36 protein-coding genes and 1 pseudogene (1 of these 37 running past the window's edge) are annotated in these 40,869 nt (G+C 60.6%); 24 read left to right on the top strand and 13 right to left on the bottom strand.

Translation table 11 applies throughout. The features are described 5' to 3' along the window. Nucleotides 1-447: 447 nt before the first annotated feature. Together AC4PS7_RS14590 and AC4PS7_RS14585 are read right to left on the bottom strand one after the other, a co-directional pair. Nucleotides 448-1,386 carry a magnesium transporter CorA family protein gene (locus AC4PS7_RS14590; RefSeq protein ID WP_010210779.1) on the bottom strand — a complete coding sequence of 313 codons (939 nt, stop codon included), beginning with the start codon at nucleotides 1,384-1,386 and terminating at the stop codon, nucleotides 448-450. Between the two features lie 7 nt (nucleotides 1,387-1,393). Next, nucleotides 1,394-2,980, bottom strand: a complete 1,587-nt coding sequence (locus tag AC4PS7_RS14585; protein WP_042571568.1) for a RimK family ATP-grasp domain-containing protein — start codon at nucleotides 2,978-2,980, stop codon at nucleotides 1,394-1,396. 94 nt (nucleotides 2,981-3,074) lie between these two features. Between AC4PS7_RS14585 and AC4PS7_RS14580 the strand changes: the two genes are divergently transcribed. After that, a complete protein-coding gene (locus AC4PS7_RS14580; RefSeq protein WP_044287057.1) occupies nucleotides 3,075-4,175 on the top strand; it encodes a GNAT family N-acetyltransferase/peptidase C39 family protein in 1,101 nt (366 codons plus the stop codon). Here the strand turns inward: AC4PS7_RS14580 and sfnG are convergent. After that, nucleotides 4,159-5,244 (bottom strand): dimethylsulfone monooxygenase SfnG, encoded by a 1,086-nt coding sequence (gene sfnG, locus AC4PS7_RS14575; protein WP_021491776.1) that lies wholly within the window; start codon nucleotides 5,242-5,244, stop codon nucleotides 4,159-4,161. The genes AC4PS7_RS14580 and sfnG overlap by 17 nt on opposite strands. Nucleotides 5,245-5,497: 253 nt before the next feature. Here sfnG and AC4PS7_RS14570 point away from each other — a divergent pair, with 253 nt between their 5' ends. Beyond that, a complete protein-coding gene (locus AC4PS7_RS14570) occupies nucleotides 5,498-6,736 on the top strand; it encodes an acyl-CoA dehydrogenase family protein (protein ID WP_042571569.1) in 1,239 nt (412 codons plus the stop codon). Nucleotides 6,737-6,925: 189 nt separating this feature from the next. On the opposite strand, the gene AC4PS7_RS14565 is transcribed toward AC4PS7_RS14570, so the two are convergent. Next, nucleotides 6,926-7,711, bottom strand: coding sequence for a sulfite exporter TauE/SafE family protein (locus AC4PS7_RS14565; RefSeq protein WP_010210788.1), 786 nt, complete (start codon nucleotides 7,709-7,711; stop codon nucleotides 6,926-6,928). 91 nt (nucleotides 7,712-7,802) lie between these two features. After that, nucleotides 7,803-8,573, bottom strand: coding sequence for a class I SAM-dependent methyltransferase (locus tag AC4PS7_RS14560; RefSeq protein ID WP_021491778.1), 771 nt, complete (start codon nucleotides 8,571-8,573; stop codon nucleotides 7,803-7,805). A 138-nt stretch (nucleotides 8,574-8,711) separates the two neighbouring features. Here AC4PS7_RS14560 and AC4PS7_RS14555 point away from each other — a divergent pair, with 138 nt between their 5' ends. After that, nucleotides 8,712-9,233 (top strand): DUF3455 domain-containing protein, encoded by a 522-nt coding sequence (locus AC4PS7_RS14555; RefSeq protein WP_010210793.1) that lies wholly within the window; start codon nucleotides 8,712-8,714, stop codon nucleotides 9,231-9,233. Nucleotides 9,234-9,273: 40 nt separating this feature from the next. On the opposite strand, the pseudogene AC4PS7_RS14550 reads toward AC4PS7_RS14555, so the two are convergent. Next, nucleotides 9,274-9,360: pseudogene (locus tag AC4PS7_RS14550) on the bottom strand (outer membrane lipoprotein carrier protein LolA); the annotation flags it as partial. 43 nt (nucleotides 9,361-9,403) lie between these two features. Between AC4PS7_RS14550 and AC4PS7_RS14545 the strand changes: the two are divergent. Beyond that, nucleotides 9,404-9,919: a sigma-70 family RNA polymerase sigma factor gene (locus AC4PS7_RS14545; protein WP_010210797.1), complete on the top strand. Its 516-nt coding sequence runs from the start codon at nucleotides 9,404-9,406 to the stop codon at nucleotides 9,917-9,919. Then, nucleotides 9,916-10,584, top strand: a complete 669-nt coding sequence (locus tag AC4PS7_RS14540) for an anti-sigma factor (RefSeq protein WP_010210798.1) — start codon at nucleotides 9,916-9,918, stop codon at nucleotides 10,582-10,584. The genes AC4PS7_RS14545 and AC4PS7_RS14540 overlap by 4 nt, the downstream gene beginning before the upstream one ends. On the opposite strand, the gene AC4PS7_RS14535 is transcribed toward AC4PS7_RS14540, so the two are convergent. Further along, on the bottom strand, nucleotides 10,585-11,886 hold the full coding sequence (locus tag AC4PS7_RS14535) for an ATP-binding protein (RefSeq protein ID WP_010210799.1): 1,302 nt from the start codon (nucleotides 11,884-11,886) through the stop codon (nucleotides 10,585-10,587). Nucleotides 11,887-11,889: 3 nt separating this feature from the next. Then, a complete protein-coding gene (locus AC4PS7_RS14530; RefSeq protein ID WP_010210801.1) occupies nucleotides 11,890-12,591 on the bottom strand; it encodes a response regulator in 702 nt (233 codons plus the stop codon). Nucleotides 12,592-12,878: 287 nt separating this feature from the next. Here AC4PS7_RS14530 and AC4PS7_RS14525 point away from each other — a divergent pair, with 287 nt between their 5' ends. The 8 genes from AC4PS7_RS14525 (at nucleotide 12,879) to AC4PS7_RS14490 (ending at nucleotide 23,372) form a co-directional block, all read left to right on the top strand. Continuing rightward, nucleotides 12,879-14,021 carry an efflux RND transporter periplasmic adaptor subunit gene (locus tag AC4PS7_RS14525; protein WP_137206284.1) on the top strand — a complete coding sequence of 381 codons (1,143 nt, stop codon included), beginning with the start codon at nucleotides 12,879-12,881 and terminating at the stop codon, nucleotides 14,019-14,021. A gap of 6 nt (nucleotides 14,022-14,027) precedes the next feature. After that, nucleotides 14,028-17,120 (top strand): multidrug efflux RND transporter permease subunit, encoded by a 3,093-nt coding sequence (locus AC4PS7_RS14520; RefSeq protein ID WP_492179524.1) that lies wholly within the window; start codon nucleotides 14,028-14,030, stop codon nucleotides 17,118-17,120. A gap of 151 nt (nucleotides 17,121-17,271) precedes the next feature. Continuing rightward, on the top strand, nucleotides 17,272-17,913 hold the full coding sequence (locus AC4PS7_RS14515) for a DUF1345 domain-containing protein (protein ID WP_010210806.1): 642 nt from the start codon (nucleotides 17,272-17,274) through the stop codon (nucleotides 17,911-17,913). Between the two features lie 272 nt (nucleotides 17,914-18,185). Further along, nucleotides 18,186-19,217, top strand: a complete 1,032-nt coding sequence (locus AC4PS7_RS14510; RefSeq protein WP_085989256.1) for a LacI family DNA-binding transcriptional regulator — start codon at nucleotides 18,186-18,188, stop codon at nucleotides 19,215-19,217. A 126-nt stretch (nucleotides 19,218-19,343) separates the two neighbouring features. Continuing rightward, entirely contained in the window at nucleotides 19,344-20,126 is a 783-nt protein-coding gene (locus tag AC4PS7_RS14505) for a sugar phosphate isomerase/epimerase family protein (RefSeq protein ID WP_042571572.1), read from the top strand. Continuing rightward, nucleotides 20,119-21,060, top strand: a complete 942-nt coding sequence (locus AC4PS7_RS14500) for a sugar kinase (RefSeq protein ID WP_042571573.1) — start codon at nucleotides 20,119-20,121, stop codon at nucleotides 21,058-21,060. The genes AC4PS7_RS14505 and AC4PS7_RS14500 overlap by 8 nt, the downstream gene beginning before the upstream one ends. A gap of 45 nt (nucleotides 21,061-21,105) precedes the next feature. Then, the gene (locus tag AC4PS7_RS14495) at nucleotides 21,106-22,398 is read left to right on the top strand and encodes an MFS transporter (RefSeq protein WP_010210812.1); all 1,293 of its coding nucleotides are present in this window, start codon (nucleotides 21,106-21,108) and stop codon (nucleotides 22,396-22,398) included. Next, entirely contained in the window at nucleotides 22,395-23,372 is a 978-nt protein-coding gene (locus AC4PS7_RS14490) for a 2-hydroxyacid dehydrogenase (RefSeq protein ID WP_021491786.1), read from the top strand. The genes AC4PS7_RS14495 and AC4PS7_RS14490 overlap by 4 nt, the downstream gene beginning before the upstream one ends. Nucleotides 23,373-23,503: 131 nt before the next feature. On the opposite strand, the gene AC4PS7_RS14485 is transcribed toward AC4PS7_RS14490, so the two are convergent. Then, on the bottom strand, nucleotides 23,504-25,129 hold the full coding sequence (locus tag AC4PS7_RS14485) for a methyl-accepting chemotaxis protein (RefSeq protein ID WP_010210815.1): 1,626 nt from the start codon (nucleotides 25,127-25,129) through the stop codon (nucleotides 23,504-23,506). 235 nt (nucleotides 25,130-25,364) lie between these two features. Here AC4PS7_RS14485 and AC4PS7_RS14480 point away from each other — a divergent pair, with 235 nt between their 5' ends. Both AC4PS7_RS14480 and AC4PS7_RS14475 read left to right on the top strand, forming a co-directional pair. Beyond that, nucleotides 25,365-26,792: a nucleobase:cation symporter-2 family protein gene (locus tag AC4PS7_RS14480; RefSeq protein ID WP_010210816.1), complete on the top strand. Its 1,428-nt coding sequence runs from the start codon at nucleotides 25,365-25,367 to the stop codon at nucleotides 26,790-26,792. A gap of 12 nt (nucleotides 26,793-26,804) precedes the next feature. Beyond that, complete coding sequence (locus AC4PS7_RS14475) at nucleotides 26,805-27,266, top strand: LEA/WHy family protein (protein WP_010210817.1); 462 nt, start codon at nucleotides 26,805-26,807, stop codon at nucleotides 27,264-27,266. A 39-nt stretch (nucleotides 27,267-27,305) separates the two neighbouring features. Here AC4PS7_RS14475 and AC4PS7_RS14470 read toward each other — a convergent pair whose 3' ends face one another. Then, nucleotides 27,306-28,232, bottom strand: a complete 927-nt coding sequence (locus AC4PS7_RS14470; protein ID WP_045792229.1) for a carbon-nitrogen hydrolase family protein — start codon at nucleotides 28,230-28,232, stop codon at nucleotides 27,306-27,308. Between the two features lie 81 nt (nucleotides 28,233-28,313). Here AC4PS7_RS14470 and AC4PS7_RS14465 point away from each other — a divergent pair, with 81 nt between their 5' ends. Then, nucleotides 28,314-29,207, top strand: a complete 894-nt coding sequence (locus tag AC4PS7_RS14465) for a LysR family transcriptional regulator (RefSeq protein WP_021491789.1) — start codon at nucleotides 28,314-28,316, stop codon at nucleotides 29,205-29,207. Here the strand turns inward: AC4PS7_RS14465 and AC4PS7_RS14460 are convergent. After that, nucleotides 29,200-29,454, bottom strand: coding sequence for a hypothetical protein (locus tag AC4PS7_RS14460; protein WP_003190904.1), 255 nt, complete (start codon nucleotides 29,452-29,454; stop codon nucleotides 29,200-29,202). The two genes, AC4PS7_RS14465 and AC4PS7_RS14460, sit on opposite strands and share 8 nt — an antisense overlap. Nucleotides 29,455-29,617: 163 nt before the next feature. On the opposite strand from AC4PS7_RS14460, the gene AC4PS7_RS14455 reads away from it, so the two are divergent. Then, complete coding sequence (locus tag AC4PS7_RS14455) at nucleotides 29,618-29,938, top strand: ElaB/YgaM/YqjD family protein (protein ID WP_003217958.1); 321 nt, start codon at nucleotides 29,618-29,620, stop codon at nucleotides 29,936-29,938. Nucleotides 29,939-29,971: 33 nt separating this feature from the next. Here AC4PS7_RS14455 and AC4PS7_RS14450 read toward each other — a convergent pair whose 3' ends face one another. Continuing rightward, nucleotides 29,972-31,009, bottom strand: coding sequence for an Ldh family oxidoreductase (locus AC4PS7_RS14450; protein ID WP_492179522.1), 1,038 nt, complete (start codon nucleotides 31,007-31,009; stop codon nucleotides 29,972-29,974). 210 nt (nucleotides 31,010-31,219) lie between these two features. Between AC4PS7_RS14450 and AC4PS7_RS14445 the strand changes: the two genes are divergently transcribed. Further along, nucleotides 31,220-36,337: a dermonecrotic toxin domain-containing protein gene (locus AC4PS7_RS14445; RefSeq protein ID WP_492179521.1), complete on the top strand. Its 5,118-nt coding sequence runs from the start codon at nucleotides 31,220-31,222 to the stop codon at nucleotides 36,335-36,337. A gap of 55 nt (nucleotides 36,338-36,392) precedes the next feature. Here AC4PS7_RS14445 and AC4PS7_RS14440 read toward each other — a convergent pair whose 3' ends face one another. Beyond that, complete coding sequence (locus tag AC4PS7_RS14440) at nucleotides 36,393-36,662, bottom strand: PepSY domain-containing protein (protein WP_010210833.1); 270 nt, start codon at nucleotides 36,660-36,662, stop codon at nucleotides 36,393-36,395. A 142-nt stretch (nucleotides 36,663-36,804) separates the two neighbouring features. On the opposite strand from AC4PS7_RS14440, the gene AC4PS7_RS14435 reads away from it, so the two are divergent. The 6 genes from AC4PS7_RS14435 to fapE form a co-directional block, all read left to right on the top strand. Then, complete coding sequence (locus AC4PS7_RS14435) at nucleotides 36,805-37,800, top strand: FecR family protein (RefSeq protein ID WP_010210834.1); 996 nt, start codon at nucleotides 36,805-36,807, stop codon at nucleotides 37,798-37,800. A gap of 329 nt (nucleotides 37,801-38,129) precedes the next feature. Further along, the gene (gene fapA / locus AC4PS7_RS14430) at nucleotides 38,130-38,579 is read left to right on the top strand and encodes a fibril amyloid chaperone protein FapA (protein WP_021491793.1); all 450 of its coding nucleotides are present in this window, start codon (nucleotides 38,130-38,132) and stop codon (nucleotides 38,577-38,579) included. After that, entirely contained in the window at nucleotides 38,579-39,130 is a 552-nt protein-coding gene (fapB, locus tag AC4PS7_RS14425) for a fibril amyloid subunit FapB (RefSeq protein WP_044287050.1), read from the top strand. Before fapA ends, fapB begins: the two co-directional genes overlap by 1 nt. 67 nt (nucleotides 39,131-39,197) lie before the next feature. Then, nucleotides 39,198-39,935: an amyloid-like fimbrin subunit FapC gene (gene fapC, locus AC4PS7_RS14420; RefSeq protein ID WP_010210840.1), complete on the top strand. Its 738-nt coding sequence runs from the start codon at nucleotides 39,198-39,200 to the stop codon at nucleotides 39,933-39,935. Nucleotides 39,936-39,996: 61 nt separating this feature from the next. Next, the gene (gene fapD, locus AC4PS7_RS14415) at nucleotides 39,997-40,677 is read left to right on the top strand and encodes a fibril amyloid maturation endopeptidase FapD (protein WP_492179520.1); all 681 of its coding nucleotides are present in this window, start codon (nucleotides 39,997-39,999) and stop codon (nucleotides 40,675-40,677) included. A gap of 40 nt (nucleotides 40,678-40,717) precedes the next feature. Beyond that, nucleotides 40,718-40,869, top strand: the 5' end (the start) of a protein-coding gene (gene fapE / locus AC4PS7_RS14410) for a fibril amyloid subunit FapE (protein WP_021491794.1). Its footprint extends 592 nt past the window's final position; only the first 152 of its 744 coding nucleotides appear in the window; the start codon lies at nucleotides 40,718-40,720; the stop codon falls past the right edge of the window.

Below are 40,869 nucleotides of genomic sequence, written 5' to 3'. Positions count from 1 at the left end.
GACCCGTTTCCTACTCTCTATCTCGGTCGAATGTGGGAGCTGGCTTGCCTGCGATAGCCTCAACTGAATGTGCCTGATGTACCGAGGTGTCTGCATCGCTGGCAAGCCAGCTCCCACAGAAAAGCAGGGAGGTGACTGATCTCTCAGCCAAGCGCGGCGGCCTTAGAGCTGACCCGTTTCCTACTCTCTATCTCGGTCGAATGTGGGAGCTGGCTTGCCTGCGATGGCCTCGACTGAATGTGCCTGATGTACCGAGGTGTCTGCATCGCTGGCAAGCCAGCTCCCACAGAAAAGCAGGGAGGTGACTGATCTCTCAGCCAAGCGCGGCGGCCTTAGAGCTGACCCGTTTCCTACTCTCTATCTCGGTCGAATGTGGGAGCTGGCTTGCCTGCGATAGCCTCAACTGGATATGCCTGATGTACAGAGGTGTTTGCATCGCTGGCATGTTCACACGACATTGGCGCCCCCCGCTATCCGCTTCAGCCCCACCACCATCAAGCCCGCCCCAAGCCCCATCGCCAGCAGGAACAACGGGTACGACACCCACCAGGGCGTGCCCGCGGTCATCATGCTGAACTCCGACATGCCGCCAATGCTCGCAATCAGGTTGAGCGGCAGGAACACCACGTTGATCAGGGTGAGCTTGCGCAACAGGTTGTTCATGCTGTTGTTCATCAGGTTGCCGCGCGCATCGATCAGCCCGGAAAACACGTTGGAATAAATCTCCGCCTGTTTGTAGCACTGATGGTTCTCAATGATCAGGTCATCGATCAGCGCCAGGATTTCCGCGTCGAAGTGCTCCTTCTCGGCATGGTTGCGCAGCCGCGACAACACCGCGCCGTTGCTGTGCAGCGCGTTGATGTAATAGATCAGGCTTTCGCTGAGGCTGAACATCTGCATCAGATGATGGTTGCTCATGGACGCGTTGAACTGCTGCTGCAATTCCCGGGCGACCAGCTTGATCACCTTGAGATGGCCCAGATAGTGGTGGATGTTGTTGAGCAAAAGGTCCAGCAACACATCCAGCGGTGTGTGCAGTGGGCGGCGCTTGCCGAGACCGGTCAGCGGGGTTTCGTCGGTGGCAATCACCAGCAGGCGGCTGGGCGAAAACAGCAGGCCGCAGGACGACACCTCGAACACCAGGTTGCCGCCGCCGGAGTAGTTTTCCGGGCGCTTCCAGATCAGGAACAGATTGTCCGGATGAAACTCGATGCGTGAGACTTCGTCGGGGTCCAGCGCCGAAGCCAGGGCGTGCTCGTCGAGCTTATGGTGGTCGCGCAGCCACTCGCGCTCGGCCAGGTCAGGGTTGTTGAACAACAGGATCGGGGCATCGTCACTTTCCCCACCGTACAGCTTGCCGTCGGCCAGTTGAAAACGCTGAATCATCGCCGGGTCACCAAACCTGGCCCTGACGTTTCAACTCCAGGCGTCGCACGAACTCCTCCAACACCAGCCCATACAGGTCGTCCTGCAAGTAGGCATCCTCAATGCCCGCGTCCAGGTTGGGGTTGTCGTTGACTTCGATCACCACCACTTTGTCGCCGGACTGCTTGAGGTCGACACCGTAGAGGCCATCGCCGATCAGGTTGGCGGTCTTCACCGCCAGTTCCACCACCGCCTTGGGCGCTTCGTGGACCGCCAGCGTACGGCACTCACCGTTGATGTCCTGGCCGATGGCCTTGTGGTTGTAGATCTGCCAATGGCCCTTGGACATAAAGTACTGGCAGGCAAAAATCGGCTTGCGATTGAGTACGCCGATGCGCCAGTCGTACTCGGTGTAGAAGAATTCCTGGGCCAGTAACAGCACCGAATGCTCGAACAACTCGGCGGTGGCCTTGAGCAAGGCGTCCTGGCTTTCTACCTTGATCACGCCTCGCGAGAAGCAGCCGTCGGGGATCTTCAACACCAGCGGGAACCCCAGGCGCTCGCCGACCCGTTCGAAGTCTTCCGGTCGCTCCTTGTACAGGATCTCGGTGGCGGGCATGCCCAGTTGGTGGCTGTTGAGCAAGTCGGTAAGGTAGACCTTGTTGGTGCAGCGCAATATCGACGCCGGGTCGTCCATCACCACCAGGCCTTCGCTTTCGGCTTTCTTGGCGAAGCGATAGGTGTGGTTGTCGACGCTGGTGGTTTCGCGGATCAGCAAGGCATCGTATTCAGCCAGGCGCGAGTAGTCCTTGCGCTCGATCAACTCGACATCGATGCCCAGGCCCTTGCCCACGCGGATGAAATTATCCAGCGCCTTGGCATTCGACGGCGGCAATTGCTCCTGGGGATCGTGCAGGATCGCCAGGTCATAACGCGCCAGTCTCCGTGAGCGCGGCTGGCGCCAGATCTTGCGGCTGAAGTTGTCCAGGGCGTGGGCAAATTGATCTTCCTGATCATCGCGCAACTTGTGCAACACGCCGGACTTGACCCCTTCTATGTGCCAACCGTTATTCTTTTTGAAATCAACTAGCAGAATCGGGCAAGGGAAGGCTTCAAACAATTGACGGGCCAAATCCTGCAACGGCTCTATATTGGTTCGACCAAAATAAAGTGTCAGGGTAAAGCCTTCGGTATTGCTATAAAGGTGATGATTCAGGGCTTTATCAAGGGTCTTGTCCAGGTCGTCCAGGGCCAGGCCGTACAGCGACTTCCTGGTCAGTTCACTGATGGTGCGCACCGAGGGAATTACCTTGTGCCCACGGGCTTCGGCGAGCAGCGAGCAGTAATAACCGTGCCCCAGGTACTTGTAGCCGCGGCACAGGTTGATCACCTGCACACGCTTGCCGGTCTCGCTTTCCCGGGTCTGCTCCAGGTATTCCTGCGCGGTGACGATGTCTTCGCTGGGGAAGTAGGAGGCCCAATCTTCCTTGCGCTCGACAATGATCACTACTTGACGGGTTCCTTTGAGGGGGACGGGAAAATAACCTGTATTAGTTATTGTCGCCGCGACTGTTTGCTCGGATACTTCACGCCAATGACCTTGTACCGCCGACATAATATTTGATCCGCTTTAGAGAACTCGACCTTTTCTATTAAGCACGATCTTTTAGAGAAGTCCCGTTTCGTTACGCAACTTTTACGGCGGTCATATGGCTCTTTGCTTTCGCGTTGCAACCCCCTGCGATGTGCCTGAACTGGTGGCACTGGAACAGCACTGTTTCACCACCGACCGGCTGTCATCGCGCAGTTTCCAGTGGATGGTCAGCCGCGCCCATGGCCAGTTGCTGGTGGCAGACAATGACGGGCAACTGCTCGGCTATGGGCTGGTGTTGTTCCACCGCGGTACCTCGTTGGCGCGCCTGTATTCCATCGCCATTGCCGAGCACGCGCGCGGCCTGGGGTTGGGCAAACAGTTGCTCGCCCGTATCGAAACCATCGCGGTGGAACACGACTGCGCCTACCTGCGCCTGGAGGTGCGCACCGACAACCCCGGCGCCCTCGCCCTGTATGAACGCAATGGCTACCGGCGTTTTGCCCTGATCAACGATTACTACGAAGACCACACCGCTGCCCTGCGCCTGGAGAAACGCATCGTCCAGCATCAGGATGCGCGCCCGCAAAGCGTGCCGTATTACCAGCAGACCACTGACTTCACCTGTGGCGCTGCCTGCCTGCTGATGGCTATGGGCGCGCTGGTGCCGAAACGCGTGGCACAACGCCGCGAAGAGCTGCAGATCTGGCGCGAAGCGACCACCGTGTTCATGACCGCCGGCCACGGCGGATGCAGCCCCCAAGGGTTGGCCCTGGCCGCCTGGCGCCGGGGCTTTGCGGTGCGCATGCAGGTGAATGTGCGCGGGCCGCTGTTTTTGGATGGCGTGCGTGATGCGCATAAAAAGGACGTCATGCGCCTGGTGCATGAGGCTTTCGAAGAGGAATTAGCGAGTAGTGACGTCGAGCAAGTGTTCGGCGGCGCGCTGGACTTGCCCCAGGTATTACGCGACGGCGGCCAGCCGCTGGTGCTGATCAGCAGCTACCGCCTCACCCGATCCAAGTCACCGCACTGGGTAATAGTCACCGACTGCGACGATGACTTCGTCTACCTTCACGACCCGGACGTTGACCACAGCCAGCACCGTCAGCCCCTGGACTGCCAGCACTTGCCGGTCAGCCATGGGGAGTTCGAACGCATGTGCCGGTTCGGCAATAACAAATTGCGCGCGGCGGTGGTGGTCTTCACGCCACGTTCTTGATCGCAGCCTTGGCCTCCAGCTCACGCACCAGCGGCAACACGCGCTTGCCGAAGTACTCGACTTCTTCCTGGAAGTGCAGGAAACCGGCGAGCACCAGGTCCACCCCCACCGCCTTGAGCGCGATGATGCGCTCGGCGACCTGCTGCGGCGTGCCGATCAGGTTGGTCTTGAAGCCATCGTTGTACTGCACCAGGTCTTCGAAGCTGGACTTAGCCCAGTTGCCCTCACCTTCCGGTGAAGCCTTGCCGGCCTGCTTGGCTGCATCACCAAAGGCATTCACGGCCTCCGGATCGGCCTTGTCGATGATCTCCGCCAACACGGCACGGGCTTCTTCCTCGGTGTCGCGGGCAATCACGAACGCGTTGACGCCGACCTTGACCGAATGGTTATTCGCCGCCGCCTTGGCTCGAATGTCGTCGACTTGAGCCTTGATGCCTTCTGGGGTGTTGCCGTTGGTGAAGTACCAGTCCGACACCCGTGCGGCCATGTCCCGCGCCGCCCGCGAGCTGCCGCCCTGGAACACTTCCGGCTGGCCCAGTGGCTTGGGCTTGAGGGTGTACTCGTTGAAACGGTAGAAGTCGCCCTTGAAGGTGAAGTCGTCCTGGGTCCAGATGCCTTTGAGGGCACGGATGAACTCTTCGGAACGACGATAGCGCTCGTCGTGCTCCAGCCAATGTTCGCCGATGGCCTGGAACTCGCCCTTGAACCAGCCGCTGACGATATTCACCGCGATACGGCCGTTGGTGAGCTGGTCGATGGTCGCCAGTTGCTTGGCCGCCAGCGCCGGTTGCCACGGACCGGGCAGGATGGCGGCGATCACCTTGAGCGTGGTGGTCGCCGCCAGCAGCGCATGGCTGAACGCTACGGACTCATGCTGGTTTTCGGCGCCGTAGCCGGCGGTGAAACGGATCTGGGTGAGGCCGTACTCGAAACCGGCGGCTTCGGCAAGCTGCGCCAGTTTGCGGTTGTAATCAATGCCCCAGTGGGTGCGTTGCTCGATCTTGCTGACCACCAGCCCACCGCTGACGTTGGGCACCCAATAGGCAAATTTCACGGCTTGCTGACTCATCGAACGTACCTCGCACAAAGGGATGTACCCAGGGCTTGAGCAGCAAGCGTGCCAGGCCGGTGAAACGCCCATGCCAGGGGCTCTGGGCGGACTTCGAGGTGTCGGCGACGATGTCGCAGAGTGTGCTGGTTTGTCGATCAGCTGTTGCCAGGGCAACAGTTGCCGAAGGGTCTACCCTTGCAAATACGGGCGCTGGCACCCGGCACGGACTGTGCAATCCCCCTGTAACGATCACTGCCCAGGAACCTTGCCCATGACCGAACAACACGTCATCAACCCGCTGTCTACCGGCGTCGACTACCCGACCCTGGCGGCACGCTTCCGCCCGATTTTTCAGCGCATCGCCGAGGGCGCCCTAGAGCGCGAACAGCGCCGCACCCTGCCCCACGAGCCGATCCAGTGGCTGAAAGCCGCCGGCTTTGGCGCGGTGCGCGTGCCGGTGGAGTACGGCGGTGGGGGCGCTTCCCTGCCGCAGTTGTTCGAACTGCTGATCGAACTGGCCGAAGCCGACTCCAACGTGCCCCAGGCCCTGCGCGGGCACTTTGCCTTTGCCGAAGACCGCCTGAATGCACCGCCCAGTGCCGGTCGCGACCTGTGGTTCAAGCGCTTCGTAGAGGGCGATATCGTCGGCTGCGCCTGGACCGAAATCGGTAACGTGGCCATTGGCGATGTGGTCACCCAGGTCAGCCCCGACGGTGACCATTGGAAGCTCAATGGAGAAAAGTTCTACAGCACCGGCAGCATCTTCGCCGACTGGATCGACGTGTATGCCCAACGCAGCGACACCGGCGCCGATGTGATTGCCGCCACCCGCGCCCGCCAGCCTGGGGTGGTGCACAGTGATGATTGGGACGGCTTTGGCCAGCGCACCACGGGCAGCGGCACGTCGCGCTTTACCGATGCGGTGGTGGAGGCGGACAACGTTATCGACTTTGCTACGCGGTTCAAATACCAGACGGCGTTCTATCAGTTGGTGCTGCTCGCCAGCCTGGCGGGTATTGGCCGCGCGGCGCTGCGCGACGTGGCACACCAGGTGCGCAGCCGTAAGCGCATCTACAGCCATGGCAATGCGGCCCATGTCAGCCAGGACGCGCAGGTTCAACAGGTAGTGGGCGAAGTGGCGGCGCTGGTTTATGCCGCCGAGGCAAGCGCGTTGAAAGCCACGTTGCCGGCGCAACGGGCGTACCTGGCGCGGTTTGGGGGGGATGATATTGTTGAGCGTGAAGCCAATGTAGCGGCCGAGATTGAGTCGGCCACGGCGCAGGTGGTGGTGTCGGGGTTGATTCAGCGTGCCACCAGTGAGTTGTTCAATGCCCTGGGGGCGTCGGATGTGCGTCAGGGTAAGGCGCTGGACCGGCATTGGCGGAATGCGCGGACGGTGTCGTCGCATAATCCGGTGATTTATAAGGCGCGGATTGTGGGGGATTGGGTGGTTAATGGGGTTGAGCCGCCGTTTGTCTGGCAGATTGGGAATGGGCCGGGCCGGGGCTGAGTCACTCGGCACATCGCTTAAGCTCGGTGTGCCCGTAATCCAACATTGATTTGGAGGGCTTGCCAGCAATGCAGGCAACTCGGTATATCAGTTACACCGAGGTGATGCCATCGCAGGCAAGCCAGCTCCCACATGTTGACCGAGTTCGGCGTTGAATACCGGACGGCTTTAAGGCCGTCCCAGCCAACATCAGAACGCGAGCTTGTAACCAATCGCCATCAACATAACCGCCAAACAAGGCCGCAACACCCCATCCGGAAGCTTGCCCGTCATATGGCTGCCGACATAGATTCCCGGCAACGACCCCATCAACAAAAACCCCAACAAATGCCAGTCCATATTCCCCATGCTGGCATGCCCCAACCCCGCCACCAGGGTCAGCGGCACAGCATGCGCGATTTCAGTCCCCACCAATCGCCGCGTAGCCAGGAACGGATACAGAATAAACAACGCCACCGTTCCCAGCGCACCAGCACCGATGGACGTCAGCGCCACCATGGTTCCGAGGACCGCGCCAGTCACCACTGTCAGCGCATTCAGGTTCCGCGGGCTCATGTGATAGCTATCACCCGCATGCCGCTGGGCAAACGCCAACAGACTTTTCTTGAACAGAATCGCCAAGGCCGTCAGTAGCAACACTACACCGAGCGCCTGCTTGATCACCGCATTCATCACACTGGGGTCGGTATGCAGACTGGCCAGGAACCACAGCGTCAACAACACCGCCGGCACGCTACCCAGGGTCAGCCAGCCGGTGATGGCCCAATCGATATTCTTGTTCTTGCTGTGCACCAACACCCCACCCGACTTGGTGATGGCGGCATACAGCAGGTCAGTGCCCACGGCGGTGGCCGGGTTGATGCCGAACCACAGCAGGATCGGGGTCATCAACGAGCCCCCACCCACACCGGTCATGCCCACGATAAAACCAACGATCAGGCCAGCAATTACAAAACCAAAATTACCCACATCCATCACAGCTACCTGCGGCCTTATAAATTTCTGGCCGCAGGATAGCGATTTTTCTTATAACGACTTATATCAATGTGATCTGACTTTATGCCTTTTAGCTCAGACGGTGACAGACATAAGCCTGGGTCTGATACGGAAAGGCCACCGTGTCGCGCCCCTTCAACGCCGGATGCGTATCAATCAAGGCCTGCAATTGCGCAGTCACTACCGCCTTGGGTGCATCCGGCAGCGCGGCAATAAAGCTCACGGAAAGGAAGCGGTCCATGATCACTTCCTGAGGGCTGCCGACATGACTGTAGGGAAAACAGGTTACTTCGGGGTCGGAAAAATACTCGCCGGTGAAGGCCTCACGCCAACGCCCCGTATGAAAGCGCGGCGTATCACCCTCGTACGGGGTGATAATCTCGGTGATGGCGGCGACCCAATCCACCGACTCATCGCGGACATTCCACACCAGGCCAAGCCGACCGTCAGGTTTGAGTACGCGATGGATTTCTGCGAGCGCGGCTTCAGTGGAAAACCAGTGGAACGCCTGGGCACACACCACTGCGTCGGCGCTGGCAGAGGGCAGTGGGATAGACTCAGCAGTGCCATTGACCAGGCGCACATCCGGCAACAGTTTGGTCAACTGCGCGCCCATGGCCGCGACCGGCTCGACGGCGGTCAATGTCGGTGCCAGGGTGCTGAGCAGGCGGGTGAATTTGCCAGTGCCGGCGCCCAGGTCGATCACGCTCGATTGTGCATCGATGCGCAGTGTGTCGGCGAGCCAGCCCGTGAGTTGCCTGGGGTAGTCCGGCCGGCCTTGGGCGTAGGTGACGGCCTGGGTAGAGAAACCTTGTTGAGCAGACGTGTGTACACCAGTCATTGCCAATCTCTCCTCGGGTAAAGCGGGGGCACAGTGTGCGCCCTCTCACCTTTATTTTCTAATCGCTGCATCCAATCGTACGCGCCATGGGTAGTCCTTTCAGAAACCCCGCTGTTTTACTGAAATGGAGAAGTACCCATGAACGCTAAAGCACTGTTCTGCCTCACTACACTGCTGGCCGCCGCGCCGGCCGCATTCGCCCAGACCGGCTTGCCTGACAGCATCAAGGTGCCGGACGGCCACAAGGTGGCGCTGGAAACCACCGGCGTCGGCGAAATCACCTACGAGTGCCGCGACAAGGCCAACGCCGCCGGCCAGACCGAGTGGACGTTTGTCGGGCCAAAAGCGGTGTTGAATGACCGCAGCGGCAAGCAAGTCGGCACCTACTTTGGCCCACCGGCCACCTGGCAGGCCAAGGACGGTTCGACAATCACCGGCACCCAATTGGCCGTGGCGCCATCGGGCGCGGGCAACTTGCCGTATCAATTGGTCAAGGCCAACCCCGCTGAAGGCAAAGGCGTGATGAGCGGCGTGAGTTACATCCAGCGCGTGGCCCTCAAGGGCGGCGTGGCACCGAACACAGAGTGCACGGCAGCCAACAAAGGCAAGCAGGAAGTGGTGAAATACCAGGCCGATTACATCTTCTGGGCGGCCAACTGAGCAAACTGAGCTACGCTGCCCCGAAACTGCCTACATACCTTGTAGGAGCGAGCTTGCTCGCGAAGAACCTGAGAGCGCCACGGACAGCCTGAATGCCCACGTTTTCGTTAACGTTTTTCGCGAGCAATCTCGCTCCTACAGGGGTTCAGCAATTGAGGGGACGGTGATACGTGTTTGATTACGAAGCCTGTCTGCAGGCCTGCGCCCGTGGCGATCAACGCGCCTTGCGCCAACTCTACGAGCAGGAAAGCAGCCATCTGCTCGGCGTAGCGATGCGCATCGCCAGGAACAGATCCTTGGCCGAAGATATCGTGCACGATGCGTTTATCAAGATCTGGCGCGGTGCCGGCAGTTTTGACCCCAGTCGCGGCTCGGCCCGTGGCTGGGTGTTCAGTGTGACCCGGCACCTGGCGCTCAACTTCGTACGAAACCAATACCGCGAAGTCCCGTTGAGCGATGAACACGAACAGGTCGCTGCAACCGACACGTTTGAATTCACTGCACGCTCAGGGCAAGTGCACACCTGCCTTGAGCAACTCGACCCGGTCCGTCGCACGTGCATCCTGCATGCCTATGTCGACGGTTATTCCCACAGCGAAATCGCCCAGAAACTCGACACCCCGCTGGGGACCGTCAAGGCCTGGATCAAACGTAGCCTCGCCGCGCTGCGGGAGTGCATGGCATGAGCAACCCACTGGACGAACTGGCCAGCGAATACGTGCTGGGCACCCTGCCCGGCGAACAGCGCGCTGAAGTCGAACAACGCCTCAAACACGATTCCGAACTACGCGCTGCCGTGGACGCCTGGGAGCAACGCCTGTTGCCGCTGACGGCCTTGGCGGAGCCCGTGCCGCCCTCCTCTGAGCTGTGGCGGCGTATCGAACGCAATATTGCCAGTGCCGGTACACGCTGGTGGGACCTGCTGGCAGTGTGGCGCGGCCTGGCCGGTGCTGGGCTGTTGACCACGCTGGTGCTGGCCGGGTTGCTGCTGACCCGCCCGCCCACTGCCGCCCCAAGCTTCGTGGTGGTGCTGGTGGCGCCTCAAAGCCAGGCACCGGGCTGGGTGATCCAGGCCAGCAATGATCAGCAGATTCAGTTGATCCCGTTGGGCGTCATGGAAGTGCCGGCCGACAAGGCCCTGCAGTTCTGGACCAAGGGCGACGGCTGGCAGGGACCGGTATCCTTGGGCCTGGTCACGCCGGGGCAGACGCTGTCGGTGCCATTGGACAAGCTGCCACCGCTGACTCAGAACCAATTGTTCGAACTGACCCTGGAAGACCCGCGCGGTTCGCCGACCGGCAAACCCACTGGGCCGATCCAGGCGATCGGCCGCGCGGTCAAAGTGCTCTGATCAGGCGACGGTGGGCAACCACACGCGAAACCGCGCACCGCCCAGCGGTGAAGCCAATGCCGTCAAGGTGCCGCCCTGGGCTTCCAGGGCGCGCCGGCTGATGGCCAGGCCCAGGCCAAACCCGCCGGTAGCGCGGTCGCGGCTGCGGTCGAGCCGGTAGAACGGCTCGAAGATGCGCTCGCGCTGGTCCACGGGGATGCCGATACCGTCGTCGTCCACCCAGATTTCACAGCCCTTGGCACACACCTTCACCCCAACCTGGATGCGCTTGTCGCAGTAACGCGTGGCATTGCGCAGCAGGTTCTGCAAGGCACGAGCAGTGAGGCGCGGATCGAGGCTGAAGCGCTCTACGGCGCAGTCGAGCGCGACGTCGATGACGATCTCGGGGTTTTCCAGTTCGTCATCGACGCTGCCCAGCACGCTGTCGATGAACTCATCGAGCACCACCTCGACCCGCTCCGGCAGCTGCGCCGGGTTTTGCAGGCGGCTGTAGGACAACAACTCCAGTACCAACTCATCCAGTTCGCGGATATGCGCCACCAGGCTTTGCAGGCGTTCGCGGCTGGCCTCGGGCAAGTCCTCGGAAAGCGCCAGGGCGAGGCCGAAATCCAGGCGCGTGAGCGGCGTGCGCAGCTCATGGGAGACCGCGTTGAGCAGGTCGCGCTGCTGGTTGAGCAGGTGCTCGATGTCGTCGGCCATGGTGTCGAACACCGAGGCCAGGCTGCCGATGCTGGAACTGGCCGGAATACCCGTGCGCTCGGCCAGGTTGCCTTGGCCCAATTGCGCGGCGGTGCTTTTCAGGCGTTCCAGATCGCGCCAGTGCGGGCGCAACCACACCAGCAGGCAGGCCAGCAGTGCAGCGACGATCAGCACGTTGATCGCCCAGTACAGCACATTCATGTCCATCGGATCGGGCGGTACAGTCAGCTTGACCACGAACTGCTCATTGATCGGCGAGCTGATTTCCTCCATCCAACCCCATTCCCCCAGCCGGACCACCGACTTGCCGCGTTCCAGCAGCGTCTCTTCGGCCGGGGTGTAGCTGGCGTCCTGGCGCAGCAACAACTGCACTTTCAGCGGCGCGAAATCACGACCGAGTTGCTCGGTGACCTGGGACCAGCGCTCCACCGGCGCCCGCAGGTATTGCTTGACGATCAGCTTCTGCTGGCCGCGGGTCTGCTCGATGTTGTAGTTCATGTAGCGGTGTTCGAACAGCTGGATCACCAGCGACGGGATCAAGTAGATCGCCAGGCTGTAGGTGACGATGGTGATCAGGTAGAGGCGCAGCAATACACGAAACATGGCTCAGCATTCCCACTCGGAACGGCTGAACAGGTAGCCCTTGCCCCACACCGTCTTGATTTTGCGCGCCTCACCGGCGTTGTCGTCGAACTTGCGGCGCAGCTTGGAGATGGCCACGTCCACCGAACGGTCAGTGCCATTGAATTCGATGCCCCGCAGGCGTTGCAGGATCTGGTCGCGGCTCAGCACTTCGCCTGCATGCCGCGCCAGCACCACCAGCAGGTTGTACTCGCCGCTGGACAGCTCCACCGGCTGCTCACGCCAGGTCACCGTGCGCTCCGACAGGTCGATGCACAGGTTGCCCATGATGATCTGATCGTTGGCCACCTGGGGCTCGGACAAACTGCTGCGCCGTAATAACGTGCGCACCCGCGCCAGCAATACCCGTGGCTCGCAAGGCTTGGTCACGTAGTCGTCGGCGCCCATTTCCAGGCCCAACACCTGGTCGTGGCTGTCGTCGCGGGCGGTGAGCATCAGGATCGGCAGGCCCGCCGAGTCAGCGCGCAACAGGCGGCAGACTTGCAGGCCGTCGAGGCCGGGCAGCATCAGGTCGAGGATCACCAGGTCCGGCGGGTTGAGGCGCGCGCGTTCGCGGACGTGGTCGCCACGGCTGAGCACGCTGACGTGGTAGCCATTGCGTTCCAGATAGCTGGCAATCAGCTCGGAGAGTGCGGCGTCGTCTTCCACCAGGAGGATGTTGGGCATGGTGTTTCCAAATAATGCGGTTCGTCGGCTGTGCACAGACCCTTGTGGGAGCGGGCTTGCTCGCGAAAGCAGTGGTTCAGTGAGCAGATTTTTTGGCTGATATACCGCTTTCACGGGCAAGCCCGCCCCCCACATTGATCGTTGCTGTTTGCAGGATTGTGCAAGGATATACGCCCTCTGCCGACTATGGGTCGCACCTTACATTTCTTCACAGACGAGCTACACAGCTTCACAGCACCAAGGCGCAGGTGACTTTAGGATGCGCCAGTCAATATTGGGATAAAAGCATGTCGAAGAATCTGTTTGCGCCATTTTGCCTGCTGGCCCTCACCCTGGCCCTGAGCGCATGTGGCGACTCCGCCGCCGAGGCGCCGGAAATGCCCCTGGCCAAAGTGCGCGTCGAAACCCTTGAAGCCAAGCCCCTGGCCATCACCAGCGAACTCAGCGGGCGCATTGCCGCGCCGCGTATCGCCGAAGTGCGCGCACGGGTCGCAGGCGTGGTGATGCAACGGGTGTTCAAGGAAGGCCATGATGTCAAACAGGGCGACGTGCTGTTTCGCATTGACCCCGCACCGTTCAAGGCCGACCTCGACAGCGCCCAGGCCAACCTGAGCAAGGCCGAGGCCGATGCCTTCAAGGCGCGCCTGCAGGAACAGCGCTACAGCCAGTTGGTGGAAGGCAATGCCATCAGCGGCCAGGACTACGACAACGCCCGCGCCGCCGTGCGCCAGACCAACGCCGAGGTCGCCGCCAACAAAGCCGCCGTCGAACGCGCGCGCTTGAACCTGGGCTACGCCACCGTGACCGCCCCGATTTCCGGGCGCATTGGTCGGGCGCTGGTCACCGAAGGCGCGCTGGTCGGCCAGAACGAGGCCACACCGCTGGCGCTCATCCAGCAACTGGATCCGATCCACGCCGACCTCACCCAGTCCACCCGCGAACTGAACGACCTGCGCCGCGCCTTCCGCGCCGGCAGCTTGAAGCAGGTCGGCCAGGACCAGGCCAAGGCTACGCTGATCGAGGACGACGGCAGCCTCTACCCATTGCCGGGCAAGTTGCTGTTTGCCGAGATCAGTGTCGACCCTGGCACCGGGCAAATCATCCTGCGCAGCGAGTTCCCCAACCCCGACCTCGACCTGCTGCCCGGCAGCTTTGTGCGGGTGCGCCTGGAACAAGCGGTCGACAAACAAGGCATCAGCGTGCCGCAACGCGCCATCACCCGTGACAGCGCCGGTATCCCGATGGTGTTGCTGCTGGACGCCGAGCAGACCGTGAGCCAACAGCCGGTCGAGCTGGGGGCGGTGATCAACGATCGCTGGCTCGTCAGCAGCGGCCTCAAGCCCGGTGACCGCATCATCGTCGAAGGCCTGCAACACGCGCGCCCCGGTGAAAAAGTTGAAGTGGACGACAGCCCGCTCGTGAAGGAATAACCCGTCATGCCGCAGTTCTTTATTGACCGCCCGATCTTCGCCTGGGTGGTCGCCCTGTTTATCCTGCTGGCCGGCTTGCTGGCGATCCCGCAACTGCCGGTGGCGCAGTACCCCAACGTCGCGCCGCCGAAAGTGGAGATCTACGCGGTGTACCCCGGTGCATCGGCGCAGACCCTGGATGAAAGCGTGGTGAGCCTGATCGAGCAGGAGCTCAACGGCGCCGATCACCTGCTGTATTTCGAGTCCCAGAGCAGCCTCGGTTCGGCCACCATCACCGCCACCTTCCAGCCGGGCACCAACCCGGAAATGGCTCAGGTGGACGTGCAGAACCGCCTCAAGGCGGTCGAGCCGCGCCTGCCGCAGGCGGTGACCCAGCAAGGCTTGCAGGTGGAGAAAGTCTCCGCCGGCTTCCTGCTGCTGGTAACGCTCACCTCCAACGACGGCAAGCTCAATGACGTGGCGCTGAGTGATTACCTGGCGCGCAACGTGATGAACGAACTCAAGCGCCTCGACGGTGTGGGCAAGGCCCAGCTGTATGGTGCCGAGCGCGCCATGCGCGTCTGGATCGACCCGCAGAAATTGATCGGCTTCAACCTGACGCCGGCCGACGTGAACGCTGCGATCAGCGCGCAGAACGCCCAGGTCTCGGCCGGCAGCATCGGGGATTTGCCCGGCACCAACACCCAGGAAATCACCGCTGCAATCCTGGTCAAGGGCCAGCTTTCGACGCCCGCCGAGTTTGCCGATATCGTGCTAAAAGCCAACCCGGACGGTTCGACCGTGCGCATCGGCGATGTGGCGCGGGTTGAAGTGGGCAGCCAGGAATACCAGTTCTCCACACGCCTGAACGGCAAGCCGTCCACCGCCGTCAGCGTACAGCTGTCGCCGGGCGCCAACGCCCTGAACACCGCGACGTTGGTGCGGGCGAAAATGGACGAGCTGTCGCGCTACTTCCCGGCCAATGTGGAGTACAAGATCCCGTACGACACCTCGCCATTCGTCAAGGTCTCGATCACCAAGGTGGTCTATACCCTGCTCGAAGCGATGGCGCTGGTGTTTGCGGTGATGTTCCTGTTCCTGCAGAACGTGCGCTATACCTTGATCCCGACGCTGGTGGTGCCGATTGCCCTGATGGGCACCTTTGCCACCATGCTGTTGCTGGGCTTCTCGATCAACGTACTGACCATGTTCGGCATGGTATTGGCCATCGGTATCCTGGTGGACGACGCCATTGTGGTGGTGGAGAACGTCGAGCGCATCATGGCCACCGAGGGCCTGTCGCCCAAGGAAGCGACGAAAAAGGCCATGGGCCAGATCACCGGGGCCATCATCGGCATCACCCTGGTGCTGGTGGCGGTGTTCCTGCCGATGGCGTTCATGGCCGGTTCAGTGGGGGTTATCTACCAGCAGTTCTCGTTGTCGATGGCCACCTCAATCCTGTTCTCGGCGTTCCTCGCCCTGACCTTGACCCCGGCGCTGTGCGCCACATTGCTCAAGCCGATCGCCAAGGGCGAGCACCATGCCAAGGGCGGTTTCTTCGGCTGGTTCAACACGCGCTTTGAACAGCTCACCGACCGCTATGAAGGCTGGGTAGCCTATGCCCTCAAGCGTAGCGGCCGTTACCTGCTGATCTACCTGGTGCTGCTGGTAGGCCTGGGCTGGATGTTCAGCCGCCTGCCTTCCTCCTTCCTACCGGTGGAAGACCAGGGTTACACCATCACCGACATCCAGCTACCGCCGGGCGCGAGCAAGAACCGCACGGTGCAGGTGGCCGAGCAGATCGAAGCGCACAACGCCGAGGAACCTGGGGTGGGCGACACCACCATGATCATGGGCTTCAGCTTCTCCGGTTCGGGACAGAACGCGGCGCTGGCGTTTACCACGCTCAAGGATTGGTCTGAGCGCAGCAGCGATGATTCGGCTTCGTCGATTGCCGACCGCGCCAACATGGCCTTCAGCGAGCTCAAGGATGCGATTGCCTACGCGGTCCTGCCGCCGCCGGTGGACGGCCTGGGCACGTCCAGTGGTTTCGAGTTCCGCCTGCAGGACCGGGGGGGCGTCGGCCATGCCGCATTGATGGCGGCGCGTACCGAATTGCTGGCTGCCGCTGAGAAAAGCCCGATCCTGGCCAACGTCCGCGAAAGCGCCCTGGCCGAAGCCCCGCAAGTGCAGTTGCAGGTGGACCGCAAGCAGGCCAATGCGCTGGGCGTGTCCTTCGCCGACGTGGGCAATGTGCTGTCCTCGGCCATCGGCTCGGCCTACATCAACGACTTCCCCAACCAGGGCCGCATGCAGCGGGTGGTGGTACAAGCCGAAGGCGACCAGCGCAGCCAGGTGGCGGATTTGATGAAAATCAACGTGCGCAACAACGCCGGCAAGATGGTACCGCTGTCGGCCTTTGTCGAAGCCAAATGGACCCAGGGCCCGACGCAGCTGACCCGCTACAACGGCTACCCGGCCATCGCGATTTCCGGCGAAGCGGCACCGGGCCACAGTACCGGTGAAGCGATGGACGAGATCCAGCGCCTGGTCAGCCAGTTGCCGGCAGGCCTGGGCCAGGAATGGACCGGTTTGTCGTTGCAGGAACGTCTGTCCGGCGCTCAAGCGCCCTTGCTGTTGGGCTTGTCGCTGTTGATCGTGTTCCTGTGCCTGGCGGCGCTGTATGAAAGCTGGTCGATCCCCACCTCGGTATTGCTGGTGGTGCCGCTCGGTGTTCTCGGTGCCGTCATCGCGGTGGGCTTGCGCGGCATGCCCAACGATGTGTTTTTCAAGGTCGGCCTGATCACCATCATCGGCCTGTCGGCGAAGAACGCGATCCTGATCATCGAGTTCGCCAAGGACCTGTATGACCAGGGTGAAGACCTGGTCACCGCTACCTTGAAAGCTGCGCGCTTGCGCCTGCGGCCGATCATCATGACATCCCTGGCGTTCAGCCTCGGCGTGGTGCCGCTGGCGATTGCAACCGGCGCCAGCTCGGCCAGTCAGCAAGCGATTGGTACGGGGGTGATTGGCGGGATGATCACGGCGACGCTGGCAGTGGTGTTTGTGCCAGTGTTCTTTGTGGTGGTGATGAAGTTGGTGAAGAAAAAAAGCCGCTAGCACAATTTTCCCTTTCCCCTGTGGGAGCTGGCTTGCCTGCGATGGCATCAACTCGGTATGCCTGATATACCGAGGTGGCTGCATCGCAGGCAAGCCAGCTCCCATAAGGATCGGGTACAGTCTGCTCACATACCGTGATTTGTGAGCCCTCATGCCCTTCCTCGCCCGCACCCACCCTCGCCTCTCCGCCGCCGCCGTGTTCGGGATTGCCGTGGGCATCCTGGTGCCGGCCGACACGCTGGTCAGCAAAGTCCTCATCGGCTGGAACGCCGGCGTCTGGACCTACCTGGTGCTGATGCTGTGGCTGACCCGCCGCGCCAAGGCCGAGGACGTAAAGCGCATCGCCGAGATCGAAGATGAAAATGCCGGCCTGGTGCTGTTCACGGTATGCATCGCCGCCATTGCCAGCCTGGCGACCATCACGTTCGAGCTGGTGGGCAGCAAGGATCTGGCCAATGCCGAGCGCCTGCTGCACTACGGGTTCACCGGGTTGACGGTGATCGGATCGTGGTTGCTGATCGGGGTGATTTTCAGCGTGCACTACGCCCGCCTTTACTACACCTGGGACGGCAAGGAACCGGCGTTGCGCTTTGCCGAGGGCCTGACTACGCCCAATTACTGGGACTTCCTGTACTTTTCCTTCACCATCGGTGTAGCGGTGCAGACCTCCGATGTGGGCGTCGCCACCCGGGCCATGCGCAAAGTGGTGCTGGGCCAATCGTTGATCGGTTTTTTGTTCAACACGGCGATCCTGGGGTTTTCGATCAATATTGCCGCCGGACTGTTCGGCTGACACGGCACACACCTGCTAGACGCCCCACACACGCTGGGCGCTAATCGCTTCACTTAGTCCGTCTCGGTGCCTTATGGGCACGCACAACTGAATCGACTTATCCGAGGAAGCCAACACCGGCCCTGTTGCTGCTGATAGCGACCTGGCTGCATGTGGCAGTTTGACGCACCGGTCATCTGACTTTGTCCTACAACAGCTTGACGACTTTCCTCATTTGATGGTTTCCTGAAACCGGTTTCAGTCATTCCAATAAAAACAGAAGGTCGATGACCGTGAACAATTTCTCTGCCGCCCAGCGCAGCCGTGTGACCATGCTTGATGTGGCCGAGCGCGCCGGTGTGTCCAAGGCCAGCGTGTCACGCTTTATCGGCGACGACCGCGCCCTGCTCTCCGATGCCATTGCACTGCGCATCGAGCAAGCCATCGAACACCTCGGCTACCGCCCCAACCAGATGGCCCGTGGTCTCAAACGTGGCCGCACCCGCCTGATCGGCATGCTGGTGGCCGATATCCGCAACCCCTATTCCATTGCCGTGATGCACGGTGTCGAAACCGCTTGCCGCCAGCACGGTTATAGCCTGGTGGTGTGCAACACCGACCGCGATGACGCACAAGAGCGCCAGCACCTGGCGGCCCTGCGTTCTTACAACATCGAAGGGCTGATCGTGAACACCCTCGGCCATCACCTCGACCAGTTGCTGGAACTGCAACGGGAAATGCCCCTGGTGCTGGTGGACCGTAAGGTCGAGCCGCTGCACAGCGACCTGGTTGGTCTGGACAACCCGGCGGCAGTGCGTATGGCGGTAGAACACCTGGAGCAGCAGGGTTATCGCGATGTGCTGATGGTGAGCGAACCCACCGATGGCACCAGTTCACGCTTGGAACGCCTGGAGAGTTTCAAGGCTGAGATTGCCAGCCGCCCGGCATTGACCGGCGCCGTGCTAGAACTGGATGACGCGCTGCAACAACACCTGCAGACCTTTCTCGCAAAACCTGGCCCCAAGGCGCTGTTCTGTGCCAACGGCGTCGCAGCACTGGCCTGCACCCGCGCCCTGAAGAACCTGGGTTGCAACCTGTTCGACGACATCGGCCTGATCGCCCTGGATGACCTCGACTGGTATCCGCTGGTAGGCACGGGTATTACCGCCCTCGCCCAGCCGACCGAAGCGATTGGTGCCAGCGCCTTCGACTGTTTGCTCAAACGTCTGCGCGGTGACACAACGCCGACCCGCACCCTGGACTTCATGCCCCAACTGATCATCCGAGGCTCCACAACCCCTTGCAGGAGCGAGCTTGCTCGCTAAAAACACCAACGATAGCGCAGCGATCCTGGTTTAACGCGGCGCTCTCAGGTTTTTCGCGAGCAAGCTCGCGCCTACGGAAAGTATTTTTTTCAGAAAAAATGAAACCGGTTTCAGAGGTAACCAACAATGCATAAATACCCCGTTTCAATCAGCCTCTCCAGCTACGGCGCCGACCTCGTCCGCCAGCAGGGCCAGTTGAGTTTTGTCGAGCTGCTGAGGGCCGCCGGCGCCCAACGTATCGAATGGCGTGAAGAATTGCTGACCGTCGAGCAACCCAAAGCCTTGGCCCAGGCCACTGCCGAGCATGGCCTGGAATCGGTGTTTTCATCGCCGCTGGAACTGTGGGTCGCCGGCCGCGCCCAACCGAATGCAGAACTCGCGGCCACCCTCGATCGAGCGCAGGCGTTCGGCTCACGCTGGCTGAAAGTCTCCCTTGGCTACTTCACCGACACCAACGACCTGGAAAGCCTGCACGCCCTGCTCAACCGCCACCCGGTTCAACTGCTGGTAGAGAACGACCAGACCTTGCACGGCGGCCGCATCGAACCCATGCAGCGCTTTTTCACCGAGGTGGAACGCCTGGGCCTGCCGGTGAAGATGACCTTCGATATCGGCAACTGGCAGTGGCAAGACCAATCCGCCCTCACCGCTGCACGCCTGCTGGGCCGGCATGTGGATTACCTGCACTGCAAGGCCGTGGCCCGCCGCGCCGACGGCAAGCTGGTGGCCATGCCGCCTGGCGCCACCGACCTGCATCTGTGGGAACAACTGCTCAAGCACATGACTCCAGGTATTAGCCGGGCCGTGGAATTCCCGCTGCAAGGCGATGACCTGGTCGCGGTCACCGCGCGGCAGGTCGCCACCCTCACCCTGCTGGGCCAACCTCGTGCGGAGCGTGCTTATGTCTGAGATCGATATCCTGTCGTTTGGTGAAACCATGGCGATGTTTGTCGCCGAGCAAACCGGCGATCTGGCCCACGTGGCTCAATTTCATAAACGGATCGCGGGTGCCGACAGCAACGTCGCCATCGGCCTGTCACGCCTGGGTTTCAAGGTGGCCTGGCTGAGCCGGGTCGGTAACGATTCGCTCGGGCGCTTTGTGGTCGACACCTTGACCCAGGAAGGCCTGGATTGCCGCCACGTGGCGGTCGATCCGGCACACCCCACCGGTTTTCAACTCAAATCCCGTGAAGAAACCGGCGATGATCCTCAGGTGGAGTACTTCCGCAAGGGCTCGGCGGCCAGCCATTTGTCGATCGCAGCCATCAGTCCTGCCTTGCTGCAAGCCCGCCATCTGCATGCCACCGGCATTCCGCCCGCACTGTCTGAGGCGACACGTGAGTTGTCCGTGGAGCTGATGACGCAGATGCGCAAAGCCGGACGCAGCGTGTCGTTCGACCCCAACCTGCGCCCGTCCTTGTGGGCCAACCAACAGACGATGATCCGTGAAATCAACGCCCTCGCCGGCCTGGCCGATTGGGTCTTGCCGGGCCTGGGCGAAGGCCGCCTGCTCACCGGTTTCGATGACCCGGCCGACATCGCCGCGTTCTACCTCGACCAAGGCGCCGAAGCCGTGGCCATCAAGCTTGGCCCGGACGGTGCCTACTACCGCACTCATTTGGACCAGGGCTTTGTCGCCGCCGTGCGCGTGGACAAGGTCGTGGACACGGTCGGCGCCGGCGACGGTTTTGCCGTGGGCATGATCAGCGCCCTGCTGGAAAACCTCAGCTTCCCCGAGGCGGTACAGCGCGGCAACTGGATCGGCAGCCGCGCCGTGCAAAGCCGTGGCGATATGGAAGGCCTGCCCGCCCGTTCAGAGTTACCGATTCGATCCGTTGCCTAACCCACTACCTGTTGCCACAACTACAACAAGCTCAGGAGCAACCCCATGGAAACCGTGAAACTCGCCACCCGCCGCTGGTGGTACATCATGCCCATCGTTTTTATCACCTACAGCCTGGCGTACCTGGACCGCGCCAACTACGGCTTCGCCGCCGCCTCCGGCATGGCCGAAGACCTGATGATCACCCCCGGCATGTCGTCACTGCTGGGCGCGCTGTTTTTCCTCGGCTACTTTTTCTTCCAGGTGCCAGGAGCGATCTACGCGCAGAAGCGCAGCGTCAAGAAGCTGATCTTCGTCAGCCTGATCCTGTGGGGCGGCCTCGCCACCCTGACCGGCGTGGTGTCCAACGCCTACATGCTGATCGTGATCCGCTTCATGCTCGGCGTGGTCGAAGCCGCGGTGATGCCGGCGATGCTGGTGTACCTGTGCCATTGGTTCACCCGGGCAGAACGCTCACGCGCCAACACGTTCCTGATCCTCGGCAACCCGGTGACCATGCTGTGGATGTCGGTGGTATCAGGCTACCTGGTGCAGCATTTCAGCTGGCGCTGGATGTTTATCATCGAAGGCCTGCCGGCCGTGCTGTGGGCGTTTATCTGGTGGAAGCTGGCCGATGAGCGTCCAAAGGATGCCAAGTGGCTGAGCGACTCTGAGAAACAGGACCTGGAAACCGCGCTGGCCGCCGAGCAAGTCGGGATCAAGGCGGTGAAGAACTACGCCGAAGCCTTCCGCTCGCCCAAGGTGATCATCCTGGCCCTGCAATTCTTCTGCTGGAGCATTGGTGTGTACGGCTTCGTGTTGTGGCTGCCGTCGATCCTCAAGCAAGGCTTGCAGATGGACATGGTCGAGGCCGGCTGGCTGTCGGCGCTGCCCTACCTGGCGGCTGTGATTGGCATGCTGGCGGTGTCGTGGGGCTCGGACAAGCTGCAAAAGCGCAAGCGTTTCGTATGGCCACCGTTGCTGATTGCCTCCATTGCTTTCTACGCGTCCTACGTGCTCGGTGCCGAACACTTCTGGTGGTCCTACACCTTGCTGGTGATTGCCGGCGCCTGCATGTACGCGCCCTACGGTCCTTTTTTTGCGATTGTCCCGGAAATCCTGCCGGCCAACGTCGCCGGGGGCGCCATGGCGCTGATCAACAGCATGGGCGCCCTGGGCTCCTTTGGCGGCTCGTACTTGGTGGGCTACCTCAATAGCAGCACCGGTTCGCCCGGTACTTCGTACCTGCTGATGAGCGGCGCCTTGCTGCTGTCGGTGGTACTGACGATTTTTCTCAAGCCCGGCGCCAGTGATCGCACGCCGGCGCCCAACCTGGAATTAAAGGTAAAGACCGCATGAAAAAGTCTGTCGTGTTGTACAAGAAACTCTCTGCGCCACTGATGGCCCGCCTGCATGAGCAGACCGATGTCACGCTGATCGAAGCACTGGACGACACCGGCCTGGCCAAATTGCGCGATGCCCTGCCCGGCGCCCACGGTCTGCTAGGTGCCAGCCTACGGCTGGATGCCAAGTTGCTCGACCTGGCGCCACAGCTGGAGGCCGTGGCCAGCGTATCGGTCGGCGTCGACAACTACGATATCGACTACCTCACCGCGCGCGGCATCTTGCTCAGCAACACACCCGACGTGCTCACCGAAACCACCGCCGACACCGGTTTTGCATTGATCCTGGCCACCGCCCGGCGCGTGGTCGAACTGGCCGACATGGTCCGCGCCGGCCAATGGAACAAAAACATCGGCCCAGCGCATTTCGGCAGCGATGTGCATGGCAAGACCCTGGGCATCATCGGCATGGGCCGCATCGGCGAAGCGCTGGCCCAGCGTGGGCATTTTGGTTTTGGCATGCCGGTGATCTACCACAGCCATTCGCCCAAGCCGGCGGTGGAGGCGCGTTTTGGTGCGCAGTACCGCAGCTTGAACGACTTGCTGCAACAGGCCGACTTTGTCTGCCTGACGTTGCCGCTCACCGCCGAAACCGAGAAATTGATAGGCGCAGAACAGTTTGCGCGGATGGGCCCGGAGACGATCTTCATCAATATTTCGCGGGGCAAGGTGGTCGACGAGGCCGCGCTGGTGGAGGCGTTGCAACAGCGCACCATTCGGGCAGCGGGGCTGGATGTGTTTGAGAAGGAACCGCTGGATCACAGCTCGCCGTTGTTGCGCTTGAACAACGTGGTGGCCACGCCGCATATCGGCTCGGCCACCCATGAGACGCGGGAGGCCATGGCCAAATGTGCGGTGGATAATTTGCTGCAGGCGTTGGCCGGTGAGAAGCCGAAGAACCTGGTCAACGCCAACGCCTGGAACCGCTGATTTCTGACACCACAAACCCCATGTGGGAGCGGGCTTGCTCGCGAATGCGGTGTGTCAGTCGAGAGACGTCTTGACTGATCCACTGCATTCGCGAGCACGCCCCCGCTCCCCCATTTTGAGCGCATTTCAGGTCAGATAACGAAACGCGCCACCATTCCATTCAAATCCACCGCCAGGCGCGACAGTTCGTGGCTGGCTGCGCTGGTCTGATTGGCACCGGCCGCCGACTGGGTCGCCAGGTCACGGATGTTCACCAGGTTGCGGTCCACTTCGCGGGAGACCTGGGCCTGTTCTTCCGAGGCGCTGGCGATCACCAGGTTGCGTTCGTTGATCAGGCTGATGGATTGGGTGATCTGCTCCAGGGCCACGCCGGCGGCGCGGGCCATTTCCAGGGTGGTCTGGGTGCGCTGGTTGCTCTGCTGCATCGATTGCACGGCCTCACCGGTGCCGTTCTGGATGCCGGCGACCATTTTCTCGATTTCCTGGGTCGACTGCGCGGTGCGATGGGCCAACGCTCGCACTTCGTCGGCCACCACCGCAAAGCCACGCCCGGCCTCACCGGCGCGAGCCGCTTCAATGGCGGCGTTGAGCGCCAGCAGGTTGGTCTGCTCAGCAATCGCACGGATCACGTCCAGTACCTTACCGATGTCGCGGCCCTGGGTGGCCAGGCCTTCAATCATCGCCGCAGTGTTTTGTACGTCCTGGGTCATGGTTTGGATGGCGCCGACGGTTTCCACCACACGGTCGCGGCCTTCACGGGCGGCCTGGTTGGACTGGCTGGACGCCTCGGAGGTGGACACCGCATTGCGCGCCACTTCTTCTACCGCCGCCGTCATCTCGTTGACTGCCGTGGCGGCCTGGTCGATTTCGTTGTTCTGTTGCTGCAAACCTTTGGAGGCTTCTTCGGTGACTGCGCTCAACTCTTCCGCTGCCGAGGCAAGCTGGGTGGCCGAGCCGGCGATGTGCTGGATGGTCTGGCGCAGGTTGGCCTGCATGGTGGCCAGGGCGCCGAGCAAGCGCGCCGGTTCGTCCTTGCCGTCGTCTTCGATCGCTTTGCTCAGGTTGCCGCCTGCGATGGTTTCAGCGACTTCTACGGCTTTGCGCAGTGGCGTGACAATGCTGCGGGTCAACAACCAGGCCAACAGCACGGTGAGCAATGCGGCAGCGACGGAAACCGCAATCACGCCGGTGATCGCGCCGTCGTAACTCTGCCCGGCATCAGTGTCGGCGGTCTTGGCATCGGCCACGTTGATGGCGATGAGCTTATTCAATTGCTCGCCCATCTGGTCGGTGCCGTCCTTGATGCGGCTGTTGATCAGCGCACGCATTTCATCCACTTTGCCCTGCTTGGACAACGCGAGCATGTCGGCCTGGGCCTTGAGGTAGTTGTCCAGCGTGACCATAAACGTTTTGTACAGCGCGGCTTCTTCCGGGCCGGCGGGCAGCGCAGCGTAACTGGCCTGGGCGGTCTTGACCTTGTCAACGAGCACACCTATGCGCGTTTCGGCCTCTTGCAGGCTGGCAGGCTCGCGGTTGACCAGCACGCGGAACGACAGGATGCGCAGGCGCAGCACGTTTTCCGTGATCACCCCCAGCGACGTCACGCTGGGCAGTTGGGTCGCGGTCATTTCCACTGAGGATTGCCGAATCTGTGCCATGCGGTTGACCGCAAACACCCCCAGTAAAATCACTAACAACGCAATGAAGGCGAAACCGAGAAACGCTCGAGGGGCAATGTTCAATTGGCGAAGGGACATAGGGGGGGCTCTCAGAAGTAGTGTTTGCGAGCGTCCCTGCTGCGAAACGATCAGTCGGCGTCAACGCGCCGTTCCGACCTGTGGTCACCACTGTTGTCGTTGGTATGTGGGCCTATCCTCGATATCGGCAGGGCCTGGGGTTTCCCGCAGGTCATTCATAAATATTTTTTTACACTTCTGACGACCGGCGCTTTCTGGCATCCTGCGCCTCCATTTTCTGACCCGAGCCCGTATTTTGTCTGACGCTCAAGCCCCCCGCCCGCGCTATAAATCCGACCTGATCTACGGCCTGGAAGACCGCCCGCACTTCACCGCGGCGATTTTTGCCGCGTTGCAGCACGTGCTGGCGAGTTTCGTCGGAATCATCACCCCCACGCTGATCGTCGGTGGCGTGCTGGGCCTGGAAAGCGAAGTGCCGTACCTGGTGAGCATGGCGCTGTTTGTGTCGGGGCTCGGCACCTTTGTGCAGGCGCGCACGTTCGGCCCGATCGGCTCGGGGCTGTTGTGCCTGCAGGGCACCAGTTTTTCCTTCATCAGCGTAATTCTCAGCGCGGGCTTCATGGTCAAGGCCCGGGGCGGCGGCACCGATGAGATCCTCTCGACGATCTTTGGCATCTGCTTCTTCGCCGCGTTTATCGAGGTGGTGCTGAGCCAGTTCATCGGCAAGCTGCGCAAGCTGATCACCCCGGTGGTCACCGGCACCATCATTACCTTGATGGGCTTGTCGCTGATCAAAGTCGCAGTCACTGACATGGCTGGCGGTTTCGGCGCCAGCGACCTCGGCGCGGCCAGTAATATGGGCCTGGCTGCGCTGGTACTGCTGACTATCGTGGTGCTCAACCGTTTCAACAACCCGTTCCTGCGCCTGGGCTCCATCGTGATCGGCCTGACCCTGGGCTTTGTCGTGGCCTGGCTGATGGGGCGTGTGGACATGGCGGCACTGCCCCAGGTGCCGTTGATCAGTGTGCCGGTGCCGTTCAAATACGGTTTCTCGTTCGACTGGGTGGCGTTTATCCCGGTGGCGGTGATCTTCCTGATATCGCCCTTGGAAGCGGCCGGTGACCTGACCGCCAATTCGATGATTTCCCAGCAGCCGGTCAAGGGCCCGCTGTATATCAAGCGCATCAAGTCCGGCCTGCTGGCCGACGGCCTCAACTCGGCGATGGCGGCCACCTTCAACAGCCTGCCGATGGTGACCTTCGCCCAGAACAACGGGGTGATTCAGTTGACCGGCGTGGCCAGCCGCTACGTGGCGTACTTCATCGCCGGGCTGCTGGTGCTGCTGGGGCTGTTCCCGATGATCGGCGCGGTGCTGCAATTGATGCCCAAGCCGGTGTTGGGCGGCGCCACGCTGATCATGTTCGGCACCGTGGCCGTGGCCGGCATCAAGATCCTCGCCGAAGCCGGGCTGCACCGCCGCAATGTGCTGATCGTGGCGATTTCCCTGGGCATGGGCCTGGGCGTGGCCGCCGTGCCGGAAGTGTTGCGTGACCTGCCCAAGGCGCTGCACAACATCTTCGAATCGCCGATCACCGTGGGGGCTTTCTGTGCAATCCTGCTGAACATTTTCCTGCCGGAAGAGTTCATAGAGCTGGAAGAAGATGAATTTGATCCGGAGTCTTCGACCCTTAAAGTGATGCAGGACCCGGACGTCACGAAATAGGAGCACTTATCAATGCGCAAGCTCATGGTTCTATCGCTGTTGCTACTGACCCTGAGCGCCTGCGCGCTGTTCCCCAACCGCGACCCGGTGAACATCAACGTGGTGGGTATCGAGCCCCTGCAAAGCCAGGACCTGGAAGTGCGATTCGCCGTGAAACTGCGGGTGCAGAACCCTAATGATACGGCGATCGACTACAACGGCGTGGCCCTGGACCTGGAGGTCAATGGCCGGCCGCTGGCGTCAGGGGTGAGTGATCAAAGCGGATCCATCCCACGCTTTTCCGAGACGGTTCTGACGGTGCCGGTCAGTGTTTCGGCGTTTTCTGTCTTGCGCCAGACCCTGGGCCTGAGCCAGACCCAGAGTTTGAACAACCTGCCCTACGTGTTGCGCGGCAAACTGGCGGGTGGACTGTTCGGCACGATGCGCTTTGTCGACCGTGGTACGTTGGACATGCCCAACACGGCCACCTGGTGACCGCCATGCAACCGACGCTGCACACCGAACGATTGCGTTTTAGTCGGTGATGTAGCGCACGCCTGGCTTGGCGCGCTCATCCACCACAAGTTCGAAAACATCCGGCCGGGCGTAGTGCCCCACCACGTCATAGTCATACCGCGCACGCACCAAATCATCCGTGTTGATTTGCGCCGTCAGCAGCCCGGCTTCTCCAAGCAACGGCCCTGCCAGAATGTCACCCATGGGCCCGACAATCACACTGCCACCTGCAATCAACGCACGCTCGGGCGGCCAGTTCGCCACCTGAATCCCCAGCGCCTCGGGCGACGCCTGCACCTGGCACGCGCTCACCACAAAGCAACGTCCCTCATGGGCCACATGGCGCATGCTCACCTGCCACATCTCGCGCTCGTCCACCGTCGGCGCGCACCAGACCTCCACACCCTTGGCGTACATCGCCGTACGCAGCAGCGGCATCATGTTTTCCCAGCACACCGCGCCGCCGACACGTCCCACTGCCGTATCGATCACCGGCAGGGTCGAGCCATCGCCCTTGCCCCAGATAAGCCGCTCGGTGCCGGTAGGCATCAACTTGCGGTGCTTGGCCACCAGACCGCCCGCCGGTTCGAAATACAGCACCGTGCAATACAGCGTGCTACCGCTGCGCTCGATCACACCGAGAACGAGGCTGGCGCCAGTGCGCGCCGACAGGCCTGCCAGCGCCTGCGTTTCAGGGCCTGGCACATCGATCGCATTATCAAAATAACGCGCGAAGGCTTCGCGACCTTCCGGCAGCCGATAACCCAGCTGCGTGCCGAATGCCTCACCTTTGGGATAGCCACCCAGCAGCGCCTCGGGCATTACCACTAATTGCGCACCGCTGCGCAGGATCTCGTCCTCATAACTGAGGATCTGCGCCAGGGTTTCGCCCTTGCCGCCAGGCAGGGATCCGATTTGCAGGGCCGCCACAGTAGAAACAGGCATCGCATTCACTCCAGATAAAGGGGTTGCCCATTCTCCCGTCAGCCTCGATCATGAATAAAGCCCACTTCAGTGCTGAATGATATGAGCCAAATCAATATTGCCCAGGTCGATCTGAACCTGCTGAAAACCTTCGAAGCCCTGCATGACGAGTCCAGCGCCAGCCGCGCCGCCTTGCGCCTGGGTGTGACGCAATCGGCCGTCAGCGCAGGCTTGCGGCGCTTGCGCGAGGTGTATGGTGATCAATTGTTCGTGCGCACCGGGCGTGGCCTGGCGCCGACCTTGCGGGCCAATCAACTGAAACCGGTAATCAGTGAAGCACTGGAACGCTGCCGGCAGAGCCTGGCCATGGTTGATCCGGACAATCAGCACTATCAGGGTCGGTCAGTGGTGTTGGGTTTATCCGATGATTTCGAAATTGCGTACGGCCGCCGGCTGATCGAGGCCATCGCACAACGGGCGCCCAGGCTGCGGGTGATTTTCCGTCAGACCCATAGCCAGATCGTCGCGGGCGCCCTCCTCGACCGCACCCTGGATCTTGCTATCACAGCCGGTGGCTTTGCTCAGGGCCGGCTGAGTCGCCAAGTACTGGGAGAAGGCGATTACCGCTGTCTGGTGGATTCGGACCAAGCCAGCATCAGCCTGGAGGAATTCGTCACACGCGAGCATGTGCTGGTGTCATCCGGCGGGTTTATCGGGATTACTGACGAGGGCTTGGCGGCGCTGGGGCTGAGCCGCCAGGTATGTGCGTCCACCAGCCACTTCGCCGCGCTGCCCTTTCTGCTCAAGGGCAGTCAGGCGGTGGCGACCATTCCTGGGCATGCGGCACAGGCCATCGCGCAGATGACCGGCCTGCGCGTGCTGCCCTGCCCGCTGGCCTTGCCGCGCTACCCGGTGGAACTGGGCTGGCGTACCCAGGCGCAGCTTGATCCGCTGTTGCTGAAAGTGCGTGAAGCGATTGTGGCGAGTTTTACTTAGCCGCGGCCATCAGCTTGTTGACTTCGCTGCGCACCATGTTCGAAAACTCCGGAGGCGACATGCCGTCGAGTTCGGCGCGCACCCACTCGGCCCACTTGCCCTTACGCTTGGCGCGCTCGCCGAACAAACGCGCGGCCTCGCCCTTGGCCTTGCCCAGATTGGTTTGCCACAGGTCGTAGAGACGCGACTTTTCATCTTCCAGCTCGGCGCGTTCGGCGAGGGTCTTGTTGGCGAGATTGAAGCTCATGTTGAATTACCTGCTGCACAAATAGGCGACATCTTACACTGTAGGTCGAATATTCCAGATTCGGATTTTGCTCAAGGCCGGGCCTAAGCAAAAAAACTGCAACTTTTGCCATCGCCCGGCACTCCATTGATCACTGTCCCATTCACCCGCAAGGAGTCACACAATGGCCCGCAAATCCGCTGCCCAAGCTGTCGAAGACCAAATCAAGGATCAAGCCTTCAGCGAACTGACCGCGTTGATCGAAGAATCGGACAAACTGCTCAAAAGCAGCGCCTCCCTGGTAGGCGAAGAAGGTGAAACCCTGCGTGAGCAGGTCGCCATCAAGCTCAAACAAGCCCTGGACTCGGTGTCCAATGTGCGCGAGCGCAGCAAGCCGGTGGTCGATGCCACCGAGACCTACATCGGTGGCCACCCGTGGCAGACCGTGGCGATCAGCGCCGGTTTCGGCCTGGTGGTGGGCCTGCTGCTCGGTCGCCGTAACTGAGCAACGGGGGCTGCGCTGCTGGCGCAGCCCCCGTCAATCTTCGGCCAATTCCTGCAACTGCTTTAAATCCTGCGCGTTAATCTCTATACCGATTTCCTGCGACTTCGCCCGCGAGCGATGACGCCGGTCCCCCGGCAAGCGCCGCAACCCCGCCGCATGCATCTGCCGCACCAGCTCCTGGCTGCGCTCGGCAAAGTTTTGCCCGGTGGTTTTACTCGGGTCGATCAAAATCACCAGCTGGCCCGTCCATGGCGTGCGCGCACCTGGATGATCCGACCAATTGAACTCGAACGAGAAGTTACCGCCCGTCAACGCGGCGGCCAGCAACTCGACCATCATCGACAGCGCCGAGCCCTTGTGCCCGCCAAACGGCAACAGCGCACCGCCTTCAAGAATGGCCTTGGGGTCCTGGGTCGGCTGACCCAGGCTGTCGAAGCCCATGCCCGGCGGCAGGCGCTCACCTTTGCGCGCGGCAATTTGCACGTCGCCGTGGGCGATGGCGCTGGTGGCCAGGTCAAACACAATGGGAGGGCCGTCCGCCCGTGGTGCAGCGAACGCAATCGGGTTGGTGCCGAACAACGGCCGGTCGGCGCCATGGGGCACCACACAGGTCATGCTGTTGACCACACTCAGCGCCACCAGGCCTTCTTCGGCAAAGGGTTCGACGTCGGGCCACAACGCCGCAAAGTGATGGGAATTGTGAATGGCCAGCAGCGCAATGCCGGCACTGCGGGCCTTGTCCACCAACAGTGAGCGGGCAGCTGCCAGCGCCGGCTGGGCAAAACCATTCACCGCATCCACCCGCACAAAGCCGCTGGCAACGTCTTCAACGATGGGCACTGCCTTGCCGTCGACCCAGCCGCTGTTCAACGTCGAGACGTAGCCGGGCACGCGAAACACCCCGTGGCTATGGGCCCCGTCGCGTTCGGCACTGGCGCAGTTTTCGGCCAGTACCTGAGCCACCGATTCAGACGTGCCCTGCCGGATAAAGATGCGCTGCAACAGCAGCGTCAAGGCCTCATAGCTCAGGTGCGTGGTTGAAGGGGCGTGATCCAAAGGCGATGCAGACATCGGTAGCTCCCGTTTAATTATTGGAAGGGGCAGTGCGTACGAACAATCGGCAGTCACGATTAAACAGTGTTTCGCGCGTGACTGTCGACCACGACAAGCAGCCCGGCGCATCAGACATATCTACTGCCGAACCCGCGTACCACGACTCTAGGCTCACGACGTCCCGGACGGGCTATTCGCACCGCCTCCGCACCTTTGAGGGTCCACCCTATGAGTCAGGTACAACCGCCTTACTTTTTTCCTGAAGTCCTGCGTTCGGTCTGGAAGGAACGCGATCGCGAACGACACTTTGGCATTGATGCCAACGACAGGGGGTTCTTGCGCAATCTGCCTTTGAGCAGCCATGAGGTACGGGGCAAGCAGGTGCCCCCCATGATCGCCCAGACGCTTTGGCTGAACAAAAACAGCCCGACCGAGCAGGAACTGGTGGGCAGTTTCATGATGAGTTCAACAGGCACCTACACCCGCGCCTTTCTCTACACGCCCTATGGCGGGCTGGAAAAATTCGACAGTCGGACTCTGTTGCTAAGTGAGTTGACTGAACGCCTCAAGACGCCGGCCAAAGCCGATGAGCTCTTGCAGTTCATTGCGCTGGGCACGCGTTCGGGATTGAAGCTGTCATCCCCTCTGGTGCTGACACCAGTGGATATTGAGGGCGATGTATTTGACCAGCAGAGAAAAGCCGTGGAGCAGCAGCAAACGCTCAACCTGCAAGCCGTGCTCGCCGAGCTGGTGAAATTGCCCAGCCTCGACATGATGCTCCAGTCGCTGCTCAGGTCGGTCTTCCACCCACTCTTCCCCGGGCTTGAGCCCAGCCAAACCCGAATCAACTTGTTCAAATTGCTATCCACCGAAGGGAAGCCACGGCAGTGGGTCAATTCGCTGTCGATCAGCGAGGCGCTCCTGATGCTTTACCGTCAGCAAGCCTGGCCGGCGGGGCAGACCCGCGAGTACTCCCATCCCTACGCCATCACCGCCGCCAACAACGCAACCCGCTGGGAAGATGGCCTGAAGCAGGCATCAGAACAATTGTCGTCGTTCTTGCAGAATACCCTTGAGACGTTTTGGAACACAGAGTCGCCAAACGGCACCTCACGCCGTGAATTCCTGGCACACACCATGGCGCACAAGGCTCGGATCGACCTACTGTTCAAACGCCAGAGTGAAATCATTACGCCTGAACACGCCGATAAACTGGCCGCGCTTTACCTTCCGGACGGCGCGCCGCGCTCCCACGCCAGTGACGGATTACGTGTCGAGACGGTGAGGTTCTGGGAGCGCGCGTCTCACTTCGTCGAACTGACCAATTCGGTGATGATCAGCGATGTGCAGACCTGGTTTTATTCGCCGCCCAAGGGGCTGCAGGTACTGGCCGATCACGACGATCTGATTCATACCCTGAAGGCAATGGTTAAGGCCCCGGCCTATGAAGATGATGTCTACAACGCTCTGTCCCTGGAGGAGCGCCTGTGGTTTATCGGTTTCAACCAACCGTCGGTCAGCGGCAACCTCATCGTCGGCAACGTGTTTGAACACCTGATGGAGGGCATCATCGACAAACAGAAACAGAACCTGATCTACGTGCTCGGCCAATTCCGACGCGAACGCGGCGATATCAACCTCTCGGCGTTGCTGGATCATGCCATGGACGTGCGCTTCATGATCGATGACAAGCTCTTGACACTGGACACTGCGCACCGCTGGACCACCCACTCAGTGTTGGCCGACCCGCTTCGGCCCATTTCGGTCGCCGCTAAACGAGCGGAGCAGGCGCATAAACAGTTGATTGATATCCCCGACGCGCTCGAGAACCTGGTCAAACCACTGCCGTCGATCACCGCCCCGCTGGCCGAAGCCTTGTCGAGCCGCGAGCGGCAGGCAGTCGACCCTGAACGGGTGTACATCAATCGCTACACCGACGATGCGCCCCCCTACCCCCTTGTGCTGCCACTGGACAGCCATAGCCTGGCGGATCATTTCGCCGCACGTCTGGCCGAAGGGGCTGGCCCGGTCCCTGAAACCCGCCATTACGGCGTTTACAAGCCAGACCACACCGCTTATGGGCAACAACTGACTCATGTGGACGTGAGGTCGCTCAATCGGATCGTCAATCAGGTGTTGGCCCACTACAAAGAGCAGGGCATCCACGACGCCCCCCGTAAACACCTTCAGGACCTGCTACCGCAGATGGGGGTCATGATGTCCAACGCGATACGCCACCAGGCCTATCTGCGACGTCTTAACAAGACCCTGGACGCCAGGGATGAGGCCATCATTCAAGCCGTGTTTGACCCGTTCAACCCTGACCGTCGTCGACGGGAAGACCTGGAAGGGTTTATCCCCGATGTCTATCGCATCACCGTCCAACGCGATGAAGAAGCACTGCGGCACAGCCTGGCCAATTGCCTGATGATCACCGAGCGCGGTGGACTTGATCACCAGCATTCGGGTCGCGCCATTCTCTGGACACCGGCCTGGGGCCTGGAAAGTTTCGTTTCTCCCTCCGTGGCAAAACAACAGCTTGAGGAGCGCCTGAGCGACCCCTGCGCGTGCTTGGCACTGTTGGAAAACCTGGACCCGCGCCAACGCCAGCCGCATGCCAACTACAGCTTGGGGGCATTCTGGCTGATCACCGAACCGATCAGCGAAAATCGCCAGCAGTCTTGGATCGACCACTACATCGCACAAAGAGCCCATTGGTTGGCACAGAAGCCAAATGGCAAAGCACTGTTAAATCTTATGGCGGTACTGCCTACCCCTGTCCTTGGGGGGGCTGCACAGCTCGCCCATCATTTTATGGCACAACGCTCACTACCCGCTTGGCTTGGCATGGCGAGCCCTGCTGAACAGCAGCACCATGCTGAGTTACTTGAGCAATATCGGCTCAACACCCTGGATCAAAAAGACTATCTGTATGAGTGTTCCTCGCTACGCCAGCGGGTTCACGACACGCTGAACGAGATGCTGGTGGACTATTCTGTTGACCCGGAAGACGTGTTTATCACGCCACGGCTTGCCATGGGTGGTCAACGACAGAACCTCACCGATTACGCCCTGGCCCACATCAATGAGCAGGCGAGCGCCTTCACTGTGGAGTCGGCGGTAACACAACTGACCGAATCAACGATCCGGCCACTCCTGCTTAAATTGAACATCGCCCAGGCCACTCAGGACTACCTGAAAGAGAAACTAGCCTCCGGGCAACCAGGTGCACTGGAGCGTGAGCTGCGTTTTATCCGGCAATTACCCTGGCAACTGTTGCAACAGGCCCATGCGCTGAAACTGCAGGAGCGGTTATCGGAGGCTGGCTACAACCTGATTCGTCAGGTCTTCGACATGCCGGACGCCGTCGGCCGAGCCACGATTTCGGGCGCCACGGCAAGTATTCGGCCCCTTGAGATGATTGCGACACCTGGCGCCAGAATCGTCAAGGCACTGGGTCTTTACGTGATGGGTGCCGGTGCTACTGGGCCGTTGATTCTCTATGCGCCTTACTACCCAGGGCAGTGCTTCATGGAGTTCGAGCACCAGGCGCAGTTTCTCCTCCACCTGAATGCCCCAGGCATGCTGCAGGACTGGATCATCGCCCACCTGGAAGGCGCAGATAAGACGACGTATAAAAATTTGCTGATCAGCACAGCAGGTGCCACCTCCGACATCACCTTGGCCAATCACCCAATAAGAGGTCACGCCATCAAGCAGCTCTATCAGGACAACCAAGTGGTGATGGGGCGGATGCTGAAACACCAACAGGACCCCGATGGCGCGGGTTTATGGGGCACCGTCAAAAGCCTCTTGAGCGGCGGCGTGCGGATCGTCGCGCAATTCTTGCCAGGAACGCTGCAGATACCGGTGGTGATCTGGCAGAGCTATAAACTGTTCAAAGACTCTGCCGAGGCACTGCAACAGCATCATTGGCAGGATGCACTGCGCTCATTCATTCTTGGTGTTGCAACAATGGCAAGGCTGGAGCGGCTGATGCGCACGCCAGCTCCCAAAGCAGCTCCCCCTGTCTACAAAGAAGTGAACGAACGCGATTTGAGCCCCTCCGACACAGTCGTCGCGCCGACCGTCAAGGACATCGACGTGACCGACCCCAGGCGCACACGCCTGCAAACCTACGAAACCAGCCAAGTGGCGTTGATAGATTTGAAAAAACAGGCGGAAACCGGCCTCTACGCTGCTGCCGACGGCAGGTCGCTCTACGGTGCCGTGGAGGGCAAGGTTTACCCGATCAAAAATAGCCCACAACTGAGGATCGCCGGCCTGTCCACCAACAGTGACGGCCCGCTGCTATCCCGTACCCCTCGGCAGCAACAGGTGCTGGCCCCGCATTATCACCCGCTGCAATACGGCCAAGCGATCACGCGGCTGGGTAATCATTATGTGACGCGTTTGAACGCCTCGCTTGACATGAATATCGAAGCGACTGGCATGGATGAAATTCGCCGAATCTACCCGATCAAGGCCCAGCAGATTATCGAGGCCCTGGACATCGCACGCCTCTACGCATTGCGCGCGATGCATAACCTGGTTCAACTACGACGCCTGACGCCCGGCACACGCCTTGATGACTTCCTGAAGCGGCTGTTTGACGTCAAAAACGTTGATGCTGGCCTCCTGAAGAAAGTGCATGATGCCATCACCCCGCTGTGCAAAGCCTTGGTAGACCCGGACCTCGACGGGTGGGACACCTCACGTTTTGTGGTCGGGGCGAACAGAAATCCCTCGCAAAGGGTGATCGCGTTCACTGTCTCCGGCGACAGAAAAAACCAAGTGTTCTTTACCGAGCTGTTTTTTGATCAACAACTCCGGCACAAGTACATCACTCTGTTGACCGAACCCTTCAACATTGACGGCCATGCGCGAGCGGCCACACTGATTCACGAGTTCGCCCATCTCTACGCGCGCGCCGAAGATATCACCTACATAGAGGCGCGTCGGCCCTTCGCGGACCTGATTGACACCACGAATCAAAGAGGCAGGTTCGAACACACACTGTTGCAAGCCTTTCAGCACAACGTTCTGTCGCTGCGCACGCCGTTTAATCAGCTGTTCTCGCGTTGGTACCCTAGGTCCGGGAGCTCTGGCACCTCCGGCAACTCCGGTAATTGGGTCACCATGGACGCTTCCAACTCGGAAGATCTAGCCGCCAAGGCAATCCTGGAAACCACAGCCAGCACGAGCATTGATGAGGCACGTAGAGCATTTTTAGATACCGCATCAGCCGACAAACGCATTGACACGATTCTGCGCAACGCCGACTCCGTTGCCAGGCTTATTTGTGAAATGGGGCGCGCACTCGACCCTGAACAGGGTACGCGTTAAATGTTCCGGCGCCCCATTGGAGCTGGGAGCCCGAACGGGCTCCCGGCGGGCAGCGTCAGTCTTTCTGATCGCGCAGAACATTGCCCGACGCGCCATCAATACGCGCTTCATAGACTGTGCCGTCGGACTTGCGCCCTTTGACTTCCCAATAGCCATTGTCATCGGCTTCGGCCGCGTAAACCTCGACATAACCGGCCTTGGTCTTGGCGACTTCAATAGCCTTTTCAATGGTAATCCAGCCCGCCCCCGGTTTATCCGCCAGGGCTGCGCCAGCACTGAGCAGTGCAGTGGTTGCGCACACAGCGACTAAGGTTTTCTTCAGCATATTCGTTCTCCATTGTGGGAATGTCCTGAATTTTTTAGGCGCTCTCAAACAAGAATAAGTTCCAATTGATGTGCAATCGCCATGACGGCTGTTCTCGCCACCGGCCTGCGGAGGTTAGAATGTGGGAAATCAGGATGAGTCAATGACCGAAAAGTCCCTTTCAGAAGCCGAATACGACGCCATCACCGACGCTGCCGCGCATTGGTGCATGCGCCTGCACGCGGTTGATTGCACCGCGAGTGAACGTCAGGCTTTTGAACAATGGCACGATGCCCACCCGCTGCATGCTTTCGAGTACGCGGCCATGCTGGAAATCTGGGACGTCGCCGACCACCTGCCACGCAATGAACCCACGGCAACGGTGGTGCCCTTCAAGCCCCGTCGTCGCCTGCGCACCTATGCGGTAGCGGCCGCGATCTGTCTGGTCGCCCTGCCCCTGGCGGCCTTTACCGGCTGGGAAGCAGGATGGCTGCCCAGTTCCTATGAACGCTTTGATGCCACCCATGGCCTGCGCCAGGTGACGCTCGGGGATGGCAGCCAGGTGGAACTCAACCTGGGCACCCAATTGGTCTATAGCAATTACAAAGACCAGCGCCGCGTAACGCTGAAGAAAGGCGAAGCGTTCTTCAAGGTCAGTCATGACACTGCGCATCCGTTTATCGTGCACGCCGGCGAAGGTCAGGTGCGGGTCACGGGCACTCAGTTCAACGTGTGGAAGTATGAAGACCAGGTGCGCGTGACGCTGCTCGAAGGCTCGGTGCAGATCTCCAGCGACAAAGTGCATGGCAGCGTGCCACTGACCCCCGGCATGCAGGCCAACTACCAACACGGCGATGCCACGCCGCGCGTAAGGACGATGAGTCCCAACGACACGGCGCTGGCCTGGCGCCAGGGCAAGCTGATCCTCGACAACCTGGCCCTGGCCGACGCGCTACCGCTGATCAACCGCTACCTGAGCAAACCGGTGATGCTCGCCGACGCCAACACCGGCACGATCCGCATCGGCGGCATCTACAACATCAACGAGGTCAACAACCTCGTTCCCTCCCTGCCCAAGGTTCTGCCGGTCTACCTGACCCAGAACCAGGACGGCAACCCCGTACTCAATTCCATCCCGCGTAAAGCACCGAAAGGCTGAACCATTGCCTACAGGCACAGGGTTCTGTGCGCGTGGAGTGTCCGTTTTTTTAACACACTGTCGGCCTGAATCGCCCGTGCGGAGCGGATTCATGGTTTTGTCATGGACAGTGTTTCAACACTGATACAGCGGGATGAAACGTTTGTGCGATGACAGAAGTGCAAGGGTTCCACTTGGCGCTGTCTCACGGATGAAACAGCCGTGACATCACTTTGCCCCACAAAAAACCTAACCCCATGAATAATCAAGACAAATAGAAAGCGGCACGGCTTCTGCTCTATCCCTTACAGCGCTGTTTAGGGTCAGCGCGAAGCATAAGGAAGACCGCCGTGATCACACTCAATCAAGCGTCGCTGAACGTATTGCTGATCAGCTGTTTACTCAGTGCCGGCATCAGTGTTCCGAGCTTTGCGGGTGACGGCGTTATTGTGACGGGCCGCGACGTACAAGGGCACATGTACGGTCGACCTTCATTCGGCAAAGACCCCTACCCAACCACGGCTAACGCAAATCCAAGCCGGGACATCATCAGCGCCACCGGCGAACTCAGTGATTCGGCGATTGGCGGCATCAGCAGCGGCTCAAGCATTGCCCGCTCGATTCAGTCCACCAGCAACCTGAACCACTTGACCGCCACCCAAAACGGCATGTCGACCCTGGGTGCCGGCTCGGCAGCCGGTCATGGTGCGGGCAGCAGCATGGGCGGGCAGATCAGCGACTCGATCCAGCGTGGCATGGCGCCCCTGAACAACATCGGCAGCATGATGGGGGGCAAATAATGAACCGTTCGTTGCTCATTCTGGCCCTGCTGGGCAGCGCCGCGGCCATGGCCGACAACACTGCGGTGATCAACAACAGCGGCAAAGACTATGTCGGCAACGTGATGATCAATCAGGCGGCGGGCAACCAACAGCAATCGGCCAACAATCGCGCCGTAGCGCTCGGGGGCCAGGCCTCCACCCGCACTGTCCAGAATATGGATGGCAAGGTCGACTCCGCCCTGAGCGCCAAGGCGACGATCGAGGGCACTTCTTTTACCAATGGCAACGGCATGCTGGGCATCAACCAGTCGGCCGGGGCCAATAACCAATCAATCAATGCCGTGCGGATCAGCCTCAACCCTGGCCCGCAAAGCATCGACGACAGCGTCCTGTTGCAACAGAACACGACGACGCTGGCAACCGACTCAGGGCTCACCCCCACCACTGGCAGCCGCCAGGTCGTGACAAGCGACCAGGCCTTCACCGGCAGCCGAGGAGTGATTCAGGTGAACCAGAGTGCCGGGGTGGGGAACCGAGTGGCTAACACCTTGGGCATCACTATCAAGTAACAGCTTGGTAGCACACGTTAGACCGTACCAACACTTAACCAACTAATTAGAAGCAAGGAGAAACACCATGAAACCTCAAATGGCTCTGAAACCACTGGTTTTCGCTCTCGCCGCACTCATGGCTGCTGCTGCTCAAGCAAATGGCTGGCACCCTGCGCCTCAACCAACCGGTGTTGTTGCCTCTGTCGTCACAGACGTACAAAACAGCGCAGGCAACCGCTTCGACGACACCAACACCGAAAACAACGCCTCTGCCGATGATTCGGTTAATAGCAACAGCGGTAACACCGGTGTGAACGCTCAGGCTGGCAGTGGCAACCAGGCAGACAACTCTGGCGCCATCTCCAGTGCCAAAGGTGACTATGCAAGCGTGTTCGCCGTGGTCGATGTGAATCAAAACAGCGGTCTGAACAACTTCGTTAACAAAGGCACGCAAAACAATGCCTCCCTGGACAACTCGGTTAACGGCAACTCCGGTAACGTCGGTTACAACGGCCAAGCCGGTCAAGGCAACCAAGGTAAAAACAACCTGGCAATCACCACCGCTGATGGCAAAAACATCGCAGCGGCCGCCAACACCGAGCAAAACTCGCTCGCCAACAGCTACCTCAACACCGCTACTTCCGGGTATGGCCATTATGGCAAACCTCAGTACGTATCGAACAACTCCAGCCTCAACAACTCGGTTAACCGCAACTCCGGCAACACAGGTGTAAACCTGCAATCCGGTGCCGGCAACCAAGGCAGCAACAGCCTGTCGATCGGTCAAGGTTGCACCGTTTGCACCAGCGGCGTGCGCTTCTGATCCAATCGGGCCTTGGCAACAAGGCCCTTTTTTATTCCAGTGTCCAACAGGTCACACGATCATGCGCCTCGCGACCCTTACCCTCCTGATGTTGCTCACCGGCCCAACCTGGGCAGGCACCATGGCGATCTCCGCCATGCCTGGCGGTGCAGTCATCTACAAGAAGGTCGAGAGTATCCGTGAACGCCGGTTCGCCAACCTGGTGGAACAGAAAACCGATTTCAGCTGCGGTGCTGCGGCACTCGCCACCATCCTGCGCCAGGGCTATTGGCTGGACGTAGACGAAGACCACGTCATCAAAGGCATGCTGGTCAATGCAGACCAAGACCTGGTACGTACCCAGGGTTTTTCCATGCTGGACATGAAGCGCTACCTCGAAAGCATCGGCATGCGTGCCCGGGGTTACAAGATCGGGCCAGAGACCCTGGTGACCGTGAAAATCCCTGTGGTGGTGCTGCTGGAGATTCGTGGCTACAAGCACTTCGTGGTGTTACAGCGCGCGGACAAGGACTGGGTCTATATCGGCGACCCGGTGATGGGCCATAAACGCTATTCACACGACGACTTCGTCAAAGGCTGGAATGGCATTGTCTTCGCCATCCTGGGTGAAGGTTACGACAAGGCCAACGCCTTGCTCGACCCACCCACACCGCTGACCGCCAAAAACCAGATGAATGAGTTCAGGCCCGTAGGCGATGCAGAGCTGATGGATTTCGGTTTCATCCAGAGCGACTTCTTTTAACAGAAGCGCAATAAGGGGCAGGACGCTCCAGGAGCAGCAGATGAACACTTCCCGTTGGCTGACGGTCTTGTGTCTGGCAGCCTCAATGCCCGCTTATGCTTCATCGGGGTTTAAACCGATCGAACTCAAGGATTCGGAAATGGCCGAGTTGCGCGGTCGATATGTGATGCCGGGGCGGATTATCAGCTTCGG

It is taken from the genome of Pseudomonas sp. DW-iso3, assembly GCF_058725305.1.
Note: the sequence above shows the minus strand (reverse complement) of the source record. Positions and strands in the feature narration are given on the sequence as shown.

Coding starts and splice junctions, on each gene's coding strand:
- AC4PS7_RS14590 (WP_010210779.1), bottom strand. CDS start 1,386: ATGATTCAGCGTTTTCAACTGGCCGACGGCAAGCTGTACGGTGGGGAA.
- AC4PS7_RS14500 (WP_042571573.1), top strand. CDS start 20,119: ATGTCTGAGATCGATATCCTGTCGTTTGGTGAAACCATGGCGATGTTT.
- AC4PS7_RS14580 (WP_044287057.1), top strand. CDS start 3,075: ATGGCTCTTTGCTTTCGCGTTGCAACCCCCTGCGATGTGCCTGAACTG.
- fapD (WP_492179520.1), top strand. CDS start 39,997: ATGCGCCTCGCGACCCTTACCCTCCTGATGTTGCTCACCGGCCCAACC.
- AC4PS7_RS14515 (WP_010210806.1), top strand. CDS start 17,272: ATGCCCTTCCTCGCCCGCACCCACCCTCGCCTCTCCGCCGCCGCCGTG.
- AC4PS7_RS14530 (WP_010210801.1), bottom strand. CDS start 12,591: ATGCCCAACATCCTCCTGGTGGAAGACGACGCCGCACTCTCCGAGCTG.
- AC4PS7_RS14585 (WP_042571568.1), bottom strand. CDS start 2,980: ATGTCGGCGGTACAAGGTCATTGGCGTGAAGTATCCGAGCAAACAGTC.
- AC4PS7_RS14570 (WP_042571569.1), top strand. CDS start 5,498: ATGACCGAACAACACGTCATCAACCCGCTGTCTACCGGCGTCGACTAC.
- AC4PS7_RS14520 (WP_492179524.1), top strand. CDS start 14,028: ATGCCGCAGTTCTTTATTGACCGCCCGATCTTCGCCTGGGTGGTCGCC.
- AC4PS7_RS14435 (WP_010210834.1), top strand. CDS start 36,805: ATGACCGAAAAGTCCCTTTCAGAAGCCGAATACGACGCCATCACCGAC.
- AC4PS7_RS14505 (WP_042571572.1), top strand. CDS start 19,344: ATGCATAAATACCCCGTTTCAATCAGCCTCTCCAGCTACGGCGCCGAC.
- AC4PS7_RS14490 (WP_021491786.1), top strand. CDS start 22,395: ATGAAAAAGTCTGTCGTGTTGTACAAGAAACTCTCTGCGCCACTGATG.
- AC4PS7_RS14475 (WP_010210817.1), top strand. CDS start 26,805: ATGCGCAAGCTCATGGTTCTATCGCTGTTGCTACTGACCCTGAGCGCC.
- AC4PS7_RS14445 (WP_492179521.1), top strand. CDS start 31,220: ATGAGTCAGGTACAACCGCCTTACTTTTTTCCTGAAGTCCTGCGTTCG.
- AC4PS7_RS14455 (WP_003217958.1), top strand. CDS start 29,618: ATGGCCCGCAAATCCGCTGCCCAAGCTGTCGAAGACCAAATCAAGGAT.
- sfnG (WP_021491776.1), bottom strand. CDS start 5,244: ATGAGTCAGCAAGCCGTGAAATTTGCCTATTGGGTGCCCAACGTCAGC.
- fapB (WP_044287050.1), top strand. CDS start 38,579: ATGAACCGTTCGTTGCTCATTCTGGCCCTGCTGGGCAGCGCCGCGGCC.
- AC4PS7_RS14470 (WP_045792229.1), bottom strand. CDS start 28,232: ATGCCTGTTTCTACTGTGGCGGCCCTGCAAATCGGATCCCTGCCTGGC.
- AC4PS7_RS14525 (WP_137206284.1), top strand. CDS start 12,879: ATGTCGAAGAATCTGTTTGCGCCATTTTGCCTGCTGGCCCTCACCCTG.
- AC4PS7_RS14535 (WP_010210799.1), bottom strand. CDS start 11,886: ATGTTTCGTGTATTGCTGCGCCTCTACCTGATCACCATCGTCACCTAC.
- AC4PS7_RS14485 (WP_010210815.1), bottom strand. CDS start 25,129: ATGTCCCTTCGCCAATTGAACATTGCCCCTCGAGCGTTTCTCGGTTTC.
- AC4PS7_RS14495 (WP_010210812.1), top strand. CDS start 21,106: ATGGAAACCGTGAAACTCGCCACCCGCCGCTGGTGGTACATCATGCCC.
- AC4PS7_RS14565 (WP_010210788.1), bottom strand. CDS start 7,711: ATGGATGTGGGTAATTTTGGTTTTGTAATTGCTGGCCTGATCGTTGGT.
- AC4PS7_RS14440 (WP_010210833.1), bottom strand. CDS start 36,662: ATGCTGAAGAAAACCTTAGTCGCTGTGTGCGCAACCACTGCACTGCTC.
- AC4PS7_RS14450 (WP_492179522.1), bottom strand. CDS start 31,009: ATGTCTGCATCGCCTTTGGATCACGCCCCTTCAACCACGCACCTGAGC.
- AC4PS7_RS14540 (WP_010210798.1), top strand. CDS start 9,916: ATGAGCAACCCACTGGACGAACTGGCCAGCGAATACGTGCTGGGCACC.
- AC4PS7_RS14465 (WP_021491789.1), top strand. CDS start 28,314: ATGAGCCAAATCAATATTGCCCAGGTCGATCTGAACCTGCTGAAAACC.
- fapC (WP_010210840.1), top strand. CDS start 39,198: ATGAAACCTCAAATGGCTCTGAAACCACTGGTTTTCGCTCTCGCCGCA.
- AC4PS7_RS14460 (WP_003190904.1), bottom strand. CDS start 29,454: ATGAGCTTCAATCTCGCCAACAAGACCCTCGCCGAACGCGCCGAGCTG.
- AC4PS7_RS14560 (WP_021491778.1), bottom strand. CDS start 8,573: ATGACTGGTGTACACACGTCTGCTCAACAAGGTTTCTCTACCCAGGCC.
- AC4PS7_RS14555 (WP_010210793.1), top strand. CDS start 8,712: ATGAACGCTAAAGCACTGTTCTGCCTCACTACACTGCTGGCCGCCGCG.